52 protein-coding genes and 1 pseudogene (2 of these 53 cut by a window edge) are annotated in these 56,425 nt (G+C 73.7%); 14 read left to right on the top strand and 39 right to left on the bottom strand.

Annotated elements, in window-relative coordinates; all coding sequences use genetic code 11:
• On the bottom strand, positions 1-350 hold the beginning of the coding sequence (locus tag ABZ881_RS22165; protein WP_358487265.1) for a hypothetical protein. It extends 406 nt beyond the left edge of the window; the window shows 350 of its 756 coding nt (coding positions 1-350); it begins with the start codon at positions 348-350; its stop codon lies off the left edge, out of view.
• Between the two features lie 121 nt (positions 351-471).
• Here ABZ881_RS22165 and rarD point away from each other — a divergent pair, with 121 nt between their 5' ends.
• A complete protein-coding gene (rarD, locus tag ABZ881_RS22160; RefSeq protein WP_358487264.1) occupies positions 472-1,404 on the top strand; it encodes an EamA family transporter RarD in 933 nt (310 codons plus the stop codon).
• Here the strand turns inward: rarD and ABZ881_RS22155 are convergent.
• The 18 genes from ABZ881_RS22155 to ABZ881_RS22070 all read right to left on the bottom strand — a co-directional run bounded on the left by ABZ881_RS22155 (position 1,380) and on the right by ABZ881_RS22070 (position 21,762).
• Positions 1,380-2,357: a polyprenyl synthetase family protein gene (locus ABZ881_RS22155; protein ID WP_358487295.1), complete on the bottom strand. Its 978-nt coding sequence runs from the start codon at positions 2,355-2,357 to the stop codon at positions 1,380-1,382. The two genes, rarD and ABZ881_RS22155, sit on opposite strands and share 25 nt — an antisense overlap.
• A 48-nt stretch (positions 2,358-2,405) precedes the next feature.
• Positions 2,406-4,037, bottom strand: a complete 1,632-nt coding sequence (gene nuoN / locus ABZ881_RS22150; RefSeq protein ID WP_358487263.1) for an NADH-quinone oxidoreductase subunit NuoN — start codon at positions 4,035-4,037, stop codon at positions 2,406-2,408.
• On the bottom strand, positions 4,034-5,686 hold the full coding sequence (locus ABZ881_RS22145; protein ID WP_358487262.1) for an NADH-quinone oxidoreductase subunit M: 1,653 nt from the start codon (positions 5,684-5,686) through the stop codon (positions 4,034-4,036). Before ABZ881_RS22145 ends, nuoN begins: the two co-directional genes overlap by 4 nt.
• Positions 5,686-7,581: an NADH-quinone oxidoreductase subunit L gene (gene nuoL / locus ABZ881_RS22140; protein WP_358487292.1), complete on the bottom strand. Its 1,896-nt coding sequence runs from the start codon at positions 7,579-7,581 to the stop codon at positions 5,686-5,688. The genes ABZ881_RS22145 and nuoL overlap by 1 nt, the downstream gene beginning before the upstream one ends.
• A gap of 79 nt (positions 7,582-7,660) precedes the next feature.
• Complete coding sequence (gene nuoK / locus ABZ881_RS22135; protein ID WP_344027134.1) at positions 7,661-7,960, bottom strand: NADH-quinone oxidoreductase subunit NuoK; 300 nt, start codon at positions 7,958-7,960, stop codon at positions 7,661-7,663.
• A complete protein-coding gene (locus ABZ881_RS22130; RefSeq protein WP_358487259.1) occupies positions 7,957-8,901 on the bottom strand; it encodes an NADH-quinone oxidoreductase subunit J in 945 nt (314 codons plus the stop codon). The genes nuoK and ABZ881_RS22130 overlap by 4 nt, the downstream gene beginning before the upstream one ends.
• Complete coding sequence (nuoI, locus tag ABZ881_RS22125; RefSeq protein WP_085915823.1) at positions 8,898-9,437, bottom strand: NADH-quinone oxidoreductase subunit NuoI; 540 nt, start codon at positions 9,435-9,437, stop codon at positions 8,898-8,900. Before nuoI ends, ABZ881_RS22130 begins: the two co-directional genes overlap by 4 nt.
• Complete coding sequence (nuoH, locus tag ABZ881_RS22120; protein ID WP_344027156.1) at positions 9,438-10,682, bottom strand: NADH-quinone oxidoreductase subunit NuoH; 1,245 nt, start codon at positions 10,680-10,682, stop codon at positions 9,438-9,440. It abuts the gene before it with no gap.
• Between the two features lie 23 nt (positions 10,683-10,705).
• A complete protein-coding gene (locus tag ABZ881_RS22115; protein WP_358487257.1) occupies positions 10,706-13,162 on the bottom strand; it encodes an NADH-quinone oxidoreductase subunit G in 2,457 nt (818 codons plus the stop codon).
• Positions 13,159-14,523, bottom strand: coding sequence for an NADH-quinone oxidoreductase subunit NuoF (gene nuoF / locus ABZ881_RS22110; protein WP_358487256.1), 1,365 nt, complete (start codon positions 14,521-14,523; stop codon positions 13,159-13,161). Before nuoF ends, ABZ881_RS22115 begins: the two co-directional genes overlap by 4 nt.
• Positions 14,523-15,353 (bottom strand): NADH-quinone oxidoreductase subunit NuoE, encoded by an 831-nt coding sequence (gene nuoE, locus ABZ881_RS22105; protein ID WP_344027125.1) that lies wholly within the window; start codon positions 15,351-15,353, stop codon positions 14,523-14,525. Before nuoE ends, nuoF begins: the two co-directional genes overlap by 1 nt.
• On the bottom strand, positions 15,350-16,702 hold the full coding sequence (locus tag ABZ881_RS22100; protein WP_358487254.1) for an NADH-quinone oxidoreductase subunit D: 1,353 nt from the start codon (positions 16,700-16,702) through the stop codon (positions 15,350-15,352). Before ABZ881_RS22100 ends, nuoE begins: the two co-directional genes overlap by 4 nt.
• Positions 16,703-16,745: 43 nt before the next feature.
• A complete protein-coding gene (locus ABZ881_RS22095; RefSeq protein WP_344027154.1) occupies positions 16,746-17,477 on the bottom strand; it encodes an NADH-quinone oxidoreductase subunit C in 732 nt (243 codons plus the stop codon).
• A 110-nt stretch (positions 17,478-17,587) separates the two neighbouring features.
• A complete protein-coding gene (locus ABZ881_RS22090) occupies positions 17,588-18,286 on the bottom strand; it encodes an NADH-quinone oxidoreductase subunit B family protein (RefSeq protein ID WP_344027121.1) in 699 nt (232 codons plus the stop codon).
• A gap of 10 nt (positions 18,287-18,296) precedes the next feature.
• Positions 18,297-18,662 (bottom strand): NADH-quinone oxidoreductase subunit A, encoded by a 366-nt coding sequence (locus ABZ881_RS22085; protein ID WP_085910676.1) that lies wholly within the window; start codon positions 18,660-18,662, stop codon positions 18,297-18,299.
• A 318-nt stretch (positions 18,663-18,980) separates the two neighbouring features.
• Positions 18,981-19,673, bottom strand: a complete 693-nt coding sequence (locus tag ABZ881_RS22080) for a demethylmenaquinone methyltransferase (RefSeq protein WP_358487252.1) — start codon at positions 19,671-19,673, stop codon at positions 18,981-18,983.
• A 25-nt stretch (positions 19,674-19,698) separates the two neighbouring features.
• Positions 19,699-20,280, bottom strand: a complete 582-nt coding sequence (locus tag ABZ881_RS22075; RefSeq protein ID WP_358487249.1) for a hypothetical protein — start codon at positions 20,278-20,280, stop codon at positions 19,699-19,701.
• Positions 20,281-20,601: 321 nt separating this feature from the next.
• Positions 20,602-21,762 carry a glycosyltransferase family 1 protein gene (locus ABZ881_RS22070; protein WP_358487247.1) on the bottom strand — a complete coding sequence of 387 codons (1,161 nt, stop codon included), beginning with the start codon at positions 21,760-21,762 and terminating at the stop codon, positions 20,602-20,604.
• A 166-nt stretch (positions 21,763-21,928) separates the two neighbouring features.
• Between ABZ881_RS22070 and ABZ881_RS22065 the strand changes: the two genes are divergently transcribed.
• Complete coding sequence (locus ABZ881_RS22065; RefSeq protein WP_358487245.1) at positions 21,929-22,753, top strand: inositol monophosphatase; 825 nt, start codon at positions 21,929-21,931, stop codon at positions 22,751-22,753.
• 52 nt (positions 22,754-22,805) lie between these two features.
• Here the strand turns inward: ABZ881_RS22065 and ABZ881_RS22060 are convergent, their stop codons facing one another.
• Positions 22,806-23,291 carry a DUF3592 domain-containing protein gene (locus ABZ881_RS22060; protein WP_344027111.1) on the bottom strand — a complete coding sequence of 162 codons (486 nt, stop codon included), beginning with the start codon at positions 23,289-23,291 and terminating at the stop codon, positions 22,806-22,808.
• A 95-nt stretch (positions 23,292-23,386) separates the two neighbouring features.
• Between ABZ881_RS22060 and ABZ881_RS22055 the strand changes: the two genes are divergently transcribed.
• Positions 23,387-24,646 carry an isochorismate synthase gene (locus ABZ881_RS22055; protein WP_358487243.1) on the top strand — a complete coding sequence of 420 codons (1,260 nt, stop codon included), beginning with the start codon at positions 23,387-23,389 and terminating at the stop codon, positions 24,644-24,646.
• A 9-nt stretch (positions 24,647-24,655) separates the two neighbouring features.
• Here the strand turns inward: ABZ881_RS22055 and menD are convergent, their stop codons facing one another.
• Complete coding sequence (gene menD, locus ABZ881_RS22050; protein WP_358487241.1) at positions 24,656-26,353, bottom strand: 2-succinyl-5-enolpyruvyl-6-hydroxy-3-cyclohexene-1-carboxylic-acid synthase; 1,698 nt, start codon at positions 26,351-26,353, stop codon at positions 24,656-24,658.
• Between the two features lie 354 nt (positions 26,354-26,707).
• Here menD and ABZ881_RS22045 point away from each other — a divergent pair, with 354 nt between their 5' ends.
• The 3 genes from ABZ881_RS22045 (at position 26,708) to ABZ881_RS22035 (ending at position 30,495) form a co-directional block, all read left to right on the top strand.
• Entirely contained in the window at positions 26,708-27,982 is a 1,275-nt protein-coding gene (locus ABZ881_RS22045; RefSeq protein WP_358487291.1) for an MFS transporter, read from the top strand.
• 68 nt (positions 27,983-28,050) lie between these two features.
• Positions 28,051-28,785, top strand: coding sequence for a dienelactone hydrolase family protein (locus ABZ881_RS22040; RefSeq protein ID WP_358487238.1), 735 nt, complete (start codon positions 28,051-28,053; stop codon positions 28,783-28,785).
• A gap of 60 nt (positions 28,786-28,845) precedes the next feature.
• Entirely contained in the window at positions 28,846-30,495 is a 1,650-nt protein-coding gene (locus ABZ881_RS22035; protein ID WP_358487235.1) for an ABC-F family ATP-binding cassette domain-containing protein, read from the top strand.
• A 26-nt stretch (positions 30,496-30,521) separates the two neighbouring features.
• Here ABZ881_RS22035 and ABZ881_RS22030 read toward each other — a convergent pair whose 3' ends face one another.
• The 5 genes from ABZ881_RS22030 to ABZ881_RS22010 form a co-directional block, all read right to left on the bottom strand.
• Positions 30,522-30,839, bottom strand: a complete 318-nt coding sequence (locus ABZ881_RS22030; protein WP_358487232.1) for an adhesin — start codon at positions 30,837-30,839, stop codon at positions 30,522-30,524.
• Positions 30,840-31,135: 296 nt separating this feature from the next.
• Positions 31,136-31,960 carry an aldo/keto reductase gene (locus ABZ881_RS22025; protein WP_358487229.1) on the bottom strand — a complete coding sequence of 275 codons (825 nt, stop codon included), beginning with the start codon at positions 31,958-31,960 and terminating at the stop codon, positions 31,136-31,138.
• Positions 31,961-32,027: 67 nt separating this feature from the next.
• The gene (locus ABZ881_RS22020; RefSeq protein WP_358487228.1) at positions 32,028-32,873 is read right to left on the bottom strand and encodes a patatin-like phospholipase family protein; all 846 of its coding nucleotides are present in this window, start codon (positions 32,871-32,873) and stop codon (positions 32,028-32,030) included.
• Positions 32,870-33,508 (bottom strand): DUF998 domain-containing protein, encoded by a 639-nt coding sequence (locus ABZ881_RS22015; protein ID WP_358487226.1) that lies wholly within the window; start codon positions 33,506-33,508, stop codon positions 32,870-32,872. Before ABZ881_RS22015 ends, ABZ881_RS22020 begins: the two co-directional genes overlap by 4 nt.
• Positions 33,505-36,396, bottom strand: a complete 2,892-nt coding sequence (locus tag ABZ881_RS22010; RefSeq protein WP_358487225.1) for an FAD-binding and (Fe-S)-binding domain-containing protein — start codon at positions 36,394-36,396, stop codon at positions 33,505-33,507. Before ABZ881_RS22010 ends, ABZ881_RS22015 begins: the two co-directional genes overlap by 4 nt.
• A 121-nt stretch (positions 36,397-36,517) precedes the next feature.
• Here ABZ881_RS22010 and ABZ881_RS22005 point away from each other — a divergent pair, with 121 nt between their 5' ends.
• Together ABZ881_RS22005 and ABZ881_RS22000 are read left to right on the top strand one after the other, a co-directional pair.
• On the top strand, positions 36,518-36,745 hold the full coding sequence (locus tag ABZ881_RS22005) for an AbrB/MazE/SpoVT family DNA-binding domain-containing protein (RefSeq protein WP_344027088.1): 228 nt from the start codon (positions 36,518-36,520) through the stop codon (positions 36,743-36,745).
• Positions 36,742-37,152, top strand: coding sequence for a type II toxin-antitoxin system VapC family toxin (locus tag ABZ881_RS22000; RefSeq protein ID WP_358487222.1), 411 nt, complete (start codon positions 36,742-36,744; stop codon positions 37,150-37,152). The genes ABZ881_RS22005 and ABZ881_RS22000 overlap by 4 nt, the downstream gene beginning before the upstream one ends.
• A 12-nt stretch (positions 37,153-37,164) precedes the next feature.
• Here the strand turns inward: ABZ881_RS22000 and ABZ881_RS21995 are convergent, their stop codons facing one another.
• Positions 37,165-38,460, bottom strand: a complete 1,296-nt coding sequence (locus ABZ881_RS21995) for a hydroxyacid-oxoacid transhydrogenase (RefSeq protein ID WP_358487220.1) — start codon at positions 38,458-38,460, stop codon at positions 37,165-37,167.
• Between the two features lie 105 nt (positions 38,461-38,565).
• On the opposite strand from ABZ881_RS21995, the gene ABZ881_RS21990 reads away from it, so the two are divergent.
• The gene (locus ABZ881_RS21990; RefSeq protein WP_358487218.1) at positions 38,566-39,468 is read left to right on the top strand and encodes a 1,4-dihydroxy-2-naphthoyl-CoA synthase; all 903 of its coding nucleotides are present in this window, start codon (positions 38,566-38,568) and stop codon (positions 39,466-39,468) included.
• Positions 39,469-39,475: 7 nt separating this feature from the next.
• Here ABZ881_RS21990 and ABZ881_RS21985 read toward each other — a convergent pair whose 3' ends face one another.
• Complete coding sequence (locus ABZ881_RS21985) at positions 39,476-39,664, bottom strand: hypothetical protein (RefSeq protein ID WP_358487216.1); 189 nt, start codon at positions 39,662-39,664, stop codon at positions 39,476-39,478.
• 176 nt (positions 39,665-39,840) lie between these two features.
• Here ABZ881_RS21985 and menE point away from each other — a divergent pair, with 176 nt between their 5' ends.
• From menE to ABZ881_RS21970, 3 genes are all read left to right on the top strand, one after another.
• Entirely contained in the window at positions 39,841-41,028 is a 1,188-nt protein-coding gene (menE, locus tag ABZ881_RS21980) for an o-succinylbenzoate--CoA ligase (RefSeq protein WP_358487214.1), read from the top strand.
• A 246-nt stretch (positions 41,029-41,274) separates the two neighbouring features.
• Positions 41,275-42,756 (top strand): hypothetical protein, encoded by a 1,482-nt coding sequence (locus ABZ881_RS21975; protein ID WP_358487212.1) that lies wholly within the window; start codon positions 41,275-41,277, stop codon positions 42,754-42,756.
• A 125-nt stretch (positions 42,757-42,881) separates the two neighbouring features.
• Positions 42,882-43,778, top strand: coding sequence for a 1,4-dihydroxy-2-naphthoate polyprenyltransferase (locus ABZ881_RS21970; protein WP_358487210.1), 897 nt, complete (start codon positions 42,882-42,884; stop codon positions 43,776-43,778).
• Positions 43,779-44,007: 229 nt separating this feature from the next.
• Here the strand turns inward: ABZ881_RS21970 and ABZ881_RS21965 are convergent, their stop codons facing one another.
• Complete coding sequence (locus ABZ881_RS21965; RefSeq protein WP_358487208.1) at positions 44,008-44,325, bottom strand: DUF4229 domain-containing protein; 318 nt, start codon at positions 44,323-44,325, stop codon at positions 44,008-44,010.
• Between the two features lie 255 nt (positions 44,326-44,580).
• Between ABZ881_RS21965 and ABZ881_RS21960 the strand changes: the two genes are divergently transcribed.
• Together ABZ881_RS21960 and ABZ881_RS21955 are read left to right on the top strand one after the other, a co-directional pair.
• Positions 44,581-44,793: a BldC family transcriptional regulator gene (locus ABZ881_RS21960; protein ID WP_010224110.1), complete on the top strand. Its 213-nt coding sequence runs from the start codon at positions 44,581-44,583 to the stop codon at positions 44,791-44,793.
• Positions 44,794-44,854: 61 nt separating this feature from the next.
• Positions 44,855-45,085: a hypothetical protein gene (locus tag ABZ881_RS21955; RefSeq protein WP_358487205.1), complete on the top strand. Its 231-nt coding sequence runs from the start codon at positions 44,855-44,857 to the stop codon at positions 45,083-45,085.
• A gap of 129 nt (positions 45,086-45,214) precedes the next feature.
• Here the strand turns inward: ABZ881_RS21955 and ABZ881_RS21950 are convergent.
• The 10 genes and pseudogenes from ABZ881_RS21950 to ABZ881_RS21905 form a co-directional block, all read right to left on the bottom strand.
• Positions 45,215-46,090: pseudogene (locus tag ABZ881_RS21950) on the bottom strand (MinD/ParA family protein); the annotation flags it as partial.
• A 1,306-nt stretch (positions 46,091-47,396) separates the two neighbouring features.
• A complete protein-coding gene (gene ccsB, locus ABZ881_RS21945; protein ID WP_358487204.1) occupies positions 47,397-48,371 on the bottom strand; it encodes a c-type cytochrome biogenesis protein CcsB in 975 nt (324 codons plus the stop codon).
• 5 nt (positions 48,372-48,376) lie between these two features.
• Complete coding sequence (locus ABZ881_RS21940) at positions 48,377-50,038, bottom strand: cytochrome c biogenesis protein ResB (RefSeq protein WP_358487202.1); 1,662 nt, start codon at positions 50,036-50,038, stop codon at positions 48,377-48,379.
• A gap of 1 nt (position 50,039) precedes the next feature.
• Positions 50,040-50,864, bottom strand: coding sequence for a cytochrome c biogenesis CcdA family protein (locus ABZ881_RS21935; RefSeq protein WP_358487199.1), 825 nt, complete (start codon positions 50,862-50,864; stop codon positions 50,040-50,042).
• 82 nt (positions 50,865-50,946) lie between these two features.
• Positions 50,947-51,549, bottom strand: a complete 603-nt coding sequence (locus ABZ881_RS21930; protein ID WP_344027052.1) for a TlpA disulfide reductase family protein — start codon at positions 51,547-51,549, stop codon at positions 50,947-50,949.
• Positions 51,546-52,205 (bottom strand): histidine phosphatase family protein, encoded by a 660-nt coding sequence (locus ABZ881_RS21925; RefSeq protein WP_358487198.1) that lies wholly within the window; start codon positions 52,203-52,205, stop codon positions 51,546-51,548. The genes ABZ881_RS21930 and ABZ881_RS21925 overlap by 4 nt, the downstream gene beginning before the upstream one ends.
• A 3-nt stretch (positions 52,206-52,208) precedes the next feature.
• Positions 52,209-53,531 (bottom strand): glutamate-1-semialdehyde 2,1-aminomutase, encoded by a 1,323-nt coding sequence (gene hemL / locus ABZ881_RS21920; RefSeq protein WP_358487197.1) that lies wholly within the window; start codon positions 53,529-53,531, stop codon positions 52,209-52,211.
• Between the two features lie 19 nt (positions 53,532-53,550).
• Positions 53,551-54,279: a hypothetical protein gene (locus tag ABZ881_RS21915; RefSeq protein WP_358487195.1), complete on the bottom strand. Its 729-nt coding sequence runs from the start codon at positions 54,277-54,279 to the stop codon at positions 53,551-53,553.
• A gap of 74 nt (positions 54,280-54,353) precedes the next feature.
• Positions 54,354-55,331, bottom strand: a complete 978-nt coding sequence (hemB, locus tag ABZ881_RS21910; protein WP_358487193.1) for a porphobilinogen synthase — start codon at positions 55,329-55,331, stop codon at positions 54,354-54,356.
• 279 nt (positions 55,332-55,610) lie between these two features.
• Positions 55,611-56,425 carry the 3' portion of an ABC transporter ATP-binding protein gene (locus tag ABZ881_RS21905; protein ID WP_358487191.1) on the bottom strand. Its footprint extends 955 nt past the window's final position, so the window shows 815 of its 1,770 coding nt (coding positions 956-1,770); the start codon falls outside the window, past its right edge; the stop codon is at positions 55,611-55,613.

Raw genomic sequence — 56,425 nt, 5'->3', positions numbered from 1 at the left:
CCGGCCTGCTCGGGCAGCTCCGGCTCCGGGAGCGGCTCCGGCTCGACGTCGTCGGGCAGCGCGTGCCGTCCGGCCGGTTCGACCTCCTCCTCCCCGGAACGGGGCCGCGGCACGTCGAGCGTTGCAGGATGGTCGTCGGAACCGCCATCTCGCAACGCTCGATCGGCGTCGGGGCCGGTCGGGGTCGGGGCGTCCAACAGGCCGGGGGGTTGCTCCGGCGGGGACCCAGGTGCCTCCGGGACCAAGCCGCCGTTGCTGCGTGCCCGGACCACCAGCAGCCCGACCACCGCGAGCACGACGACGATCGCGAGCAGTGCCCACATCCAGCCCATGACCGGACCTCCGTCCACCCGGGAGCCTCCCGGGCGCAGTGCTTGGTATCACGGATCGTGCACGCCGTCACCGCGGTCGCGCAGCCGTGCACCCTTCCCGGATCATGGTGCCTGTGATGGGCGACCGAACGGTAACCGGATGACCGCGCATTCGCCCGAACGAACCACCCCCGGTCGGGACGAGCTGGACCGGACGGGCCTGGCGGCCGGCGTCGGGTCGTACGTGCTGTGGGGGCTGTTCCCGGCGTTCTGGCCACTGCTGGACCCGGCCGCACCGGTCGAGGTGCTCGCGCACCGGATCGTGTGGACGACCGTGCTGATGGCCGCCGTGCTCACCGCGCTGCGCGGATGGCGGCACCTGAAGGGGCTCGGCCACCGCGGCCGGCTCGCGATCTGCGCCGCCGCGGTGCTCATCTCGGTGAACTGGGGCCTGTTCATCTGGGGCGTGTCGGTCGGCCGGGTCGTCGAGATCGCGCTGGGCTACTACATGACGCCGCTGGTCGGGGTGCTGCTCGGCGTCGTCGCGCTGCGGGAGCGGTTGCGGGTCGCGCAGTGGGTGGCGCTGGCGCTGGCCGCCGTCGCCGTGCTGGTCATCGGGATCGGGGCAGGCAGCCCGCCCTGGCTGTCGATGGCCCTGGCCTGCTCGTTCGGGATCTACGGCCTGCTGAAGGCGACGGTGCCGGTACCGGCGGCGGCCGGCCTCACCGCCGAGGGCCTGGTCCTCGTGCTCCCGGCCGCGGTGTACCTGCTGGTGCTGGAGATCTCCGGCGCCGGGACGTTCCTCGATCTCGGCCCGTGGCACCTGCTGCTGATGCTGTCCGCGGGCCCGGCGACGGCGCTGCCGCTGCTGCTCTACGGCGTGTCCGCGCGCCGGATCCCGCTGAGCACGCTGGGCGTGCTGCTCTACATCAACCCGACCCTGCAGTTCCTGTGGGGCGTGCTCGCCGTCGGCGAGCACATGCCACCGGCCCGCTGGATCGGGTTCTCCCTGGTCTGGGTCGCGCTGGTGGTGTTCACCGTCGATCTGGTGCGGCGGGCCCGCCGCGCTCAGCCGGTGCGTTCGACGGTGTAGTCGGTCAGCGTCCGCAGCGCGTCGATCGCCGGGCAGGCGGGCAGCACCGCCAGCTCGGCGCGGGCCCGGTCGGCGTACCCGGCGACCGTGTCCCGCGCCTTCACCAGTGCCTCCCCGGAGCGCAGCAACTCCAGCGCCTCGGCGACCTCGCCGTCGTCGGTGATCGGGGCGGCCAGCAGCTCCCGGAGTCTGCGCGACGACGGCGAGTCGTCGCCGTCGCGCAGCGCGTACAGCATCGGCAGCGTGTGCACGCCCTCCCGCAGGTCGGTGCCCGGCGTCTTGCCGGAGTCGTCCGCCGGGCTGGCGATGTCGATGATGTCGTCGGAGATCTGGAAGGCGGTGCCGATCAGGTCGCCGAACCGGCGCAGCGCCGCCACGTGCTCGGCGGGGGCCAGCGAGAACATCCCGCCGTACCGGCCCGAGGTGGCGATCAGCGACCCGGTCTTCTCCCCCACCACCCGCAGGTAGTGCGCGACCGGGTCGTCGGACGCCTTGGGGCCGCGGGTCTCCCGCATCTGCCCGGTCACCAGCTGGGCGAACGTCTCGGCGATGATCCGGACCGCGTCCGGGCCGAGATCGGCGACCAGCCGCGACGCGTGCGCGAACAGGAAGTCCCCGGTGAGGATCGCGACCGAGTTGTCCCAGCGGGAGTTGGCCGACTCCGCGCCGCGGCGCATCGCGGCCTCGTCCATCACGTCATCGTGGTACAGCGTCGCCAGGTGGATGAGCTCCACCACCGCCGCCGCCGTGATCACCTCGTCGCGCTCCGGATGCGGCCCGACCTGGGCCGCGAGCAGGGTGAACAGCGGCCGGAACCGCTTGCCGCCCGCCTCGATCAGGTGCAACGAGGTCTCGGTGGCGAACTCGTAGTCGCTGTGCACCTCGCGGTGCAGCAGGTCCTCGACCCGCTTCAGCCCGTCGGCCGTGGCCTCGGCCAGAATCGGATCGGCCATCCGGACCCCGGCCACACTCTGTGTCTCCACCCCCACAGCGTACGAACGTCAGCCGATGAACGCGCCGCTGGCGGCCCATTCGAGGACGGGTGTGGGAAGAATCCCGAGAACGAGCGTCGCCAGGGTGCCCAGCGTGATGGCCACCGTGGTGAACGCGCCCGGGACGACGACCGTCGGGCCGTCGTCGGCGGGCTCGCTGAACCACATCAGCACGACCACCCGCAGGTAGAAGAACGCGGCCACCGCCGAGGCGACCAGCGCGATCACCACCAGCGGCACCATGCCGTCCGCGGCGGCCGCCGAGAACAGCGCGAACTTGGCGGTGAACCCGCTGGTCAGCGGGATCCCGGCGAGCGCGAGCAGGAGGAAGGTCATGACCCCCGCGGCGAGCGGGGACCGCTTCGCCAGCCCGGCCCACGCCGACAGGTGGCCCGCCTCGCCGTCCGGCCCGCGGACCAGGGAGACGACGCCGAACACCGCGATCGTGGTGAAGCCGTAGGCCACCAGGTAGAACAGCAGGCCGGCGGTGCCGTCCGGGGTGATCGCCATCGCGCCGAGCATCAGGAACCCGGCGTGCGCGATCGACGAGTAGGCGATCATGCGCTTCACGTCGGTCTGGGTGAGGCCGAGCACGGCGCCGACGACCATCGAGATGATCGCGACCGCCCACAGCACCGGGCGCCACTCCCACACCGTGGAACCGAACGCGACGTAGAGCACCCGGGCGATGGCGCCGAACGCGGCGACCTTGGTGCAGGCCGCCATGAAGGCGGTGACCGGCGTCGGGGCGCCCTGGTAGACGTCCGGCGTCCAGGTGTGGAACGGCGCCACCGAGCCCTTGAACAGCAGCCCGACCAGCAGCAGCGCGAGGCCGGCGAACAGCAGCGTGTCCGAGGTGAGCGAGCCCGCGGCGGACTCGGAGATCTCGGAGAGCCGCACCGAGCCCGCGTAGCCGTAGAGCAACGCGATCCCGTACAGGAAGAACGCCGAGCCGAACGCGCCCAGTAGGAAGTACTTGACAGCCGCCTCTTGGGAGAGCAGCCGGCGGCGGCGGGCGAGGCCGCAGAGCAGGTACAGCGGCAGCGACAGCACCTCGAGCGCGATGAACATCGTCAGCAGGTCGTTCGCCGCGACGAACGCCATCATCCCGCCGAGCGCGAACAGCACGAACGGGAACGGCTCGGTCTGCATCGTCGGCATCTGGTCCGGCGTGCCGTAGGAGCGGTCGACGTGCTCCCCGGCGGGGCCGCCACCCGCGGGCACCGATCCGGAGCCGCCGGTGCGGGCCGCGGCCCGCTCCGCGGCGGAGGCGACGAACACCCCGCCGGCTTCGACCGAGCGGTCGGCGAGCAGCAGCAGGCTGGGGATGGTCAGCACGATCAGCGTGCCCCAGAGGAACAGCGCGGGTGCGTCCACCGCCAGCGCGTGGCCGAACGTCAGCACCGGCTCCGGACCGGACAGCGCGTACCCGGCGAGCGCGACCAGCGCCGCGAACAGGGTCAGCCCGGTCGCGACGACCTGCACCGGCCAGCGCTGGTGGCGCGGCAGGAACGCCTCCAGCAGCACAGAGACGCAGGCCCCGGCGAACACGATCCACAGCGGCGCGGACGCCGCCCAGTCGATCGGCGGCATCTCGATCGTGGTCGGCACCTGGGAGACTGTCTGGGCGACGGAACTCATCGGACGATCCCTCCAGCGGGCACCGGGTCGGACAGGCCGAGTTCGGCCATGGTCGCCGTCACCGACGGGTTGATCACGTCGAGCACCGGGGCCGGGTAGAAGCCGAGCACCACGATCACCACGATCAGCGGCGCGAGCAGGCCGATCTCACGACGGCCCAGGTCGGGGAAGCCGGACGACTTCCGGTCCGCGGCGACGCCAGGGTCCAGCATGGTGCCGGGGCCGCCGGTGCCGGCCCGCTCCAGCGCGCCGATCACGGCGGTGCCGCGCACCGGGCCCTGCATCGTGCGCTGGTAGAACCAGAGCACGTACAGCGCGGCGAAGATGATGCCGACCGTCGCGATGATCGTGAACACCGGCCGGGTCGGGAACGAGCCGATCAGCACCAGGAACTCGGAGACGAACGAGTTCGTCCCGGGCAGCGCCAGCGAGCTCATCCCGGCCAGCAGCAGGCAGCCGGCCATCACCGGGGCGAGCTTCGCGACGCCGCCGTAGTCGGCGATCAGCCGGGACCCGCCGCGGGCGATCAGCATGCCGACCATCAGGAACAGCATCCCGGTGGAGAGGCCGTGGTTGACCATGTAGAGGGTGGCGCCGGCGAACGCCTGGCTGGAGAACGCGAACACCCCGAGCGCGATGAACCCGAAGTGCGCCACCGAGGTGTAGGCGACGAACCGGCCCATGTCGGTCTGCCCGACGGCGAGCAGCGCGGCGTAGATGACGCCGGCCACGGCGAGCACCAGCACCAGCGGCGCCAGCACCTGGCTGGCCTGCGGGAACAGCGGCAGCAGGTAGCGCAGGAAGCCGTAGGTGCCGACCTTGTCGAGCACGCCGACCAGCAGCACCGCGGCGACGATCGGGGCCTCGGCGCCGGCGTCGGGCAGCCAGGTGTGGAACGGCACCAGCGGGGCCTTGATCGCGAATGCGACGAAGAAGCCGAGGAACAGCCAGATCTGCACCGACGTCGGGGTGTCGGCGGCGATCGCCTGCAGGTCGGCCCAGGTGAACGTGCCCCGGCCGAGCTGCTCGGCGCTCGTCACGTACAGCCCGATCAGCGACGCCAGCATGATCAGCCCGCCGAGCAGCGAGTACAGGAAGAACTTGACCGCCGCGTACTGCCGGCGCGGGCCGCCGAAGCGCCCGATCAGGAAGTACATCGGGACCAGCATGGCCTCGAAGAACACGTAGAACAGGAACACGTCGGTCGCCGCGAACACCCCGACCAGCGTCGCCTGGGTGGCGAGCAGCAGACCGAAGTAGCCGGCCACCGAGCGGCCCTGGGGCAGCTTCTCCGACCAGGCGAACAGCAGCAGGATCGGCACCAGGAAGGCGGTGAGCGCGATCAGCGCCAGCGAGATGCCGTCCACCCCGAACGCGATGTGCGTGCCGAAGGCCGGGATCCAGGGCATCGAGAACTCGAACTGGAACCGGGTGCCGGCCTGCGCCGACGGGACGGAGTACAGCGACCACGCCACGACGACGAGCGCCAGCTCGACCAGCGCGGTCGCCATCGCGATCGCCTTGGCCGCCGGTGCGTTGCGGCGCGCCGGGTACAGCAGCAGGGCGCCGACCAGCGGCACCAGGAGCAGGACGATCAGGAGCGGGTTCCCGCCACTGCCCGGGACGATGGGGTCTACGGGGACGATCATCAGGCGAACCTCACCGCCAGCATCGCGGCGACGATGAGGACCCCGCCGCCGAGCATCGAGAGTGCATAGGACCGGACGAAGCCGGTCTGGGTCCGGCGAAGCCTGCCGGAGCCGCCGCCGAACGCGGCGGCCGTGCCGTTGACCAGGCCATCGATCCCCCGGTTGTCGAAGAAGACCAGCACCCGGGTGAGCCAGATGCCGGGCCGCTCCAGGAACGCCTCGTTGAAGGCGTTCGCGCCGAGATCCGCGCGGGCCGCGGCGACCACCGGCGAGACCCGCTGCGGGCGCTCGACCGGGACCGGGCGGCGGCCCACGAACAGGTAGGCCAGCAGCACGCCGAGCAACGAGACGCCGACCACCAGGAACGGGATCACCGCGTGCGGCAGCGGACCGCCCTCGGCGGCCACCCGCTCGCCGACCGACGGGGCCAGCCAGCCCGGCAGCACCGGGTAGAGCAGGAACCCGGCGAACACCGAGCCGAACGCCAGCACGATCATCGGCGCCGTCATCGAGGCGGGCGATTCGTGCGGGTGGTACTCCCGGCCGTCGGTGGAGCGGATCTCCTTCCAGCGGCTCTCGCCGAAGAAGGTCATCAGCATCAGCCGGGTCATGTAGAAGCCGGTCAGGCCGGCGGCCAGGGTCGCCAGGCCGCCGAACGCCCAGCCCTGCCAGCCCTCCTGGGCGAACGCGGCCTCGATGATCGCGTCCTTGGAGAAGTAGCCGGACAGGAACGGGAAGCCGATCAGCGCCAGGTAGCCGAGGCCGAACGTCACGAAGGTGACCGGCATCTTCCGCCACAGTCCACCGAAGCGGCGCATGTCGACGTCGTCGTTCATGGCGTGCATGACCGATCCGGCGCCGAGGAACAGCCCGGCCTTGAAGAAGCCGTGCGTGAGCAGGTGCAGGATGCCCAGCGCGTAGCCGGCCGGGCCGAGCCCGACGGCCAGCACCATGTAGCCGATCTGGCTGACCGTGGAGTAGGCCAGCACTTTCTTGATGTCGTCGTAGGCGCAGCCGATGATCGCGCCGATCATCAGCGTCACCACGCCGATCAGGCAGACCACCAGCCGTCCGGTCTCGGACAGGTTGTAGATCGGCGCGGACCGGGCGATCAGGTAGACGCCCGCGGTGACCATCGTCGCCGCGTGGATCAGCGCCGACACCGGCGTCGGGCCCTCCATCGCGTCCGGCAGCCACGCCTGCAGCGGGAACTGGCCGGACTTGCCGCAGGCGCCGAGCAGGAGCAGCAGCGTGATCGCCAGGACGGTGCCGCCGGGGACCTCGCCGATCCGGGCGAAGACGTCGGTGTACTGCAGCGTGCCGAGCTCGAGCCAGATCAGGAAGATCGCGATGGCCAGGCCGACGTCGCCGACCCGGTTCATGATGAAGGCCTTCTTCGCCGCGGTCGCCGCGGCCGGCCGGTCCTGGAAGAACCCGATCAGCAGGTAGGACGCCAGGCCGACGCCCTCCCAGCCGAGGTAGAGCATCACGAAGTTGTTGCCCAGGACCAGCACCAGCATTGCCGCGACGAACAGGTTCAGCTGGGCGAAGAACCGGCGCCGGTTCGGGTCGTGGCTCATGTAGCCCACCGAGTAGAGGTGGATGAGCGCACCGACACCGGTGATCAGCAGGACGAACGTGATCGACAGCGGATCGAGCCGGAGTCCGAAGTCGACGCTGAGCGCGCTGGACTCCATCCAGGACCAGAGCGACTGTTCGCGCAGCCGCTCGTCCGGGGCGAGGCCGAGCGTCTGCACGAAGATCGCGAGACCGACGGCGAACGAGCCGACCACGGTGGCGACGCCGAGCCAGTGGCCCCAGGCGTCGGCCCGGCGGCCCGCCAGGAACAGGACGAGCGCACCGGCGGCGGGGAGCGCGATCAGCAACCAGGCCAGCGACGCGGCGCCGGTCGCCGGCGCCGCACCCTGCGCTACCGCAGTGGCCTGTGCGAGTTGGAGGGTCACCCGGGGGCTCCTAGTACTTGAGCAGGTTCGCGTCGTCCACCGAGGACGACTGACGGGTGCGGAAGATCGCGGTGATGATCGCGAGTCCGACGACCACCTCGCAGGCGGCGACGACCATCACGAACAGCGCCATCACCTGCCCGTCGAGGTTGCCGTGGATCCGGGAGAACGTGACCAGGGACAGGTTCACCGCGTTCAGCATCAGCTCGACGCACATGAAGACGACGACCGCGTTCCGGCGGACCAGCACGCCGACCGCACCGATCGTGAACAGCAGGGCGGAGAGCAGCAGGTAGTACTCGGGGGTCATCGGCCCGCCCCGGTGCCGTCTGCGGGGCCCGCCCCGGTGCTGCCTGCGGGGCCCGCCCCGGTGCTGCCTGCGGGGCCCGCCCCGGTCTCACTCGCCTCGCCCGACTCGATCGTCCGGTCGGGGGCCGGGCGGCCGGTCAGCGCGTGCGCGTCCGGCGTCGTCGTGTCCGGGACGTCCACCGACACCGACTCGATGATCTCGGCCAGCGACTCCGGCGCGATCGAGCCGTCCGGCAGCAGCGCGGGCACCGCCACCGAGTTCGCGGTGGCGTAGACGCCCGGGCCGGGCAGCGGGGAGATCCGGGCGTGCTCGCCGCGCAGCCGGCGCAGCACCGTCTCGCGCTGGCTGAGCTTCGCGTGCTGCGAGCTCTGCGAGCCGGTCAGCACCATCGCGCCGAGCGCGGCGACCATCAGCAGCGCCGCGGTCAGCTCGAACGCCAGCAGGTAATCGGTGAAGATCAGCCGGCCGAGCTCGGGGACGTTGCCGTTCCAGCCCAGCCCGCCCTGCGCCAGACCGGCCGGGGTGACGTCGGTCAGCCCTCGGGACAGGCCGCCGACCAGCAGCGCGGCCAGCCCGACGCCGAACACCAGCGCCGCGGCGCGCTGCCCGCGCAGCACCTCGATCACCGAGTCCTTGGAGTCCCGGCCGACCAGCATCAGCACGAACAGGAACAACATCATCACCGCGCCGGTGTAGACGATGATCTGCACGAAGCCGAGGAACGGCGCGGACTGCACCAGGTACAGCACGGCGATCGAGAACATCGTCAGCACCAGCAGCAGCGCCGCGTGCACCGCGTGCCGGGCGAACACCAGGCCGAGCGCGCCGGCCAGGGCGACCGGGCCGAGCACCCAGAACGCGACCGCCTCGCCGGTGGTGACCTCGCCGCCGGCCTGGGCGAGCACGACCGGCAACCCGGACAGGGGGGCCAGCGCCGTCATCGGATCTGCTCCCCGGTCTGGTCGAGCACCGACGTCTTCGCCAGCGTCGGGCCCTGCACGTAGTAGTCCTGCTCGTCCTCGCCGAGACGCATCGGGTGCGGCGGCTGCTCCATGCCGGGCAGCAGCGGAGCCATCAGCTGCTCCTTGGTGTAGATGAGGTCCTGCCGGTTGTCGTCGGCCAGCTCGTAGAAGTTGGTCATCGTCAGCGACCGGGTCGGGCAGGCCTCGATGCACAGGCCGCAGCCGATGCACCGCAGGTAGTTGATCTGGTAGATCGCGCCGTAGCGCTCACCCGGGGAGTACCGGGCCTCCTCGGTGTTGTCCCCGCCCTCGACATAGATCGCGTCCGCCGGGCAGGCCCAGGCGCACAGCTCGCAGCCGACGCACTTCTCCAGCCCGTCCGGGTGCCGGTTGAGCTGGTGGCGACCGTGGTAGCGGGGCGCGGCGGGCGGGAAGTCCTCCGGGTACTCCTCGGTGACGACCTTCTTGAACATCGTCGAGAAGGTGACGCCGAAACCCTTGAAGAAGTCGAACATCTACTCGGCCTCCTGTCCTGCCCGCACGGCCTTGCGGCGCTTCGGTGGTGACTCGGGGACCTTCAGGTCCAGTGGTGGCACCGGGTAGTCCGACGCCGGTTCCACCGGCGGGGCCTCGACCTGCCGGTCCGGCAGCAGGAAGGCCACCGCCAGCACGACGGCCAGCGCGAATCCGATCAGCGAGAGCAGCAGCACGATGTTGTCGCCGCCGGTCGACTGGAAGGCGCGGATGCCGAAGATCGCGACGATCCAGACCAGCATCACCGGGACCAGGACCTTCCAGCCCAGCTTCATGAACTGGTCGTAGCGGAACCGGGGCAGCGTGCCGCGCAGCCAGATGAACATGAACAGGAACAGCAGGGTCTTCAGGATGAAGGCCAGGAACTGCATCCAGCCGTACTCGTTGAGGAAGCTCAGCGGCCACGGCCACATGCCGCCGCCGAGGAACAGCGTCACCGCCATCGCCGAGACGGTCACCATGTTCACGTACTCGGCGAGGAAGAACAGCGCGAACTTCAGCGACGAGTACTCGGTGTGGAAGCCGCCGACCAGCTCGGACTCGGCCTCCGGCAGGTCGAACGGCGCCCGGTTGGTCTCGCCGACCATCGCGATCACGAAGACCACGAAGCTCGGGAAGAGCAGCCAGACGTACCAGCCCTGGGCCTGCGCCCCGACGATCGACGCGGTCGACAGCGATCCGGCGTAGAGCACCACGCCGACCACGGCCAGGCCGAGCGCGATCTCGTAGGAGATGACCTGGGCGGCCGAGCGCAGCGAGCCGAGCAGCGAGTACGGCGAGCCGGACGCCCAGCCGCCGAGCACGATCCCGTAGACGCCGATCGAGGAGCAGGCCAGCACCACGAGCACGCCGACCGGGACGTCGACCAGCTGCAGCACCGTCTGCTGGCCGAAGATCGTGACCTCACCGCCGAACGGGATCACCGAGAGCGCGACGAACGCCGGGATCGTCGAGATGACCGGGGCGATGAAGTAGACCTTCTTGTCGGCCAGCGCCGGCATGATGTCTTCCTTGAACGCCAGCTTCAGCCCGTCGGCGAGGCTCTGCAGCCAGCCGCCGGGGCCGGTCCGGTTCGGCCCGGGCCGGTGCTGCATCCGGCCGACGACCTTGCGCTCCCAGTTGATCATGAACAGGGTCAGCACGACCCCGATCACGAACAGGCCGACCACCTTCAGCAGGGTCAGCCACAGCGGGTCGCTCGCCAGCAGCTCCTGGGTGCGGGTCAGACCGTCCGGGGTCTGGAGGAGGTTCACGACGCACTTCCGTTTCCGGTGGCCGGGACCACCCCGACCAGGTCACCGTGCCCGGCACCGAGCGTGGGCCGCACGTGCGATCCGGGCGAGCAGGTCGGCAGCCAGACCACGCCGTCCGGGGCGTCGGCGAGCGCGACCGGCAGCGTGATCGTGCCCCGGTCGGTCCGGACGGCGGCGTCCTCGCCCTCGATCAGTCCGAGCCGCTCGGCGGTGGCCGCGTTCAGCTTCACGTAGGGCCGTCGTGCGGTCCCGGCCAGCGCCGGCTCGTCGATCGACAGCGACGCGTCGTCGACCAGCTGACGGGAGGTGGCGAGGACGGCCTGGCCGTAGCCGGGCCGCTTCGCCTCGCCCGCCGCGACCGCGGGGGCGAGCGTCCCGGCCCGGCGGGTGCCCAGCCGGGCCAGCTCGCCGGCCGCGGCGGCCGGGGTCTGGGTGAACAGGTCGGTGTCCATCTCGACGCCGAGGGTGTCCAGCACCCGGCAGTCGGGGAGCACGCCGGTCGCGTCCAGGGCGACGCCGAACGGGCGGTGCCTGCCCTCCCAGTTGACGTAGGTCCCGGAGCGCTGGGCGTCCGGCGCGACCGGGAGCACCACGTCGGCCAGCTCGGTGACCGCCGAGGTGTGCATCTCCAGGCTGACCAGGAAGCCGACCTCGCGCAGCGCGGTGATCGCGGTCTGCGGGTCGGCCATGTCCTGCGGGTCGACCCCGCCGACAACCAGGGCGGCGAGCTCGCCGGCCGCGGCGGCGGCCAGGATCGCGTCGCCGTCACGGCCCGGCTCGGCGGGCAGCGGGCCGGAGCCCCACAGCCGCTCCAGCTCGGCGCGGGCGGCCGCGTCGGTCACCGGACGGCCGCCGGGCAGCAGGGTCGGCACCGCGCCGGCCTCCAGCGCCCCGCGGTCACCGGCCCGGCGCGGCAGCCAGCCGATCGAGGCGCCGGTGCGGGCGGCGAGCGCGGACACCGCGGAGTACAGCCCGGGCGACTCGGCGGCCCGGTCGCCGACCAGGATCACCGCGCCCGGCTGCTCCAGGGCGGCGGTGACGTCGGCACCCGGCTCGGCGACGACGGCGGCCTCGGCGCCCGGCACCGCGTGCAGCACGGTGGCGCCGGTCTTCTCGGCGCCGGTGCTGGTGAACGGCGCGACCTGGAAGTGCCGCAGCCCCTTCTTCCGCCACGCCTTGCGCAGCCGGAGGAAGACGATGCCCGACTCTTCCTCGGGATCGGTGCCGACGGTGAGCACCGCGGGCGCGTTCTCGATCTTCTCGAAGGTCACCGCGGCCTCGCCCGGGACGCCGTCGGGTGCGGTCCCGACGACGTGCGCGGCGAGGAACTCCAGCTCCTCGTCCGAGTGCGGCCGGGAGCGGAAGTCGATGTCGTTGGTGCGGGCGGCGAGGCGGGCGAACTTCGCGTAGGCGTAGGCGTCCTCGACGGTCAGCCGGCCGCCGGTCAGCACGCCGATCCCGGCGCCGTCGCGGGCGGCGGTCAGGCCCTCCGCGGCGATCTGCAGCGCCTCGGTCCAGGAGGTCTCCGCCAGCTCACCGTCGGCGCGGCGGACCAGCGGCCGGGTGATCCGGCCCGCGCTGCCCAGGTAGCGGAAGGCGAACCGGCCCTTGTCGCAGAGCCACTCCTCGTTCACCTCGGGATCGTTGCCGGCCAGGCGGCGCAGCACGGTGCCGCGGCGGGAGTCGGTCCGCATGTCGCAGCCCGAGCTGCAGTGCTCGCAGGTGCCCGGGGTGGAGCGCAGGTCGAACGGCCGCGACCGGAACCGGTACGCGGCGCTGGTCAGGGCGCCGACCGGGCAGATCTGGATGGTGTTGCCGGAGAAGTAGGACTGGAACGGTTGGTCCTCGGCGATCCCGATCTGCTGGTTCGCGCCGCGCTCCAGCAGGTCGATGAACGGGTCGCCGGCGATCTCCTCGGAGAACCGGGTGCAGCGCTGGCAGAGCACGCAGCGCTCGCGGTCGAGCAGCACCTGCGAGCTGATCGGCAGCGGCTTCGGGAAGGTCCGCTTCCGCTCGACGAACCGGGAGTCGGCCCGGCCGTGCGCCATCGCCTGGTTCTGCAGCGGGCACTCGCCGCCCTTGTCGCAGATCGGGCAGTCCAGCGGGTGGTTGATGAGCAGCAGCTCCATCACACCCTGCTGCGCCTTGTCGGCCCGCTCGGAGGTGTTCTGGGTCTTGACCACCATCCCGTCCGCGACGGTCATGGTGCAGCTGGCCTGCGGCTTCGGCATCGGCCGGCCGCCCATCTCGACCTCGACCAGGCACTGGCGGCAGGCGCCTGCCGGGTCGAGCAGCGGATGGTCGCAGAACCGCGGGATCACGATGCCGATCCGCTCGCAGGTCCGGATCAGCAGCTCGCCCTTGGGGGCGTCGACGACCTGGCCGTCGATGGTGAGCCGGACGTGCCCGTCGGGAACCGGGGTGTCGGTCGACTTCTCGGGGGAGAGGGTCATGCGTGGGCTCCGGTGAGTTCTGTTCCGTCGGTCCGTTCCGCGAGCTCCACGTCCGCGAGCTGCTCGGGCCTCTCGACGTCGGGCTGCGACGCGATCAGGTCCAGGAACTCCTGCCGGAAGTACTGGATCGCGCTGGTGATCGGGCTCGTCGCCCCGTCACCCAGCGCGCAGAACGAGCGGCCGAGGATGTTGTCGCAGACGTCGACCATCATGTCGATGTCGGCCGTCGTCCCCTCGCCGCGCACCATCCGCTGCAACACCTGCACCAGCCAGTAGGTGCCCTCCCGGCAGGGGGTGCACTTGCCGCAGCTCTCGTGGGAGTAGAACTCGGTCCACTTCATGACCGCCCACGGCACCGAGACGGTCTCGTTGAAGACCTGCACCGCGGTCGTGCCGAGCATCGACCCGGCCTCGGCCGCACCCTCGAAGTCCAGCGGGACGTCCAGGTGCTCGGCCGTCAGCAGCGGGGTCGACGAGCCGCCCGGCGTCCAGAACTTCAGCGGGACGCCGTCCTTCATGCCGCCCGCCAGCTCCAGCAGCCCGCGCAGCGTGATGCCGAGCGGCGCCTCGTACTGGCCGGGGCGCTCGACGTGCCCGGAGATCGAGTAGATCTTCGGGCCGGGCGACTTCTCCCGGCCCATCGAGCGGAACCAGTCGGCGCCGCCGGCCACGATCGCCGGGACCGAGGCGATGGTCTCGACGTTGTTGACGACCGTCGGGCTGGCGTAGAGCCCGGACGTCGCCGGGAACGGCGGCTTGAGCCGCGGCTGGCCGCGCCGGCCCTCCAGCGAGTCCAGCAGTGCCGTCTCCTCGCCGCAGATGTAGGCGCCCGCCCCGGCGTGCACCACGATCTCCAGGTCGAAGCCGGAGCCGAGGATGTCGCGCCCGAGGTAGCCGGCATCCTTCGCCTCCCGGACGGCGGCGCGCAGCCGGCGGATGCAGTGCAGCGCCTCGCCGCGCACGTAGATCGCGCAGAAGTTCGCCCGGATCGCGTAGGAGGTGACGATGCAGCCCTCGATCAGCGCGTGCGGATCGGCCATCATCGTCGGGATGTCCTTGCAGGTGCCCGGCTCGCCCTCGTCGGCGTTGATCACCAGGTACTTGGGCTTCGCGCCGGGACCCTTGCCGCTGCCGTCGTCCTGCGGGATGAAGCCCCACTTCATCCCGGTCGGGAACCCGGCACCGCCGCGGCCGCGCAGGCCGGAGTCCTTCACCAGCTGGATCAGCTGGTCCGGGTGCGCGGCGAACGCGGTGCGCAGCGAGGAGTAGCCCTCCAGCCGGGTGTAGGTGTCGATCGACCAGGAGCGCGGGGACAGCCAGCGCCGGGTCAGGACGGGGGTGATCGGATCGGGAGTGCTCATCACTTCTTCTCCGGTAGCGCGGGCATCGCGGGCGGCTCGTCCGGCATCGCCGGGGCGGTCCAGCCGTTCTCCTCGGCGAGCCGCACCCCGCGGACCGACTCGACCGCCGACGACGGGCCCTCGACCCGCGCGGTCGTGTCCACGGTGGACGCCTCGTCGGTGAAGCCGGCCAGCTCCAGCTCGACCGTGCGCAGGTCGGTCAGCGGGGCGCCGCGGGTCGGCTGCGGCCGCTCGCCGCGGCGCAGCGCGTCGACCAGCTCGACGGCGGAGTCGACCGTCTGGTTGTCGAAGTACTCGTAGTTGACCTGCAGCACCGGCGCGAGATCGCAGGCCGCCAGGCACTCGGCGTGCTCCAGGGTGATCGACCCCGGGCTGCCCGGCTCGCCGGCCGTCTCCTCGTGCCGCAGCGGCCGGTCCGCGGACCCGAGGTGGGTGCGCAGCCGGTCGTAGATGTCGTCGCCACCGAGCGCCGCGCACAGCGTGTTGGTGCACACGCTGACCAGGTGCTCGCCGCACGGGCTGCGCTTGTACATCGTGTAGAAGGTCGCCACCGCGGAGACCTCGGCGGTGGTCAGGTCCAGCGCCTCGGCGCAGTACCGGATGCCGTCGGTGCTGACGTAGCCCTCCACCGACTGCACCAGGTGCAGCAGCGGGAGCAGCGCGGAGCGGGACTGCGGGTACAGGGAGATGATCTCCTTGGTCCGCTGCCGGGTGAGTTCGTCGAAGACCGGCGAGACCGGCGACGGCTCGGCCGGGGCCGGGAAGTGCCGCTCGGTCGGGGTGACCGGCGCGGGCGAGTTCGTCTCCGGGTTGCCCTCCGGGAGCGTCATCGGTCGCAACCTCCCATCACGGGATCGATCGAGGCGACGGCCGCGATCACGTCGGCGACCTGGCCGCCCTCGCTCATCGCGGGCATCATCTGCAGGTTCACGAAGCTGGGATCCCGCAGGTGCACGCGGACCGGGCGGGTGCCGCCGTCGGACACCAGGTGCGCGGCGAGCTCGCCGCGCGGCGACTCGACCGCCGCGTACGCCTGGCCGGGCGGCACGTGGAAGCCCTCGGTGACCAGCTTGAAGTGGTGGATCAGCGACTCCATCGACTGACCCATGATCTTGCGGACGTGCTCGAGGGTGTTCCCCATGCCGTCGCTGCCGATCGAGAGCTGGGCCGGCCAGGCGACCTTCGGGTCGTCCACCATGACCCGCCCCGGCCCGATCTCCGCGAGATGCACCAGCGCCTGCCCCATGATCTTGAGCGACTCGTGGATCTCGGCGATCCGCAGCCGGTACCGGGCGTAGCAGTCGGCCTCGGTCGCCGTCGGCACCTCGAAGTCGTACTGGTCGTACACCGAGTACGGCATGTGCTTGCGCAGGTCCCAGGCCAGGCCGGCGGACCGCAGGATCGGGCCGGACGCGCCGAGCGCCAGGCAGCCGTCGACCGGCAGGTAGCCGACGCCCTCCAGGCGCTGGCGCCAGATCGGCTGGCCGGTGAGCAGCTTGTCGTAGTCGGGCAGCCGGGAGTTCATCACCTTCAGGAAGTCGGTGATCTTCTCCTGGTAGTCCGCCGGCAGGTCCTGGGCGAGCCCGCCCGGGCGGATGAACGCGTGGTTCATCCGCAGCCCGGTCAGGTGCTCCAGCAGGTGCAGCACCTCCTCGCGCTCACGGAAGCCCGAGGTCATGCCGGTCAGCGCACCCAGCTCCATGCCGCCGGTGGCGAGCGCGACCAGGTGCGAGCCGATCCGGTTCAGCTCCATGAGCAGCACCCGGATGTGCTCGGCCCGGTCCGGGACGGTGACGCCGAGCAGCTTCTCCACGGCCATGCAGTACGCGGCCTCGTTGAACAGCGGCGACAGGTAGTCCGCGCGGGTCACGAACGTGACCCCCTGGGTCCACGTCCGGTACTCGCAGTTCTTCTCGATGCCGGTGTGCAGGTAGCCGATGACGGCGCGGCCCTGGGTGACGGTCTCGCCCTCGAGCTCCAGGACCAGGCGCAGCACACCGTGCGTGGACGGGTGCTGCGGACCCATGTTGATGACGATGCGGTCGTCGTGCTCCGCATCCATCAGGGTGTCCCAGTCGCCGCCGGTGACCGTGTAGACGGTGCCCTCGGTGGTCGGGCGGCCCGGCGCGGCGTACGGGTCCTGCTTCGGTGTGGTGGAGCGGTCGTCAGTGCTGGTCACGGATTCGTCCTCCGCTCGTCCGGTCGCTGCCGGGATCGGCCGGTCACGAGTAGGCCCGCCGCTCGTCCGGGGGCGGGATCTCCGCGCCCTTGTACTCGACCGGGATGCCGCCGAGCGGGTAGCTCTTGCGCTGCGGATGGCCGTCCCAGTCGTCGGGCATGAGGATCCGGGTGAGCGCGGGATGGCCGTCGAAGACGACGCCGAACATGTCCCAGGTCTCGCGCTCGTGCCAGTCCGCGGTCGGGTAGACGTCCACCACGCTGTCCACGTGCGGCTGCTCCAGGTCGAGCGCGACCTCCAGCCGGACCCGGCGCCGGTAGGTCATCGAGAGCAGGTGGTAGACGACGTGCAGCGGCCGGTCGACCGGGCTGCCGTCCGGCGCGGAGTAGTCCACACCGGACACCCCGGAGCAGAACTCGAAGCGCAGCCCGGGGTCGTCGCGCAGGGTGCGGGCGACCGCGTTCAGCCGGGCCGGGACGATGTAGAGGGTCAGCTCGTCGCGGTCGACGGTGACCTGCTCGATCGAGTCCCGCGGGATGCCCCGCTCGTCGAGGGCGGCCCCCAGCTCGTCGGCGAACTCGTCGAACCAGCCGCCGAACGGGCGCTCCGCCGGAGCCGGCGCGTGGCCGGGCAGCCGCAGGCCGCCGTAGCCGGAGGTGTCGCCGGTGCCGCGGACGCCGAACATGCCCGACCGGGTGCGGGTCTCGGAGATGGCGGCGGCCGGGCGGGTGCCGGCGAGCGCGTCGCCGCCGCCGGCGGCCTGCTGCTGCTCCAGCTCGGCGCCGCTCTCCTGGGCCGACGAGTGCGGTCCGCCGGTGGGCTCGGCGCCGACGCCCGCAGCCTCCGGCTCGGGGGCCTCGTCCTTGGACGTGCCGGTCGGCTCGGTCACCTGTCCTCACCCCCGGTGAGCTGCTGCTGCCGCGCGGCCTCGGCGAGCGAGGGCAGACCGCCGTCGCTCACCTTGGGCTGCGCACCCGGCTCCAGGTAGTTCGGGACGTCCGGGGTGTGGGTGTTCTTCAGCGCGTCGAGGCCCTTGTGCTTCGGCGCGAACTTGATCGACGACGGGACCATCGGCGTGCGGTAGCCGGACTCGGCCAGCTCCGCGGCCCGCTTCGGGCCGAGCGGCTCGTCGGAGATCTTGGCGTGGATCTTCAGGATCGCGTCCATCAGCATCTCCGGCCGCGGCGGGCAGCCGGGCAGGTACATGTCGACCGGCACCACGTGGTCGACGCCCTGGACGATCGCGTAGTTGTTGAACATGCCGCCGGAGCTGGCGCACACGCCCATCGCCAGCACCCAGCGCGGCTCGGGCATCTGGTCGTAGATCTGGCGCAGGACCGGGGCCATCTTGTTGCTCACCCGGCCCGCGACGATCATCAGGTCGGCCTGCCGCGGCGAGGCCCGGAAGACCTCCATGCCGAAGCGGGCGAGGTCGTAGCGCGGGGCACCGGTCGTCATCATCTCGATCGCGCAGCAGGCCAGGCCGAACGTGGCGGGCCAGAGCGACGACTTCCGGGTCCAGTTGACCAGCTTCTCGACGCTGGTCAGCAGGACACCGCTGGGCAGGTTCTCCTCGAGTCCCATTTCGGCTCCGTCAGCTCCACTCGAGTCCGCCGCGCCGCCATTCGTAGGCGTACGCGAAGGCGATGGTGGCGATGTAGAGCGTGATGGCCACGAACCCGAAGACACCGACCGCATCCGCGATGACGGCGTAGGGGTACATGAACACCAGCTCGATGTCGAACAGGATGAACAGCATCGCGGTGAGGTAGTAGGCGACCGGGATCCGTCCACCACCGACGATCGGCTGCGGCGAGGGCTCGATGCCGCACTCGTAGGAGTCGAGCTTGGCCCGGTTGTACCGGCGCGGTCCGATGAGCGGTGCGGAGGCGACCGAGAACAGCGCGAAACCGGCTGCCAACGCGAACAGCAGGACGAGCGGGAGATAGGGATCGAGCATCCGTACACCTTCGTAGTCGCGCGGCCACCGCCGTTGGTAGTGGTGATCCACAAGCCGGTCGCCGGAGACCCTATGTCCGTCGCCGTGTGACGAACGACCCAGGCGAGCCTTACCTGGGGCGGCCGACGCGCCGGTCACGGCGCACGTCCACCCAGGTCGGGCCCCTCCGATCGGCCTGTCGGCCACCACGCTTGTGAAAAACTTCACGAACGTGCGGACGAGTGTAGGGCGTGCTCCCGGAATCCGTCTCGGTGGATTGCGCGACGAATGAGGAAATGTTGCAGCGCAACGAGGAAGGACCGGCCGGGCCGGAAACGATCAGACCGGTCTGACGGCCCGGTGCAGCGCGACGGCGCCGACCGTGAGGTTCCGCCAGGCGACCCGCTCCCAGCCGGCGTCGGCGATCCGCCGGGCCAGCGCGGGCTGGTCCGGCCAGTCCCGGATCGACTCGGCGAGATAGAGGTAGGCGTCCGGGTTCGACGACAGCGTCCGGGCCACCGCGGGCAGCACGTGCCCGAGCACGGCGCCCTGGTACAGCGCGCGGAACGGGGCCCAGGTCAGGGTGGAGAACTCGCAGACGACCAGCCGACCGCCGGGCCGGGTGACCCGGGCCAGCTCGCGCAGGCCGGCCACCGGGTCTGCGACGTTGCGCAGGCCGAACGAGATGGTGACCGCATCGAACGCGCCGTCGGCGAACGGCAGGTGCATGGCGTCGGCGGCGGCCTTCGGCACGTCCCGGTGGGCGCCGGCGCGCAGCATGCCCAGCGAGAAGTCGGCGGCCACGCACCAGGCGCCGTCCTTCGCGAGCTCCACCGTGGACACCGCGGTGCCCGCGGCGAGATCGAGGACCCGCTCCCCCGGCTGCGGGGCCAGCGCGCGCCGGGTCTGGATCCGCCAGTAGCGGTCCATCCCACCGGACAGCGCGGTGTTGGTCAGGTCGTAGCGCCGGGCGACGCCGTCGAACATGCGGGCGACGTCGTGCGGGTTCCGGTCGAGCTCGGCGCGGGACACACCACGAGGTTACGCAGTGCCCGGCTCAGCGGCCGAACTGCTCGGCCAGCACCGCGCGCAGCCCGGCCAGGTACTCGGCGCGGACCCTGGCCGCGGCCGGCGCCCACTCCTCGCGCGGGATGCTCACCCCGGTGGCGGGCCCGGTGAACGCGCCCATGCCGTGCAGCGCGATCCAGCGGTGGTCGTAATCGTGCGGCGCGGTGCGGTCCCAGGCGACGCCCCGGACCGCGGCCCGCCGGACCCGCGCCGGATCGGCGAACGCCCAGCGGTTCACCGGCTCGCCGTAGCGGTCCCGCAGCACCGCCAGCGCGGACGCGGCCGTGGGGTCGGTGCAGCGGACCGCGTCGAACCGGGCCCTGACCTGCGCGGCGTAGAACCAGGCCGCGGCGTCGGCCATCGCGTCCTCGGCGACCAGGCTCGCCGAGAGGGCGAACAGCACCGGCGGCATCATCCGCTGCGGAGCGGCCAGCACCTCGGTGCGGGCGGCCGCGCGGACGGCGGGTCCGGCGTGCAGCAGGCGGCCGGTCAGGGCCACCGCGGCCGAGGTGTCCACCGTGCGGAGCTCGCCCTGCGGTTCGACGACGATCGTGCGGCCCAGACGTGTCATGTCCATCAGGTTGACGCGGGAGGCGGGGGGTGCGGGTCCGCACGACTACGGAGTCCGTGTGGGGTGGGGCCGGTGCTGGTGGGGTCCGATGCGCGGTTCGGGGTGAGGGCGCGCGGCTCGCGGCTCGCGGGGCGAGGGGTGGTGCGAGACCCACCGCCCAGGGAACGGGGCCGGCGCGCGGGCACCCGGGCTCCTCGCACCCCCAGCACCACCGCGCACCCACTCGATCCGGTGCGGCGGCCGAACCAGGGTGCGCCCACCGAACCGGGGTGCGGCGACCGAATCGGGATGCGGCGGCGCACGCGGTGCGGGAAGGATCGTTCAGGCCACCAGCCGGTCGGGGGCCTCGCGCAGCACCTGGGCGTAGTGCGCGAGCAGCTCGTCCCCCACCGCCGACCAGGTGCGGCGCAGCACCGACTGCCGGGCGGCCACCCCGAACGCCCGGTTGCGGTCCGGGTCGCAGAGCGCCCGCACGGCGGCCACGAGCTCGCGGTCGGCGGCGTCGGTGGCCGGATCGCCGGGCTCGCCGACCGGCTCCGGCCGGGGCGCCACCAGGTACCCGGTGCGTCCGGGGAGCACCAGGTCGCGCGGCCCGCCGGCGTCCGGCGCGACCACCGGGACCCCGGATGCGAGCGCCTCCTGGACGGCCTGGCAGAACGTCTCGGACTGGCCGGTGTGCACGAAGACGTCGAGGCTGGCGTAGATCTCGGCGAGCTCGTCGCCGCCGCGGTGCCCGAGGAACGCCGCCGCGGGCAGCCGCTCGCGCAGGCCGTCGGCGCTCGGCCCGTCGCCGACGACGACCAGCCGCGTGCCGGGCAGGTCGCCGAGCACGGCGAGCCGGTCGACCTGCTTCTCCGGGGCGAGCCTGCCGACGAAGCCGACCAGCCGCTCGCCGCCCGGTGCCAGCTCGGCCCGCCGGGCGGCGCTGCGCCGGGACGGGGTGAACCGGCGGGTGTCGACGCCGCGCGCCCACTGGTGCACCCGCGGCACCCCGCGCTGGCGCAGCGCTCCGGTCGCCCAGCTGGACGGCGCGAGCGTCCGGTCGGCCTGCGAGTGCAGCCGGCAGGTCCAGCGCCAGGCCGCGCGGGCGGTCAGGCCGAGTCCGTAGGACGACGCGAAACCGGCCACGTCGGTCTGGTAGACGGCGACGGTCGGGATGCCGAGCCGTCGGGCGGCGGCCAGCCCGCGGGCACCGACGACGAACGGCGCGGCCAGGTGCACGACGTCCGGCCGGAACGCCCGCAGCGCGGTCAGCACCCGGCGGCTCGGCACGCCGACCGGCATCGAGTTGACCACCGGCAGCCCGACCGCCGGGACCCGGACGACCGGCACCCCGTCGTGCTCGGCGGGCTCTCCGGTCCCCGGGGCGATCACCAGCACGTCGTGCCCGTGGGAGCGCAGGTGCTCGCACACCCGCAGCACCGAGTTGGTGACACCGTTGACCACCGGCAGGAAGCATTCGGAGACGATCGCGATGCGCACGACCCGACAGTGGTCGCGGTGCAACGCCGGGCCGGGTCCGTGGCGTGATCGTCCGCCGAACGCCGCGCGAACATCGGGTACGGCGCACGCGAGTTGGCGTTCCCGGCGTGCACGCGTCATCTCGCGGTCGCGACCGGGTCATCCCCCGCCCGGACACTCGGGTGGCATGACGGCCGTCCCGCACACCTCCCGACCCGCCCGACCGGTCGATCCGGCACTGCTGTCCCGCGCGCTGGAGACCGCGGGCCGGCTGGCGAACGACGCCGCCGAGGTGATCACCGCGACGCTCGGCCAGGAGCACGGCCGCAGCGTCAAGGCCAACCCGTTCGACTGGGTCACCGACACCGACCGGACCCTGGAGCGGCACACCCGCCGGGTGCTGGCCGCGGACTTCCCGGGCTGCCCGGTCGTCGGCGAGGAGTACGGCACCGGCGACGACAGCCGCGCCGACGCCGACGCCGACGCCGCGCCGCTGCGCTGGGTGGTGGACCCGATCGACGGCACCGCGAACTACGTCGCCGGGCTCCCCTGGTGCGCCTACAGCCTGGCGCTGGTCGACGACGACGGGCCGGTCGTCGGGGTCGTCGCCGATCCGGGCCGCGGCCAGATCTACGCCGCCGCCCGCGGCCGCGGGTTCCGGGCGAACGGGGCGCCGGTGCCCGCGCCGCGGACCACCGGGCCCGCCGGGGCGCTGGTCTGCGCCGAGGACCCGGAGCCCGGGTTCCTCCGGCGCTGCCGGTCGGCGCACGCCGGGGTGCGGGTGCTCGGGTCGGCCGCACTCGCGATCACCCAGGTCGCGCTGGGGCACGCGGTCGCGGCGACCCTGGAGCGCTACCACGAGTGGGACGTGGCCGGGGCGCTCTGCCTGGCCACCGAGGCCGGGGCGCTGGTGCTCGGCCGGGACGGCCGGGCCGCGGCGATGCCCGAGGGCGGGATGCTCGTCGTCGCACCGCACGCGGCCGCCGAGGTCGCCGCGCTGTGGCGGGGCTGACCGGGGCCCGGCCCCGCCGGTCGGGTCGGTCCCGCCGGTCGCGCCGGTCGGGTCAGTCCTGCCGGTCGCGCCGGTCGCGGCGCCGCCGCAGCACCACGTACGCCGGGCCGACGACCACCCAGACCGCCGCGATCCCACCGGCGATCGGCAGGATCCCGTCCACCGCGGACCGGCCGGCGACCCGCACCCGGGTCGGCTCCGTCGTGTCGTACTCGACGTAGATGTTCTCGCCGGGGGTCAGCCCGGCCGGGTACGAGATCCCCGATCCGGGGGTCTGCAGGCGCCCCTGGTCGTCGACGAACCGGACGACGGTGCGCCAGTAGTCCGATCCCTCCAGGACGGTCGCCGCCGTCGTGCCGCGGTTCGCGTCGATCTGCGCATCGTTCAGGAACGCCCCGCCCAGCGCGATCACGGCCAGCAGCGTCAGCGTGGCGCCGACCCCGGCGACGATCTCCGGAACGCGGTAGCGCACCCGGCTCAGGAGGCGGCCCGCCGCGGCCCGGGTCTCGGTCAGCACGTCGCCCGTCGGACTGGTCACGATCGGCGAGTCTAGGAAGCGCCGGCCACCCGGGTGTGGCCGGGACCTCGCCCCGGGACGCCACGCCGGTACGGCGCGTTGCCTACTCTCGGATTGTGACTGTCGCACCGGCCACCACCGCGTTGCGCGTCCGCACCCGCCCGCTCCGGCTGGACGGACCGCTCCTGGACACCCTCCCCGGCGACGCCGACCCGCTGAGCTGGGTCCGTGGCGACACCGGGGGTGACGAGGGCATCGTCGGCTGGGGCGAGGTCGCCCGGTTCACCGGTTCCGGCCCCGACCGGTTCGCCGAGGCCGACCGGTGGTGGCGCTCGGTGCTGGACGGTCTGGACGGCCACAGCGACGACGTCCGGCTGCCCGGAACCGGTGCGGTCGCGTTCGCGTCCTTCACCTTCGACGACGACGCCCCCGGCTCGGTCCTGGTGGTGCCGCGGGTGGTCGTCGGGCGGCGCGGGTCCCGGGCGTGGATCACCGAGATCACCCCGGCGGACGCGCCGTTCGCGCAGGCGACGATCCGGCCGCCTGCCCCGGTGCGCCCCGGCGGGCGGCTGCGCTACGCCGACGGCGACGTGCCCGCGCACCGCTACCGGGTCGCCGTCGCCGAGGCGGTGCAGCGGATGCGCGCCGGGGAGCTGGCGAAGGCGGTGCTCGCGCACGACCTGCTGGCGCACGCCGACGCGCCGCTCGATCCGCGGTTCCTGCTGCACGGGCTCGCCCGGCGCTACCCGACCTGCTGGAGCTTCGCCGTCGACGGCCTGGTGGGTGCCACCCCGGAGCTGCTGCTGCGGCTCGACGGGCAGACCGTCGAGTCCCGGGTGCTGGCCGGGACGATGTGGCCCTCCGGTTCCGGCGCCGACGTCGGCACCGCGCTGTACGGCTCGGCGAAGGACCGCCGCGAGCACGCCTACGCCGTCGACTCGCTGGCCGCGTCGCTGCGCCCGCTGGTCGCCGAGCTGGCCGTGCCGGACACCCCGGCCGTGCTGACCCTGCCGAACGTGTCGCACCTGGCCAGCGACGTGCGCGCCCGGCTCGACCCGGACCGGCCCGCGTCGCTGCTCACGCTGACCGGCGCGGTGCACCCGACCGCCGCCGTGGGCGGCACCCCGACCCCGGACGCGACCGCGCTGATCAGCGAGATCGAGGGGCTCGACCGCGGCCGCTACGCGGGCCCGGTCGGCTACGTCGACGCCGACGGCGGCGGCGAGATGGGCATCGCGCTGCGCTGCGCGGAGCTGCAGGGCCGCACCGCGCGGCTGTTCGCCGGGTGCGGGATCGTCGCCGACTCCGACCCGGACGCCGAGGTGCGCGAGGCCGCCGCGAAGATGCGGGCGGTGCGCGACGCGCTGGAGGGCTGAGCGCCGCCCTCAGGCGACCGCCGCGCCGACCGACTCGTGCAGCGCGGCGTGCGCGTCCCGCAGCCCGCTGCGGGAGGCCGCGACCCGCACCAGCCGCCGCCCGGACCCGGTCCGGGCCGCCAGCTCCGCCGGGTCGCCGGACCAGTCCACGGCCGTCCAGCCCAGCGCGCGGGCCAGGCCGAGCAGATCGGCGCCGGTGGGGGTGCCGAACACCCTCTCGAACGCGCTCGCGTGCTCCGGCCCGCCCTGCTCCAGCAGGTGGAAGATGCCGCCGCCGTCGTCGTCGAGCACCACCACGGTCAGGTCCGGGACCGGCTCGGAGCGGCCCACCACCAGACCGGTGGTGTCGTGCAGCAGCGTCAGGTCACCGAGCAGCAGCGCCGTCGGGCCGTCGTGCGCCAGAGCGGCACCGACGGCCGTCGAGACGGTGCCGTCGATCCCGGCCACCCCACGGTTGGACCGGACGACCAGGCCGTCCCGGGGCGCCGCGGCGAGCGCGACGTCGCGTACCGGGTTCGACGAGCCGAGCACCAGCTGCGCGCCGTCCGGCTGGGCGGCGACCAGGTCCCTGGCCAGCCGCAGGCCGGGCGCGCCAGCGGCGAGCTCGCCGTCCAGGGCGGCGTCGAGGGCCTTCGACGCGGCCCGGTCGGCGGCGCCCCAGGCGTAGGCGAAGTCGTCCGGCGGGGCGAGCGCGGGCAGCGCGCCGACGGCCCGGACGGTGCCCGGCACGTCGGTCCAGGTGTCGCCGTCCGGACCGGGATCGGCGTACACCGCGACGTCCGGGTCCGCGAGCAGCTGGGCGACCGCCCGGTGCAGGGTCGGCCTGCCGAGCACCACCACCTGGGACGGGCGCAGCTCCGGCCGGTCGAGCAGCCACGGCGCCGCGCGCAGCGCGTGCCGCCACCACGGCGACGACGGCTCCGCGGCGAGCGGGGCCCCGCCGAGCAGCCCGGGATCGGCGGCCGGACCGCCGGATCCGGCGATCACCAGGGTGCGGGCGGCCGGGTTCAGCGGCAGCGGCGGCAGCGTGCGGACCGGCCGGGGTGCCGCCGTCCAGGCGGTGCCGCCCGAGCGCCCGGCCGGGATCCACGGCCCGAGCAGGCCCGCCCCGTCCGGCTCCGGGTCATCGTCGGGATCGGGGACGAGCGGCTCGGCGTAGGGCAGGTCCAGCTGGACCGGGCCGGGCGTACCGGAACCGCCGCCGGTAGCCGCGGCCAGTGCCCGGGCCACCCCGGACCGCCAGCGGCGCACCTCGGCCTCGGACACCCCGGCCACCCCGGTCCCGCCGGCGGGCACCGCGAGCGAGCCGGACCAGCGGACCGCGGTCCCGAAGATCCCGGCCTGGGCGATCGTCTGGCTGGCCCCGGTGCCGACCAGCTCGGGCGGGCGGTCAGCGGTCAGCGCGAGCAGCGGCACCCCGGCGTGCGCGGCCTCCAGCACCGCGGGGTGCAGGTTCGCGACCGCCGTCCCCGACGTCACGACGACCGGGACCGGGCGGCCGGACGCCACGGCCAGGCCGAGCGCGAGGAATCCTGCGGTGCGCTCGTCGATCCGCACGTGCAGCCGGAGCAGCCCGAGCTCGTCCGCGCGGGCCAGCGCGAACGCCGGCGGCGCGTTGCGGGACCCGGGGCAGAGCACCGCGTCGGTGACGCCGGAGCGCACCAGCTCGTCGACGATCACCCTGGCCTGGGCGGTGGAGCCGTTCACCGTCCCGACCCTAGGCCGGTCGCCGCGGTTCCCGCCGCGACGCCGGTCACGGCCCGGGCCGCCCGGGCTGCGCGGCCGCCGGCGCGCGGTCGGCGCCCGGCAGCGGGAGGTACTCGTGGTCGGCCATGTGCCCCAGTCTGACGGTCGCCGGGCACCCGGTGTGGCCCGGCCACGTCGGGCACCGACCACGGATGTGGTCACAACCGGTGAAAACGTCACCCTCTCGCCCTATCGTGACGCAACCGACCGAGGTAACCAGTCTCACGATGGGGAGAGACCGTGTCCGACACACAACCCGGCCAGACCGCGGCCGACCGGCCGCATACGCCGATCGTGCGGGTCGTCGCCGCGAGCATGCTGGGCACGACGGTCGAGTGGTACGACTACTTCCTCTACGGCGTCGCGGCGGCGCTGGTGTTCCCGATGGTGTTCTTCCCGGACAGCGAGGGCGCCGTCGGGATCCTGCTGTCGATGGGCACCTTCGCGGTCGGGTTCATCGCCCGCCCGCTCGGCGGGCTGGTGTTCGGCCACTACGGCGACAAGATCGGCCGCAAGAAGCTGCTGGTGCTGTCGCTGCTGATGATGGGCTTCGCGACGTTCGCGATCGGCCTGCTGCCCGGCTACGCCACGATCGGCATCCTGGCGCCGATCCTGCTGGTGCTGCTGCGGATCATCCAGGGCTTCGCGCTCGGCGGCGAGTGGGGCGGGGCGGTGCTCATCGTCTCCGAGCACGGCAGGCCCGAGCACCGCGGGTTCTGGGCGAGCTGGCCGCAGGCCGGCGCCCCGGCCGGGCAGCTGCTCGCCCAGGCGATGCTCGGCGTGATGGCGCTGGTGCAGTCAGAGGAGGCGTTCCTGTCCTGGGGCTGGCGGATCCCGTTCCTGCTGTCGGCGGTGCTGGTGCTGATCGGGCTCTACGTCCGGCTCGCCGTCGAGGAGTCCCCGGTGTTCCGGGAGGCGCAGGCGAAGGCCGCCGAGCGCAGCACCGCCGGGGAGAAGGAGACGATGCCGATCCTGGACGTGCTGCGCGAGTACCCGCGCGAGGTGCTCACCGCGATGGGCGCCCGCTTCGCGGAGAACGTCTCGTACTACATCTTCACCATCGTCATCGCGACCTACCTGCAGGAACGGTTCGACCTGCCGTCGTCGTTCGTGCTGGGCGCGGTGCTGATCGGCGCCGCCGTGCACCTGGTGACCATCCCGGTCTGGGGGGCGATCTCGGACCGGGTCGGCCGCAAGCCGGTGTACCTGTTCGGCGCGGTCGGCGTCGGCCTGTGGGCGTTCGTGTTCTTCTACCTGATCGACACCCAGAGCTTCGCGCTCACCGCGCTGGCGGTGACCGTCGGCCTGGTGCTGCACGGCGCCATGTACGGCCCGCAGGCGGCGTTCCTGTCCGAGCTGTTCGGCACCAAGGTGCGCTACTCCGGCATCTCGATCGGCTACCAGCTGGCCTCGGTGTTCGCCGGCGGGCTGGCCCCGCTGATCGCGGCGTCGCTGCTGGTCTCGACCGGCAGCGGATACGCGATCGCGGCCTACATCGCGGCCAGCTCGGTGGTGACGATCATCGCGGTCGCCGCCTACTCCGAGACCCGCACCCGGCGGCTCGACGGCGCCGAGCTGCAGCGCAGCTGAGCGGCCCGGCTCCCGGGGGCGTAGAACGGGTACCACCCGATCTCCGTCCGTCCCCCGGGAGCCGACCGATGCCACGCACCGACCTGACGATCGCTACGCCGGACGGCGACGCCCCGGCGTCGCTGCACACCCCCGACGGCGACGGGCCCTGGCCCGGCGTGATCCTCTACGTCGACGCGGGCGGGGTGCGCAGGGCCATGCACGACATGGCCGCGCACCTCGCGGCACTCGGTTTCGCGGTGCTGCTGCCCGACGTCTATCACCGGCACGGCGACTGGGCCCCCTTCGACATGTCGACGGTCTTCGCCGACGACGCCGAGCGGGAACGCCTGATGGGCATGGTCGGCTCGCTGGAGCCGCGGCTGGTCGCCGTCGACGCCGAGGCGTGGGTGACCGCGCTGCTCGACCAGCCCGAGGTGGCCGGCCCCCGGATCGGGGTCACCGGCTACTGCATGGGCGGGGTGATGAGCCTGCGCACCGCGGGCACCCAGCCGGAGCGGGTGGCCGCGGCGGCGTCGTTCCACGCCGGGAACGTCGCGACCGACGACCCGGCGAGCGTGCACCGGCTGGCCGACCGGATCCGGGCGACCGTGTACGTCGCGGGCGCCGAGAACGACCGCGGCTTCCCCGACGAGCAGCGCGCCCGGCTCGAGGCCGCACTGGGCGACGCCGGCGTCGAGCACACCGTCGAGATCTACCCGGCCGCGCACGGCTTCGCCGTCGCCGACACCCCCGCCCACGACGCGGCCGCCGAGCAGCGCCACTGGGAGGCCCTGCACCGCCTCCTCGCCGCGCACCTCTGACCGGCCGCGACCGGTGATCACGGATCACGCGCGGCGCCTGCGGGTAACGTTCCTCGGGAGATGACCGCCACCCTGCACGCCTCCGGCCTCGCCGCCGGGCACGGCGACCGTTCCCTGTTCTCCGGCCTCGACCTGGTCGTCGCCCCGGGCGACGTGATCGGCCTGGTCGGCGCGAACGGCGCCGGAAAGTCCACCCTGCTGTCGATCCTGGCCGGTTCCCGGGCGCCGGACGCCGGGACGCTGACGCTCGCCCCGCCGGACGCGACCGTCGGCCTGCTCGCCCAGGAGCCGGACCGGCGCCCCGGCGAGACGGTGGCCGGGTTCCTCGCCCGCCGCACCGGCGTCGCCGACGCCCGGTCCACGATGGACGCAGCGGCGGAGGCGCTCGGCGACGGCGCCCCCGGCGCCGACGACCGGTACGCGACCGCGCTGGACCGCTGGCTCGCGCTCGGCGGCGCCGACATGGAGGAGCGCTCCGGCGACGTGCTGCGCGAGGTCGGTCTGGCGATCGATCCGCAGGTACCGATGACCGGGCTGTCCGGCGGGCAGGCGGCCCGGGCGAACCTGGCCGCGCTGCTGCTGTCCCGCTACGACCTACTGCTGCTCGACGAGCCGACCAACGATCTCGACCTGGACGGCCTGGCCCGGCTGGAGGCGTTCGTCGGCGCGCTCGGCCGGCGCGGCGGGACCCCGACCGTGCTCGTCAGCCACGACCGGGAGTTCCTGTCCCGCACGGTGAACCGGATCGTCGAGCTGGACCGGGCGCAGCACCGGATCGGGATCTACGACGGCGGCTACGAGTCCTACCTGGCGGAACGGGAGACCGCCCGCCGGCACGCCCGCGAGTCCTACGAGCAGTACTCCGACAAGCTGTCGTCGCTGAAGGACCGCGCCGTGATGCAGCGGAACTGGATGGCCCAGGGCGTGCGCAACGCCCGGCGCAAAACGAAGGACCCGGACAAGAACGTGCGTGCGCTGCGCGCCGAGTCCAGCGAGAAGCAGGCCGCGAAGGCCCGGCAGACCGAGCGCGCGATCGAGCGCCTGGACGTGGTCGAGGAGCCGCGCAAGGAGTGGGAGCTGCGGATGACGATCGCGTCGGCGCCGCGCTCCGGCTCGGTCGTCGCCCGGCTGGACGGCGCCGTGCTGCGCCGCGGCGGGTTCGTGCTCGGCCCGGTGACCGCGCAGGTCGAGTGGGCCGACCGGGTGGTCGTCACCGGCGCGAACGGGGCCGGGAAGTCGACCCTGCTGGCCGCGCTGCTCGGGCGGCTGGAGCCGGGGTCCGGCTCGGCCGGGCTCGGCTCCGGGGTGCTGGTCGGGGAGATCGACCAGGCCCGCGGGGCGTTCCTCGGCGACGACGCCCTGCTGCGCGCGTTCGGCGAGCAGGTGCCGGACTGGGCGGAGTCGGAGGTGCGGACGCTGCTCGCGAAGTTCGCGCTGGGCGCCGAGGCGGTACTGCGGCCCGCGGCGTCGCTGTCACCCGGCGAGCGGACCCGCGCCGCACTCGCCCTGCTGCAGGCCCGCGGGGTGAACCTGCTGGTGCTCGACGAGCCGACCAACCATCTCGACCTGCCCGCGATCGAGCAGCTGGAGGAGGCGGTCGACGGGTTCGCCGGGACCCTCCTACTGGTCACCCACGACCGGCGGATGCTCGACACGGTGCGTGCCACCCGCCGCTGGGAGGTCCGCGACGGGGCCCTGCTGGAGTCCTGATCCGGGCAGGGCCCCGCCCGGCGGTGTCAGCTCTGGGCCGGGTCGTCGGCGTCGCCCTGGGCGACGATCGCGAAGCGCAGCTCCTGCTCGCCCGCGTCGGTCTGGACCGGCTGCACGTCGAGCACCTTGTCGTCGAGCATCTGGGCCGCGGCCGGCTCCAGGAAGACGGTGATGCCCTCGCCGCGGAGCACGGTGTCCTGCGCGTCGCCGTTCGGGGCCAGCGCCAGCTCCAGGCCCTGCTCCGGGTCCGGAGCGGTGATCCGGAGACCGCCCTCCTCGGGCAGCTCCGCGTCGGTGCTCAGGGTCTTGATGGCCTCGGCAGCGTTCTCGGTGATCGCCAACATCGTCCCCACCGTACGGATGCGGCCGGTCGCGTCCACCGCGGCACCCGGGCAGCGGCCCCGTTCGGGTCGCCGATGGGCCCGTGCGCTCGGGGAACATCGGATGTGCTCTACGTCACAAAGCACAGGCCGCGCCCCCGGACGACGGCGCACAGCACCTCGTCGGACCGGTCGTCGGCGGCGACCGGACGACCCGGCCGCCGGGACGCAGGCCAAGCTGGTGCTCGACGTCCTCGCCTGGTGGGCGGCCGCGCCGGCGCAGGCCCGCGCGGCCGCCCCCTACCCCGGGGCGTGAGAACTCAGCCGAAGGTGTCCGGGTCCGGCCCGATCCGGGTGCCGGTGTGCAGCTTCTCGATCGCCGCGATGTCGTCGTCGGACAGGGCGAAGTCGAAGATCTCGACGTTCTCCCGGATCCGGTCCGGGTTGTTCGACTTCGGGAACACGATGTTGCCGAGCTGGATGTGCCAGCGCAGCACGACCTGGGCGGCCGAGCGACCGTGCCGCTCGGCGAGCTCGGCCAGCTCCGGGGCCTCCAGCAGGCCCTTGCCCTGGCCGATCGGGCTCCACGCCTCGGTCGCGATGCGGTGCTGCTGGTGGTACTCGCGCAGCTCCCGCTGCACCAGCTGCGGATGGAACTCGATCTGGTTGACGGCCGGCACCGTCGAGGTCTCCGCGGCGAGCCGCTCCAGGTGCGGGATCTGGAAGTTCGAGACGCCGATCGAGCGGACCTTGCCGGCGTCCCGGGCGTCCTCGAGGCCCTGCCAGGTCTCGACGTAGCGGTTCTCGCCGGGCCGCGGCCAGTGGATCAGATACAGGTCGACGTGGTCCAGCCCGAGCCGGGCCAGGCTCTCGTCGAGCCGGCGGACGGCCTCGGCGCGGCCGTGCCCGTCGTTGTTCAGCTTGGTGGTGACGAACAGCTCGTCGCGCGGGATCCCGGAGTCGGCGATCGCCTGCCCGACCCCCTCCTCGTTGCCGTACATCTGGGCGGTGTCGATGTGCCGGTAGCCCACGTCCAGGGCCGCCTTCACCTTCTCCGCGGTGTGCCCGGCCTCGATCTGGAAGACACCGAAGCCCAGCTGCGGGATCTCGCGGCCGTCGTTCAGCTTGATGGTCGGAACAGACATGTGTCCGGGCTACCCGCACCACCGGCCGGCCATGCCCGCGAGTCGGACTGCTCTCAGCCGGGAATACTCAGGCCCAGACCCGGGCGACCTCCGCGGCGACGGACGCGGCCTGGGCCAGCCCGGCCCGCGCCGATCCGGCCCGGCGGGCCGGATCGAGGACGTTGCGGCCGAACGCCCGGCGGGACCTGCGGTCCGGCTCGACGAACGCCACCCGGGCCAGCGCCGCCAGCGCCTCGGCCTGCGCCCGGGGCCGGGCCGCACCGCCGATGGATCCGCCCAGCGGCGCGAGGACGACGACCCGGCCGTACCCGGCGGCCAGGTCGGCGTTCGCGGTGGACCGGACACCGCCGTCGATCCAGCGGGTGCCCGCGGCGCTGACCGGCGGCCACACGCCGGGGACGGCGCAGCTCGCGGCGACCGCGGTGGCGAGCGGGACGCCGTCGTCGCGGCCGAAGACCCGGAACGCGCCGGTGTGCGCGTCCACCGCGGTGACCCGCAGGTCGCCCCCGGAGGGCCAGTCGACTCCCGCCAGCCGGGACTCGATCACCGCGAGCCGCTCGGACTCCGGGCCGGTGTCGGCGGCCAGCGCCATCCGGCCGAGCCGGGCGCGGACCCGCTCGGCGTCGCGCGGGCCGGCCAGCGCCGCGAGCCCGATCCGGGCCGCGGCCCGGATCCCGAGCTGCGCGGCGACCTCCCCGGTCGGCGGTGCGAGCTGGGACTCCAGCAACGCCTGCGGGTCCCGGCCGGCGGCCAGGTTGGCGCCCACCACCGATCCGGCCGAGGTCCCCACGACGAGATCGGCCCGGCCCAGGTCGACGCCGTTCGCGGCCAGTCCGGCGACCAGCCCGTACATCCAGGCGACACCGGTCACCCCGCCGCCACCCAGGACCAGCGCGCGCCGGTCGTCGCTCATCGCGCTCCCTCCAGCTCGGCCGTCTCCCGGGTCCGCACCCACAGTGCCACGATCACGACGGCGACGACCTCGGTCAGCGCGAGACCGCGCTGGACCAACCCGATCGGCACGAACCGCCACCACGGGACACCGGTCCACGGCGCCGACACCACGCCGATCACGAAGGGGGACAGCCACAGCAGCGCGGCGACCGCGGCGACCGCGGCGAGCACCGGCCAGCCGGGCCCCCACCGGAGCCGGGCGAGGGCACCCACCGCGACCGGCAGTGCGACGAACGCGACCAGCCCGGCGTAGAGGTGCACCAGCCCGGACGGGGTCGCCCCGACCGACCAGTCGACCTTCTCGAAGGCGACCACCAGCAGCAGCGCGGCCACCCACGTCGCGAACCCGACGGCGGCCGCCGAGCGGACCGGCACCAGCCCGGACCGGACGCCGCCGGCCAGCACGCAGGCCGAGCCGATCGCGAGGGCGAGCACGCCGGCGTCGAACAGCGGGGTGAAGCCGCCGAGGCCGTAGGCGCTGATCGTGCTCCGGGCCGGGTCGATCGACGGATCGGCCAGGTGCTGGGCGCCGATCAGGAGCACCGACAGCACGGCGCCGGCGACGCCGAGCGTGCCGAGCAGCCGGGCGCTCACCCGCGCAGCGCGCGGTGCGCGATCTGGGCCAGGTGCACCGGTTCCCGCTCCCCGGCCTGGCGTACCTGGGTGCGGCAGGAGTACCCGTCGGCGAGCACGTCCACCGCGTCGCCTGCTGCCCGGAGGGCGGGCAGCAGGGCGCGCTCGGCGCAGGCCATCGACACGTCGTAGTGGCCGTCCTCGAAGCCGAAGTTCCCGGCGAGCCCGCAGCAGCCCGAGTCGAGCACGGTGGCGTCCACGCCGAGCGCGCCCAGCACCGCGCGGTCCGGCTCGCTGCCCAGCTCGGCGTGCTGGTGGCAGTGGATCTGCACCAGGGCGGCGCCGTTGCCGGTGCCGGCCGCCGCGGACAGCTCATCGGCGTGCCGGGCGAGCAGCTCGGCGAACGTCGACATCTGCTGCTCGACCAGCTTCACCCGCGGCTCGTCGGGGAGCAGCTCGGCGGCGTCGCTGCGCAGCGCGGCGGTGCAGGACGGCTCCAGCCCGACCACCGGGACGCCGGCGTCCAGCGCCGGGCCGATCGCCCGCAGGCTGCGCGCCAGCACCCGGCGGGCCGCGGTGACCTGCCCGGTGGAGGTCCAGGTCAGGCCGCAGCAGACGTTGCGCGGCGGCAGCTCCACCCGGTAGCCGAGCGCGGTGAGCACGGCGACGGCGTCGGCGGCGACGTCCGGGTCGAAGTGGTCGGTGAAGGTGTCGGTCCACAGCAGCAGCGGGCCGCGCGAGCCCGGCTCGACGCCGAGATCGGGCACCGCGGACATCGGCGCGCCGCGGGCGGCCCGGGAGGTGTAGGTCTCGCGGGCGATCGGCGGGATGTCCCGGCGGGCGTCGATCCCGCCGATCCGCTTCGCGACCCGCGCCAGCGCCGGCACCCGGGCGAGCCGGTTGATCCCGTCGACCAGCGCGGCGGGGAGCACCCCGGCGGCGCGCAGCCAGCGTGGCAGCGCGCCCATCGAGTAGTGCGCGCGCGGCCGGATCCGGCGGTGGTAGCGGTTCGCCAGGAACTCGGTCTTGTAGGCCGCCATGTCGACGCCGACCGGGCAGTCGGACTTGCAGCCCTTGCAGGACAGGCACAGGTCCAGCGACTCGGCGACCTCGTCGGAACGCCAGCCGTCGGTGATCACCTCGCCGTTCGCCATCTCGAACAGCAGCCGGGCCCGGCCGCGGGTGGAGTGCTTCTCCTCGCGGGTGACGTTCCAGCTGGGGCACATCACGCCGGAGCCGGTGTCGATCGCGCACTTGCCGACGCCGAGGCAGCGCCGGGTGGCCCGGTGGAAGCTGCCGCGGTCGTGGCCGAACGCGAGCTTCGGCTCGTCCGGCATGGTGGGCATGCCGACCCAGGTGCGCAGGTTCTCGTCCATCGTGGCCGGCCGGACGACCCGGCCCGGGTTCATCCGGTCGTCCGGGTCCCAGATCTCCTTGAACCGCTCGAACCCGGCGATGATCTGCGGCGGGTACATCCGGGGCAGCAGCTCGGCGCGGGCCTGGCCGTCGCCGTGCTCCCCGGACAGCGACCCGCCGTGCGCGACGACGACGTCGGCGGCGTCGGTCATGAACTCCCGGAAGTTCGCGATCCCCGGCTTCGTGAGCAGGTCGAAGTCGATCCGGACGTGCAGGCAGCCGTCGCCGAAGTGGCCGTAGTAGATGCCCCTGCGGCCGTGCCGCTCCAGCACCTTGTCGAACTCGCGCAGGTAGGCGCCGAACTTCTCGGGCGGGACGGCGGCGTCCTCCCAGCCCGGCCAGGCCTCGCCGCCCTCCGGCGAACGGGTGACCAGCCCGGCGCCCTCCTCGCGGACCCGCCACAGCGCGGCCATCTCCTTCGGCTCGGCGACGACGACGGCGCCGGTGGTGTAGGGCTTCATCGCGGCGACGACGGCCTGCGCCGCCGCCGTGGCCGCCGCGCGGTCCTCGCCGCCGGTCTCCACGTAGAGCCAGCCCTTGCCCTCGGGCAGCATCCGGCTGGTCGTCTCGTTCGGCCGCAGCGCGCGCAGCGAGGCGATCAGCCCGGCGTCCATCCCCTCGATGGTGAGCGGCCGCTGCTCGCGGACGATCATCACGTTGTCCGCGGCGTGGTAGGCGTCCGGGAAGCCGAGCACGGCCAGCGCGCGGGCCGGCGGCGACTCGACGAGATCGACGGTCGCGGCCAGGATCGTGGCGCAGGTGCCCTCGGTGCCGACCAGTGCCTTCGCCAGGTTGACGTTCCCGGGGACCAGCTGGTCGAGGTTGTAGCCGGAGACCCGGCGGGTCAGCTCGGGGACGTGCGCGTCGATCTCCGGGGCGAGTTCGGCGCCCAGGCGGCGCAGCGCGTCCGGGAGCGCGCCGGACTCGGCGCCGGAGCCGCCGAGGGTGATCCGCTCGCCGCGGTAGGTGAGCACGTCGAGCGCGTGCACGTTGTCGACGGTCTTGCCCCAGGCCACCGAGTGCGAGCCGCAGGCGTTGTTGCCGATCATCCCGCCGATCGAGCAGCGGTTGTGCGTGGACGGGTCCGGGCCGAACGTCAGGCCGTGCGGCCTGCCGGCGTCCCGGACGGCGTCGCACACCGCGCCGGGCTGCACGGTCGCGGTCCGGGCGTCCGGGTCGACGGACAGGATCGCGTCCATGTGCGTGCGGAAGTCCAGCGCGACCGCGGTGTTCACCGCCTGCCCGGCGATCGAGGTGCGCGACCCGACCGGCAGCACCGGCACGCCGTGCTCCCGGCAGACCGCCATCGCCGCCTCGACGTCGTCCGCGTCGCGGGGCGCGACCACTCCGATCGGGACGCCGCGGTAGTTCGACGCGTCGGCCGACCACATGGCGCGGCTGGCGGCGTCGAACCGGATGTCGCCGCCGACGGCGGCACGCAGGTCGTTCTCGAGGGTGCGGTACGCGGTGGTGGGACGCGCAGCGGTGCTCACGGAGCTCCTCCCAGCAGTTCGGGACGCCCGCGACGCTACCGCCTGCGGCGTAGTATGACGTCGGAGCAGTCATACGTCGGCGTCCTCGATCCGGCAGGTCTCGACCATTCCGGAGGTTTCGGTGCGCCTCACCAGCAAGGGCCAGGTGACCATCCCGGCGCAGCTGCGCCACCGGCACGGCCTGCACGAAGGCGACGAGATCGACGTCGTCGAGCGCGACGGGGTGCTGTGCATCGTCCGGACCGAGGACGCACCGACCAGGGGGCGGCGGCTCGTCCGGGGGATGCGGGGCCGCGCGGACACCGGCCTGAGCACCGACGAGCTGCTCGGCCTGCTGCGCGAGCCGTGACCGGGCCCGCCACACTCGTCGACTCGAGCGTGCTGCTCGACATCCTGACCGACGATCCGCGATGGGCGGACTGGCCCTCGACGGCGCTCGCCGACGCCGCCGACGACGGACCGGTCCTGATCAATCCGCTGATCTACGCCGAGATCTCCACCGGGTTCGGACGGGTGGAGGATCTCGACGAGGCGGTTCCGCACTCCGCGGTCGGCAGAGAGGACCTGCCGTGGCAGGCCGGATTCGTGGCCGGGAAGGCATTCCTCAACTACCGTCGCCGGGGCGGCGAGCGGCGTTCCCCGCTTCCCGCCTTCTACATCGGGGCGCACGCCGCCGTCCGCGGACACCGGCTGCTCACCCGGGACGCCGCGCGCTACCGGACGTACTTCCCCCGCGTCGAGCTCATCGCGCCGTGACGCGCCCCGCCCTCACCAGTTCTCGACCGAGCGGGTGAGGATGCCGGCGATGTCGTCCTCGGTGGGGGTGCGCGGGCAGGTGGCGAGCAGCCGCTGCTGCTTCATCGTGCCCGGCACCAGGTCGGGCACGTCCGCCTCGGTGTAGCCGACCCCGCCGATCCCGTTCGGGATGCCGATGTCGCGCATCAGGTCGATCAGCACCCCAGGCAGCTGCTCGCGCTCGTCGTTGCGCCGGTCGGCGCCCGGGTCCATCAGCTCGGCGGCCTTCAGGTGCCGCTGCGGGGCCGAGGAGAAGGAGAACCGGAACGCCTCCGGCGCGGTCAGCGAGACCGACATGCCGTGCGGCACCATCGGCTCGTCCTGCGGGAAGCCGGAGGGCCGGAAGTCGCGGACCATCCCGGCGATCGGGTAGGCGTTGGCGTGCGGGATGTGCACCCCGGAGTTGCCGAAGCCCATCCCGGCGAAGGTCGCCGCCATCATCATGTCCGAGCGCGCCTCGACGTCCTGCGCGCCGTGGTGCACGGCCGTCCGGAACGAGCGGGCCAGCAGCGTCATCGCCTTCTCGCACCACAGGTCCGACACCGGGTTCGAGCCGCAGTAGGTGACCCGCTCCTCGGGCTTCTTCCGGTCGAACGTGGTGTACCAGCGGGCGGTGTAGGACTCCACCGCGTGGCACACGATGTCCATCCCGGACGCCGCGGTCACCTCCGGCGGCAACGACATCGTGAGCAGCGGATCGATCACCGCCAGCGTCGGGCGCAGCCGCCAGTGGCTGATCCCGGTCTTGACCTTCATCGACAGCACGTCCAGCACGCACATCGCGGTGGACTCCGAGCCGGTGCCGGCCGTGGTCGGGACGGCGATCAGTGGTTTGAGCGGCCCCTCCGGCGCCTTCGCGTTGCCGATCGGCTTGTTGATGTAGTCCATCAGCTCGCCGGGACCGCTGGTCAGCAGATTGATCGCCTTCGCGGTGTCGATCGCGGAGCCGCCGCCGACGGCGACGAAGCCGTCCCACGGGCCCTGCGCCCTGGCGTACTCGGTGGCCTTGGTCATCGAGTCGTCGGTCGGCTCGACGTGCACGCCGTCGAAGATCTCGCTGGAGATCCGGTAGCGCTGCAGCGACTCGGCGATCCGGTCCGGGATCCCCAGCGCGCGCACGCCGGGGTCGGTCACGATCAGCACCCGGGCCGCGTCGTACCCGGTCATCTCGAAGCCGATCTCGTCGATCGCTCCGGCGCCGAACTTCAGGGGCGGCGCACCCCAGGTGAAGATCGTCTCCTCGGTCAGGTCGACGGACGGGCTCGTCATGGACTCCTCCTGGGTCGCGCGGCATCGGGCACCGGAGCCGAGTCTGCCCCGCCACTCGGGATGTGGCATCCGGCGACGGTCCGGGCGACACCTAGGCTCGGACCCATGCCCGTCTCCGAGACCTTCGATCCCGACGCCTGGAAGCCGGTGGAGGGGTTCGCCTTCCGCGACATCACCTACCACCGCGCGGTGTCCACCGGTGCGGTGCGGATCGCGTTCGACCGCCCGGAGGTGCTCAACGCCTTCCGGCCCGGCACCGTCGACGAGCTGTTCACCGCACTCGAGCACGCCCGCACCAGTGCCGACGTCGGCTGCGTCCTGCTGACCGGCAACGGGCCGTCGCCCAAGGACGGCAAGCGGGCCTTCTGCTCCGGCGGTGACCAGCGGATCCGGGGCCGCACGGGCTACCAGTACGCCTCCGGGGACACCGCGGACACCGTCGAGCAGGGCCGCGCCGGGCGGCTGCACATCCTGGAGTGCCAGCGGCTGATCCGGTTCATGCCGAAGGTCGTCATCGCGGTCGTCAACGGCTGGGCCGCCGGCGGCGGGCACTCGCTGCACGCCGTCGCCGACCTGACCCTGGCCAGCGCCGAGCACGCCCGGTTCAAGCAGACCGACGCCGACGTCGGCTCGTTCGACGGCGGCTACGGCTCGGCATACCTGGCCAAGCAGGTGGGGCAGAAGTTCGCGCGGGAGATCTTCTTCCTCGGCCGGACCTACTCCGCCGAGCAGATGCACCACATGGGCGCGGTCAACGAGGTGGTGCCGCACGCCGAGCTGGAAGTCACGGCGCTGCAGTGGGCGACCGAGATCAACGGCAAGTCGCCGACCGCGCAGCGGATGCTGAAGTACGCGTTCAACCTGGCCGACGACGGGCTGGTCGGCCAGCAGCTGTTCGCCGGGGAGGCGACCCGGCTGGCCTACATGACCGACGAGGCGGTCGAGGGGCGGGACTCGTTCCTGCAGAAGCGGGAGCCGGACTGGTCGCCGTTCCCCTGGTACTACTAGCGGTCGTTCACTCCGCGGCCGGGCGCGGCCGGGGCAGCGCCGGTGCCGGCTGCGCCGCGCCGGCAGGCATCAGGAACGCCAGCTCCGCCAGCTCGCCTGCGGCGGCCCGGTGCCCGCGCTCCGCGGCGGGGCGGCGGCAGCGCAGCGAGCGCGGGGCGCCGGTCGGGGACGCGTCGGTGGGTGCGGGGTGCGGCATGGGGAGCTCCTTCGACGCCGGGGAGCGGGGCCGGGTGCCCTTGCGCTCTCACCCGGCCTGTCGCGTGCCGGGCGCCGGTCGTTGCGGGTCCGCGGGCACGTTCCCCGAATCTGATGACACCCGCGTCCGACGGCCACCGTCGGTCACCGCGGCCGCGGAGTGGCAGGCTGATCGACATGGGAGTGCGGGCGATCGGGGTGGACGGCTCGCCGGGATCGGTGGCCCGGCTGGCCGCCGCGCTGCGGTCCGCGCTCGACGGCGACGGCCCGGCCGTCGTGCCGGTCCGGGTCGCGCCGGGTGCGGACCCGGCGGACCCGGTGTTGCCTGCCCCGGTGGCCCGGGCGGCGGCCGAGGGCGCACTGCCGGACGGGCTGGCCGTCGTCGTCGCCACCTCGGGTTCGACCGGTGAACCCCGGCAGGTCGCGCTGACCGCGGTCGCGCTGCGCGCCTCCGCGGCCGCGACCGCCGCCCGGCTCGGCGGCCCCGGACGCTGGCTGCTCACCCTGCCCGCCGAGCACGTCGCCGGGGTCCAGGTGGTGCTGCGGGCGCTGCTGTCCGGCTCGCAGCCCGTGGTGCAGGACGTCCGGGACGGCTTCCGCCCCGACGGGTTCGCCCGGGCCACCGCCCGGATCGGGCACGGTGCGCGCCGCTACACCAGCCTCGTCCCGACCCAGCTCGCCCGGATCCTCGATCACGGCTCGGCGCCGCTGTTCGCGCTCGCCGGGTACGACGCGGTGCTGGTCGGCGGGGCGGCGCTGGACGCCGGTCTGCGGGCCAGGGCCACCGACGCCGGGATCCGAGTCGTCACCACCTACGGGATGAGCGAGACCTGCGGCGGGTGCGTCTACGACGGCGTCCCGCTGGACGGCGTGCGCGTCACGATCGAGCCCGGTTCCGGCCGGGTGCAGCTCGACGGCCCGGTCCTCGCCGCCGGTTACCTGGGCGACCCGGACGGCACCGCGGCGGCGTTCGGCCCGGCCGGTTTCCGCACCACAGATCTCGGCTCGATCGCCCCGGACGGGACCCTGACGGTGCTGGGCCGGGCCGACGACGTCGTCAACACCGGCGGCGAGAAGGTGGCGCCGGCCGCCGTCGAGCAGGCCCTGCTCGGGGTCGCCGGGGTCCGCGGGGCCTGCGTGGTCGGGCTGCCGGACGACGAGTGGGGGCAGGTCGTCGGAGCACTGGTCGTGCCGGACGACGGGGCGGGCGGCGGCCCCGGCGACGCGGTGCTGCGCGACGCTGTCCGTGCGGCCTGCGGCCGGGCCGCCGTGCCGCGGGTGCTGCGCCGCGCGGCCGCGGTGCCCGAGCGGGGTATCGGCAAGCCGGACCGGGCCGCGGTCGCCGCGCTGCTGCGTTCCGGCTGACCGCACCGGCGGTGCCGCCGCCGGTCGCCGACCGTGAGATCCGGCCGCCGGGGCGCCACCCGGAACGGTGATACGGACGTACACACCATGGGGTCGCTTCACGCAGCGTGCGTTGCGCCCCGCCCGCACATCGAGTGTGCTTCAGCCACTGACGACACAGGGTCCACACAGAGCACCTGAGCCACCGTCGTCACACGAAGCACAAAAGTCACAGCAGAAACTGCGATGCAGCGGGGGTTTGTCCAGATGCGCAGGATCACGCGGGCCGGGCTGCGAAGCGTCGGTCTGCTGGCCGCGGCGGGGGCGTTCTGCGCCGTCGCCGTGGTGCCGGCCGCGGCGGCCGAGCCGGGAACCAGCTGGCAGCCGGAGCTGGCCGAGGGCAGCGGGCCGGGGATCGTCGTCGACGGCGGCGGGGCCCGGTTCGACCCGGCGACCGCCGTCGGGGCGCCGGTCGAGGACGGGGCCACCGAGGCCTCGGCCGATCCGGTCGACATCGTCCCGACCGGGCTGCTCACCCTTGAACCGCACACCCTGGAGGCGCCGACCCGCGAGGTGCACTCGGCGCTGGTCGCCGAGACCCCGCCCGGGTCGAGCGCGACGATCGACGTCCGCGGACGCACCGCCGGCGGCGGCTGGACCGAGTGGATCCCCGCCGAGAACGACCGGACCGAGCTGCCCGAGGCGGCCCGCGAGGTGCAGGGCAGGCTGGTGCTCACCGGCACCGGTGACGCGCGGCCCGCCGTGCGCGAGGTGACACTGACCGCCACCCCGACCACCGAGACCGAGGCCGGGCCGCTGACCGAGGCCGCCCCGCGCAGCTACTCGGTGTTCGCCACCCGCGAGGGCCTGGTCGGCGGCACCACCGCGAACGGGCACAAGATCGTCCCGCGGGACCGGTTCGTCGCGCTGCCGTCCCGGCGCGCACTGTCCGGGAAGGGCAAGACCGACTACTCGGTGAAGGTCTGCGCACCCAACGGCCGCTGCGCGATCGCGCCGGTCTGGGACATCGGCCCGTGGAACACCAAGGACGACTACTGGAACCCGTCGTCGCAGCGGGAGATGTGGAAGGACCTGCCGCAGGGCGTCCCGCAGGCCGCGGCCGCACGCAACGGTCACAACGGCGGCAAGGACCAGTTCGGCCGGCGGGTCGCGAACCCGGCCGGGATCGACCTCGGCGACGGCATCTTCTGGGACGTCCTGGGGCTCAAGGACAACTCCCAGGTGCAGGTCGACTACCTGTGGACGGGCTCGCAGAAGCTGTCCGCCGTCCGGGCCGGCGACGAGCCGGACACCGACATCCTCGCCCGTCCCGAGGCCGGGGCGGAGTCGGTCGGGATCGCGGTGAACACCACCGAGGTCCCGGTGCAGTGCGCGCACGGCGAGGGTGACGGCGGGTTCGTCCGGATCGGCGACGGCCAGTACCTGCCGGCGTCGGTGCTCGGTGAGCTGCCGGCCGATCTCCCGGGGTGCGACGCCGCTGACACCCCGGCCTCGCCTGCCGACCCGGCCGACCCGGCCTCCCCCGCCGATCCTGCCGACCCGGCCGACGGCGCCGCGGGGCCCGGGGACCCGGCGGCCGGCCCGGCCGGTGGATCCGGGGCTCCCCCGGCGAACCCGGCAGGCCCGGCCGGCACGGGAGGCGACCCCGCGTCCGTCCCGGACGGTTCGCCGCAGGCCGGCGCCCCCGTCCCCGGCTCCGCCCAGCGCGCGCCCTCCGGCGGACGCTGACCGACCCGCCGCACGACGGCCCCGCCCGGACGACGATCCGGGCGGGGCCGTCGTCGTTCCGCCGTCGTTGCCCGGGCGGCACGTCCGGCGGGCCCGGGCCTCCCGCGCGGGATAGGTTCGTCGTCGTGGCCAGCACGGCAGAGTGGATCGAGGGAGCGCGCCCGCGCACCCTGCCCACCGCGATCTCCCCCGTCCTCGTCGGAACCGGTTCGGCGCTGGGCGCCGGCGTCGTGGCCCCCGGCTCCGCGCTGCTCGCGCTGCTGGTCGCGGTCGCGCTGGTGATCGGGGTGAACTTCGCCAACGACTACTCCGACGGCATCCGCGGCACCGACGACGAGCGCGTCGGACCGCAGCGGCTGGTCGGCTCCCGGGCCGCCCGGCCCGCGACGGTGAAGGCGGCCGCATTCGGCTGCTTCGGCGTCGCCGCACTCGCCGGGATCGCGCTGACCGCCGTGTCCGGCCAGTGGTGGCTGATCGCCGTCGGGGCGCTGTGCATCGTCGGGGCGTGGTTCTACACCGGCGGGAGCCGCCCGTACGGCTACGCGGGCCTCGGCGAGGTCGCCGTGTTCGTGTTCTTCGGCCCGGTCGCGGTGCTCGGCACAGCGCTCACCCAGGCCGGGGCGGTGGACCCGGCGACCGTCGGTGTGTCGATCGGCGCCGGCCTGCTGACCTGCGCCGTGCTGGTCGCGAACAACCTGCGCGACATTCCCGGTGACCGGATCGCCGGCAAGACGACGCTCGCGGTGCGGCTGGGCGGACCCGCCACCCGCACGCTGTACGTGACGCTCGTCCTGGTGCCGTTCGTGATCGCCGTCGCCGCCGCGTTCGACCGGCCGGGCCTGCTGGTCGTGCTGGTGGCGCTGCCCGCGGCGGTGCGTCCGGTGCGCGCAGTGCTCGGCGGCGCCGACGGCCCGGAGCTGATCCCGGTGCTCCGCGACACCGGTCTGCTGCTGCTCGCCTGGGCGCTGGCCGTCGGGGTCGGTCTCGCGGTCGGTTTCGGCGGCGGCATCGCGAGCGGCTGAGCGCCGGGCAGCCGCCGGGAGTCGGGTCCGGGGCCGAGAGCCGCTCCGGACCCCGGCGCGGTGCCGGCCGCGTTCCGCCGAACGCCCGACGGGCCGGTGGGTCCGTCGCGCCCAGCATCCGCTGCACAGGATCTGTCACGGGCTGTGCGAGGTACCGGAACGGGAACCGGCAGCCGCGTTCCGCGGAACGCGCCGCGGCGAGAACAGCGCGTGGACAGGGGCCGGCAGGTCAGTCGCGGTCGTCGCCGCGCAGCTTGGCCCGGAGCGCCTCCCGCTCGGCCGACCGGCGGGCGTTCGCGACGGCCAGCGCCCGGTCCAGCCGGGACCTCGGACCGCGGAACAGCAGCATCGACAGCGGGAGCGCCACGATCAGCGCCACCAGCAACGCGACCAGCAGCGGGACGCCGGCAAGGCCGAGCAGCAGGGCGATGACGGCCAGCAGACCGAGCCGGGCGAGAGCGTAGAGCGCCACCGTGGCGGCCAGCCCGGGCTCGCCGGCGCGAGCCCGCGCCGCGGCCTGCGGCGGCGGTGTCGTCGGGGACGTCATACCGTCCAGGGTACGGTCCTGCTGCTGGAGCCCGGAGCCGCGCATCGGAGACGGGAACACCCGTGATGTCCGCTTCAGGAACTTCATCGGCTTTGCCCTTTAAGAACCCTTTACCTCCGGACAACCGTTCGAGTACCTGGGGTCCGAGGTGTCACGATGGCCCGGAAACAACGAGCGGTGACCGCTCCGAGGAGCTTCGGGAGATCCCTCCCAGCACCGCGACTCGGCACCACGCTGCATTTCCGGGAGGATTCCATGGCAGCTCCGACGCAGGCCCCCGAGCGACTGCTGACCCCGGGCGAGGTCGCCACCCTCTTCCGCGTCGACCCCAAGACCGTGACGCGCTGGGCGTCCGCCGGGCGGATCGGTTCGATCCGCACCCCCGGTGGACACCGCCGCTTCCGCGAGTCCGAGGTCCGCGGACTGCTGGCGGACCTCACCAGCGAGGCGAGCCCCGGGCTCCGCTGAACCCGCGACTTCACTCGCACGTCAGGCCACCTTCGCTACGCTGGACAGCGGAGGTGGCCTGATGTTGTTCCTGATCCTTCTGCTCGGCGCGGCCGTCGTCGCGGTGCTGCTCGTCCGGACCCTCCGGTCCGAGCAGGTGGTCGCCGACAGGCTCCCGCAGCCCGAGCTCCCCTGGATGACCCGTCAGAAGGCGCAGAAGCCGCGCGCGACCGGTCCCGACGACGACCCGGACTTCTTACGTGAACTCGACGAGAAGGTCCGCAACCAGGAGGACCCGCCGGAGCGGACCTGACCGGACCGAGCCCGTCCCAGCCCCTCCGATCTGCCCGACCCAGAGTCCCAAGAAATCTTGACCGAAGGGCGGTCAACCGGCTCCGGTGGACCGCCCTTCAGTGTTTCCGGTCACATCTGGCGGTGACGCTCAGACCGGGAACCCGTCCGCGACGGCGGCGGCGAGCTCCAGCAGCGCGGTCCGGGTCGATTCCTCCAGGCGATCGAGGTCGATCTCCGCGCCCTCCTCCAGGTGCGGATCGAACGGCACCCGCACGACCGCCCGGCACCGGCCGGCGAAGTGCTCCGCGACCCGGTCGAGGTCGACACCGCCGCCCGCCCGCCGGTACACCGAGTTGATCACGACGACGGCGTTCCGGACGAGATTGCCGTAGCCGTGCGCGTCCAGCCAGTCCAGCGTCGCCGACGCGCTGCGGGCACCGTCGATCGACCCGGACGACACGATCACGAGCTGATCGGCCATCCCCAGCACCCCGTACATCGCGGAGTGCATCAGGCCGGTCCCGCAGTCGGTCAGCACCAGGTTGTAGAAGTGCTCCAGCAGGTCGACCGCGCGCCGGTAGTCGTCCTCGCTGAACGCCTCCGACACGGCCGGGTCCTGCTCGCTGGCCAGCACCTCCAGCCGCGACTGCCCCTGCGAGGTGTACGAGCGGACGTCGGTGTAGCGCCGCACCCGGTCGGAGTCGCGGAGCAGGTGCCGGACGGTCGCGGTCGTCTCCAGCGGGATCTTCTGGCTGAGCGTCCCCCGGTCCGGGTTCGCGTCCACCGCGACGACCCGGTCACCGCGGTGCGAGGCGAACGTCGCACCCAGCGTCGCGGTGACCGTCGTCTTCCCGACACCACCCTTGAGGCTCAGCATCGCGATCTTGTGGGCGTTGAGCAGCGGCCGGTTCAGCCGGGACACCAGATCCCGGCGGTGCAACTCGGCGGGGCTCTCCCCCGGGTTCACCAGTCCACCGGTGAGCAGGTAGACGAACCGGCGCCAGCCGCTCTCCGGCGGTCGCCGCGGGCTGCCGGACCGGTGTGGTGTCAGGTCGAGCCCGCCGGGCGCGCCGTCGCTCCGGCGGTGCTGCCCGTGGCGGGCCTCGACCGCCTCGGGCGCGGTCCAGCTCGGCCGGCGTGCCCCGGACTCCGGCACCGGCCGGGCCCCGCCGGTGCGGGAGCCGTTGTCCCGGCGCGCCCGGTCGGACGCCTCGCGCTCGGCCGCATCGCGGTCCCACGAGCTCCGCCACGGCCGGTCCGCCGCCGGACGGCCGGTGGCCTGGCCCGGTCCGCGTGCGGCCGCGGCCCCGGCGGTCGCGTCACCGGCGGCGGTCGCGCCACCGGACGCCGCGCCGCCACCCGGGCCGCCGGCTCCCGGCGGACCTCCGTCCCCGGCGCCGTCGTCCCGGACGCCACCGCCCGGGGCGCCCCCGACCGGGACGGCACCGTGCGCCGGACCGGCGGCGTCGCCGGAACCGTCCGGCCGGTCGTCCACCGCGCCGCCCGACCGGGCCGGCCGGTCCCGGTCCGTCGCCGCACCGTCCGGCGACGGATCGGGAACGTCCCGGTCCTCCGCCTCCGAGGTCCCGGCGCCGGGCCCGCCCCACGACGGCGACACGACCGCGTGCGCGTCGGTGGCGGTCACGTCGGCGTCGTCGGCGTGGGTCTGCTCCTCATCGGACGGCGGGTCCGGGCGGCGCCAGATCAGCTCACCGCCCGGCTCGTCGTCGTGCCCGCCGCGGCCCGGCACCGTCCACCACGGCTCCGGATCGGCCGCGCCACCGGAGCGGTACAGACCGGTGTCGTCGGGGCCGACGTCCTGACCGGTCGGGTACAGGTCGTCGGGTGCCCGGTGCCTGCCGTCGTCGGCGGGGGCCTCGGCGGCCGGGCCGGGCCCGGCGGGCCGCTCCCGCTCCGCGTCGGACCGCTCGTGCAGCGCCGACAGGTCCAGCCCGTGCGGCGGCGTGGAGGGGTCGATCTCGTCGACCAGGTCGTCGTCGATCTCCGGTAGCTCGCTGCCCCACGCCGAACCGGCCGGCGGGGTCTGGGTGCCGACCGCGGCACGGCCCGGGGCGGGTGCGGACGCCGCCCGCTCGGCCGCCGACGGCGGGCGCGGCTGCGACGCGGCCGGTTGCGCAGCACCACCCTCCGGCTGCGCTGCGTCATCCCCGGACGTGCGACGACGCCGTCCGAAGGACCGTCCGGACGACTCCGCCGCGCCCCATCGCTCCCGCACGTAGCGGCCCACCGACCCGTCGGGCTGCTCGCCGGAACCGTTCTCACTCACGGGAACCGACGGTAGCCGTGCGGAACCCGGTGGTCGAGGCGCCTCACACCCCCGCGTACGAGTGCAGTCCGGCGACCACCATGTTGATGAAGAACAGGTTGAACACGATCGTGGCGAAGCCGGCCGAGTTGATCCAGGCCGCCCGCGACGTCCGCCAGCCGGCCGTGGCGCGGGCGTGCAGGTAGGCGGCGTAGAGCACCCACGCGACGAACGCGACCGTCTCCTTCGGGTCCCAGCCCCAGAACCGGCCCCAGGCCGCCTCGGCCCAGACCGCGCCGGTGATGATCCCGAACGTGTACAGCGGGAAGGCGAGCACCGTCACCCGGTAGGCCAGCCGATCGAGCGCCTCGGCGCCAGGGAGCTTCGCGGCCAGCGCGGCCGGGCGCTCGTTGCGCTTCATCAGGAACAGCAGGCTCGCGACGCCCGGGACCAGCAGCATCCCCGAGGCCAGCGTGATCGTCGTGACGTGGATGATGATCCAGTACGACTGCAGGGCCGGGACGACGGGCGCGGCCTCGGCGTAGAGCACGGTGCCGGTGATGAACATCAGGAGCAGGATCGGCGTCAGCACGAACACCCCGGCCGGACGCAGCGGCGGGTGCTTGCGGACCAGCACCAGCCAGGCGCCGACCGCCATCAGGCACAGCGCCGAGGTGAACTCGTACATGTTGCCCAGCGGCCACCGGTAGGTCGCCAGCCCGCGCAGCACGATCGACCCGGCGTGCAGGACGACGGCGAGGATCATCAGCGAGATCCCGATCCGGCCGTACCGGTCGGCCCTGGTCCGGCCGGTCCGGGAGCCGTCTCCCGGCGCCCCCTCGGCCCCGTCCGGGGTGTCGGAGATCTCAGCGTCGGCACCACCGTCGCCAGCCCCGACGGCCGCCCGCCTGCGCGGCGCCCTGGCCACCCGGGTCGCCGCGTACTCCAGCGACGTGAAGATCATCGCGAGCAGCAGTACGACGAGCGTGGCCTGGAACAGCCGGTCGCTCCACATCGAGGTGATCGGATCGACGAGCATCGGTGTCAACCGTCCTTCTTGTCCATCGGGTCGAGCAGTTCCGAGCCGAGCCGGTCGAACTCCTCGCCGTAGCCCGCCCGGTCGGTCCGGGCCAGGCCGCCGAGCTGGATCCGGCTGCCGCCGTCGACCGGGCGGATCCGCACCCACAGGCGCCGCCGCTTGACCGACAGCGACAGGGCCAGCCCCGCCACCATCACGATCGAGAACACCAGCACCCAGATCTGCCCCGGGTCGTGGCCCACCTGCAGGTTCACCCACGGGGTGACGCCGTCGAACCGGACGACGGTGCCGTCGTCCAGGGTCACGCTGTCACCGACGCCGAGCCGCTCCTCGGCGACCGTCACCAGCTCGCCGTCGTCGATCTTCTGCTGGTCCACCGTGAAGATCGACTGGCCGCGGCCGTCGTCGATGCCGAGATCGCCGCGCATGATGTTCACGTCGGCGGTCGGCGCGCGCAGGTCCGGGTGCACGGACGCGAGGTTGCCCTCGGCGTCGACCGCGCCGGTCGGCGCGAACGTGCCGGTCACCGCGAGCTGGGTGGTGCGACGCAGCTCGGCGTCGGTGATGCCGGGCTGCTCGAACTTCGTCGCGCCCTCGGAGAGCTGGCTGCCGCTCTGGTCGACCGGCCGCCACTGGATCCCGCCGGTGCGGCTCTGCCCGTCAGGCCAGGTCACGGTGAACTCGGGCGCATAGCCGTAGCCGGTCAGGTAGGCCCGGTCGCCGTCGGTGCGCAGCGGGTAGTTGACGGTGATCTCGCCGGGCCGCCAGTCGGTGACGCCGTCGGCCAGGTCCTCGCCGGTCTGGTAGCCGATCTGCGCGCCGAAGGTCGAGGGCTGGCCGTTCGGCAGCCAGGTCCCGTCGAACCTGTCGACGCGCACGCAGAACTCGTTGAGGTCGGTGCCGTCGACCCGCAGGCCGGCCCGGAACGTGTCGTAGCCGAGGATCGAGCTGTTGCAGAACTCGGCGCCGTCGGCGCGGACGATCACGTCGCCCTCGTAGCCGTAGAGCTTGCCGCCTGCGAAGCCGAGCAGCAGCCCGATCAGGCTGAGGTGGAAGACCAGGTTGCCGGTCTCGCGCAGGTAGCCGCGCTCGGCGGACACCGCCGTCACCCCGCCGGGCTCGGAGCGCTCGACCCTGCGCCAGCCGCGCAACAGCCGCCGGGTGCGCTCCAGCACCGCGTCCGGCGACTCGGCGGAGTCGGCCTCGGCGTGGTGCGGGAGCCGGGTCAGGTTGCGCGGGGTCGCGACCGGCGCGGCCCGCATGCTGTGCCAGTACTCCACCGAGCGGGGCAGCACGCAGCCGACGAGCGAGATCATCAGCAGCAGGTAGATCGCCGCGAACCACGGGCTGGCGAACACCTCGAAGCCGCCGAGCGACTCGATGATCGGCGCGGCGGTCGGGTAGTCGGCGTAGAAGTCGTCGACCAGGAACTCGTTCAGCGAGCGCTGCGGGATCAGCGCGCCCGGCATCGCGGCCAGCGCCAGCAGGAACAGCAGCACCAGCGCGGTGCGCATGCTGGTCAGCCCGCGCCAGGTGTTGCGCAGGAACGCGGCCACGCCGCCGAACCGGTCGCGGCGTGCCGGGGGCTCGCTGCCCGTTGGGCTGCCCGGCGGCTGCGGCGGGGCGGTGGGCGGCCGTGCCACCCCGGAGGTCATGTCGGAGGTCATGTCAGAGGGGCGGGGTGAACCCGGCGATCGACACCTGGAGCTGGATCAGCCAGCGCGCCCACAGCCCGGAGACCAGGAGGACACCGACCAGCACGAGCATCGCCCCGCCGGCGATCTGGATCGCGCGGGTGTGCCGGCGCAGGCGGCCGAGCATCCCGACCGCGCGGGACGCGCCCAGCGCGATCAGCACGAACGGGATCCCGAGCCCGGCGCAGTAGGCCAGGATCAGCACGACGCCGCGGAACGAGCCGCCGCCGGTGCCGGCCGCGACGGCGACCACGCCGGCCAGCGTCGGGCCGATGCAGGGGACCCAGCCGAGCCCGAACACCGCGCCCAGCAGCGGGGCGCCGGCCAGGCCGGCGCGCGGCGTCCAGTGCGAGCGGTACTCGCGCTGCAGGGCCGGGATCAGGCCGGCGAACGCCAGCCCCATCACGATCATCACGACGCCGCCGATCCGCTGCAGCAACGCCTCGTTCTCGATCAGCACATCGGACAGCCACACGACGCCGACCATGATCGCGCCGAAGACGACGGTGAACCCGGACACGAACAGCAGCGCCGCACCGGCGACCCGCCAGCGGCCGTCCGGGCGGGTCCGCTGCTCGACGACGGCGGTCCCGCTGCGGCGGGCGGTCTCGCGCTGCCGGGCCTCGGCCTCGGTCACCGGCGGCGGCTGCGCGCCGACCAGGCCGGCCAGGTACGCGAGGTAGCCGGGGACCAGCGGGACGACGCACGGCGAGGCGAAGCTGACCAGCCCGGCGAGCACTGATACCAGGGCCGCCAGCAGCAGCGGCCCCGATATCGCGAGGGCGGTCGTCGGGTCCATCGCATCCCAGGGTAGAAGGGCCCCCGAACAGGCCCGGCAGCGGGTTCTACAACGTGTAGTGCAACGGTCCGGTCGCGCTCCGTCAGCCCGCGCCCGGCGGCTCCGCCGCCGGGTCCTCCTCGGCGAGCCGGGCGATCAGCGGCATCAGGTCGGAGCTGCCGACCGGGGTCAGGAAGACCGCGGCGACCCGCTGCTCGCGGTCCAGCACGATCGTCGACGGGACGACGTTGCGCGGGTAGCCGTCGAGCCGGGCCAGGGTCCGCCCGGCCGGGTCGTAGATCGAGTCGTAGCTCAGCCCGCGGTCGGTCTTGAAGTCCAGCGCGGCCTGCCGGTCGTCCCGGACGTCGATGCCGAGCACCACGGCGTCGCCCTGCGCCGCGTCCGCGACCGCCTGCAGCTCCGGTGCCTCGGTCCGGCACGGCCCGCACCACGAGCCCCAGATGTTGATCACCCGGACGGTGTCCGGGAAGTCGGAGATGCCGACCTCGGCACCCGGGTTCATCAGGCTCTCGCCGCGCAGGTCGGTGATCGGCCCGCGGCTCTCCGGCGGGTCGTAGACGATCCGGGTCTCGCCGCCGGGGGCGACGAACTGGAACTCGCCGGACCCGGCGACGGCGTCGGTCCCGACGCCGCAGCCCGCGAGCAGCGCCAGCGCGGCGAGCAGCGGGAGCGCCAGCCTCCTCATGCGCCGGTCACCATCGCCCCGCTGGAGCCGGCCGGCTCGGCGTAGCGCAGTCCGGTCATCCGGGCGCCGGTGAACTCGACGCTGGTCAGCGACGCCAGCGCGCACTGGCGGCGGCGCGGGTCGTGCCAGAGCCGCTGCCCGAGCAGGTACCGGCGCAGCGTCCAGATCGGCAGCTGATGGGACACGCAGACGACCTCCCGGCCGGGCGCGAGCAGCCGCGCCGCGTGCAGCGCGCCGAGCATCCGGTGCGCGATGTCGAGATAGGGCTCGCCCCAGGACGGGGTGAACGGGTCGCGCAGCAGCCGCCACGCCTGCGGCCGGCGCAGCGCGCCGTCGCCGACGGCGAACCGCTTGCCCTCGAACAGGTTCCCGGCCTCGATCAGGTTCTCGTCGGTGCCGATCGGCAGGTCGTGCGCCTCGGCGATCGGCCCGGCGGTCTGCTGGGCGCGCTGCAGCGGGGACGCGACGACGGCGGCGACGTCGTTGCTCCCGAGGTACTGCGCGACCGTCTTGGCCTGGGCCTCGCCGTGGCCGGAGAGCCGGTAGCCGGGCCGGCGGCCGTAGAGCACCCGCTCCGGGTTGTGCACCTCGCCGTGCCGGAGCAGGTGCACGACGGTCGCCGGGCCGGTCGGCGCGGGGGTGGTCCGGTCGCCCACGGCTCAGACCCCGTCCGGACGGGTGGCCGCGGCCGCCGCCCGCGCCCCGGCGGCGAGCCCGATCTCGATCCGGGCGAACGCGTCGTCGTCCAGCGCGGTACTGACGAACCACGCCTCGAACGCCGACGGCGGCGGGTAGATCCCGTGGTCGAGCAGCGCGTGGAAGAACGCCGGGTAGCGCCAGGTCTCGGCCGACCTCGCGTCGGCGTAGCCGGTGACCGGGGCGTCGGTGAAGAACGGCGAGAGCATGGTGCCCGCGTACTGCACGGTGTGCCCGACGCCCTCCCGGTCCAGTGCGGCGGTGATCAGCGAGCCGAGCCGGTCGGCGTTCGCCTGGAGGGTGGCGTAGGCGGCCTCGTCGGCGTGGCGCAGCGTGGTGAGACCGGCGGCGACGGCGACCGGGTTCCCGGCCAGGGTGCCCGCCTGGTAGACCGGCCCGGCCGGCGCCAGGAACGACATGTGCTCGACCGAGCCGCCGAACGCGGCGGCCGGGAGCCCGCCGGACATCACCTTGCCGAAGGTGTACAGGTCGCCGGCGACGCCGTCGCAGCCGTACCAGCCCTGGCGCGACGCCCGGAAGCCGGTCATCACCTCGTCGATCACCAGCAGTGCGCCGTGCGCGTGGCAGAGGTCGCGCAGCGCGGCGTTGAAGCCCTCGATCGGCGGGACGACGCCCATGTTCCCGGGCGCCCCCTCGGTGATCACGCAGGCGATGTCGGCGCCGCGCTCGGCGAACACCGCGCGCACCGCGTCCAGGTCGTTGTAGGGCACGACCACGGTGTCCGCGGCCTGCGCGCCGGTGACGCCCGGGCTGGTCGGCAGGCCGAGCGTCGCGACGCCGGAGCCGGCCTCGGCGAGCAGCGCGTCGACGTGGCCGTGGTAGCAGCCGGCGAACTTCACGATCACCGGGCGCCCGGTGATGCCGCGGGCCAGCCGGATCGCGCTCATCGTCGCCTCGGTGCCGGAGTTGACCAGCCGGACCTGCTCGACCGGGGTGCGGTCGACGATCTCGGCGGCCAGGTCGATCTCACCGGGGGTCGGGGTGCCGAACGACAATCCGTTCGACGCTGCCGCCCGCACCGCCTCGACGACGGCCGGATGCGCGTGCCCGAGGATCATCGGGCCCCACGAGGAGACGAGATCGACGTAGCTCGCGCCGTCGGCGTCGGTCAGCTCGTAGCCCTGCGCCGAGACCATGAACCGCGGCGTGCCGCCGACCGAGTTGAACGCCCTGACCGGGGAGTTCACCCCGCCCGGGATCAGTTCGGCCGCCCGCTCGAAGAGGCGGGCGGACTCCTTCGGGTCGGGGTTCTGCGCGCTGCTCACCCGGCCAGTCTCCCAGCCGTCACCCGGCGCGCCGTGCGGCCCCGACCTTGCGCGACGCATACCACTCGCGGGCGGCCTGCCCGTAGAGCAGCACCACACCGGTCGAGGAGATCGCCAGGATCACCACCGCGAACACCGGGATCGTCGGTGCCATCAGCAGCAACAGCGGCAGCCCGTAGACCGCGGTCAGCACCGCCAGCGCCAGCCGCGCACCCGCCCGGCCGAGGAACGCGACCACCGCGAGCGCCGCGTAGACCAGCGCCAGCACCAGGAAGACCCCGCCCATCACCCGGACCAGCTGGGTCAGCTGGTCCAGCGTCACCCCGGTCTGCGTCATCACGCTGTCGAGCTCGGCGCGCGGGATCCCGGCCTGGTCGAGCGTGGCCTGGTCGATCTGGGCGAACATCGCGGCGCCGCCCATCAGCACGAACGGCAGCGCCGCGGCGATCAGCAGGATCAGCGCGGTGACCACCTGCCGGGGCCGGGCGAGCGGCGTCGTCCCGCCCGGGGCCAGGCCGGCCGGTGGCTGGCCCCAGCCCTGCGGTGCGCTGCCGGTGTTCCACTGCGGGCCGGGCTGCTGCTGGTACTGCCCTTGTGGCGGCTGCTGTTGCTGTTGCTGCGGCGGCGCCGGGGCGGCCGGCGTCCAGCCGTTCGGGTACGGGTTCTGCGGATACTGCGGGTAGTACCCGGTCGACGGTCCGGGCCGGTAGTACTGAGGTGCGCCCTGCTCGCCGGGGTTGTTGCTCACACCCGCCACGGTAGCCGGACGGGTGTCCGGTTTGCCACGTTCGGCGGTACCGCGGGCAGGTGGTGTCGCTCCGGCTACCGGTCCAGCCAGCCCGCGACCTCGGTCGCCCAGTAGGTGAGGATCACGTCGGCGCCGGCCCGGCGGATCGACGTGACCGTCTCCAGGATGGTGCGCTCCCGCTCCAGCCAGCCCTGCTGCACGGCGGCCTCGATCATCGCGTACTCGCCGGAGATCTGGTACGCGGCGACCGGCACGTCCGCGACGTCGGCCACCCGGGCCAGCACGTCCAGGTAGGCCAGCGCGGGCTTGACCATCACCATGTCGGCGCCCTCGTCGAGGTCCAGCGCCAGCTCGCGCAGCGCCTCCCGGGCGTTGCCGCCGTCCTGCTGGTAGGTCTTGCGGTCACCGCGCAGCTGCGAGTTCACCGCCTCCCGGAACGGCCCGTAGAACGCCGAGGCGTACTTCGCGGTGTAGGCGAGGATCCCGGTGTCGGTGAACCCGGCCTCGTCCAGCGCCGCCCGGATGACACCGACCTGCCCGTCCATCATCCCGCTCGGGCCGACCAGGTGGGCGCCCGCGCGAGCCTGCTCGACGCCCATCCGCGCGTACACATCCAGGGTGGCGTCGTTGTCGACCCGGCCGTGCGCGTCCAGCACGCCGCAGTGCCCGTGGTCGGTGAACTCGTCCAGGCACAGGTCCGACATCACGACGAGATCGTCGCCGACCTCGTCGCGGACGTCGCGCAGCGCGACGTTCAGGACCCCCTCCGGATCGACGGCACCGGAGCCGGTCGCGTCGTGCACCTCCGGGACGCCGAACAGCATCACGCCGCCGACGCCGGCCGACGCCGCCTGCGCCACCGCCTTGCGGAGGCTCTCCCGGGTGTGCTGGACGACGCCCGGCATCGACGAGATCGGCACCGGGTCCGCGGCGCCCTCGCGCACGAACATCGGCAGCACCAGCTGGCGGGGCCGCACCTCGGTCTCGGAGACCAGCCGCCGCATCGCGGGGGTGGTCCGCAGGCGGCGGGGACGCTGCACTGGGAAAGCCATTGCCCCAGGGTAGAGCGCCGCCGGACCGTCGGGGCCGCGCCCCTTCCCGCGCCGCCCCCGCACCCTGTCGTGTCCCACCACACCCCGCTGCGCGCCGTCGCACCCCGTCGCGCCGTGCGGCGCCCGATCCGCGGCGCTCCCTGCGCCGCGCGACCCCGCCCCGCACCCCGTCACTCGCCGAGATGCAGATGAGCGGGAATCGTCGATCTTCCGAGCCCTCTCAGATGCATCTCGGCGAGTGACGGGGTGCGGCGCCGGGGTGGGGTGGGGCGGGGCCGCTCATCCCACCGGTACGACGTCGGTGCGGATCCGCAGCGCCTCGACCAGGTCCCGGTAGAGGGCACTGGACCCGAGCAGCTCGACGTGCGTTCCCCGGGCGACGACCCGGGACGAGTCCATCACGACGATCTCGTCGGCGTCGAGCACCGTGGACAGCCGGTGCGCCACGGTCACCACCGCACCGCGGCGGGCCTGCGCCCGCAGCACGGTCTGGATCGCCGCCTCGGTGATCCCGTCGACCTGCGCGGTCGCCTCGTCGAGCAGCAGCACCGGTGGTTCGGCGAGCAGAGCCCTGGCCAGTGCGATGCGCTGCCGCTGGCCGCCGGAGACCGAGCTGTCCGACAGCGGTGTGTCCAGACCGAGCTCCAGGTCCGCGACGACGCCGTCGAGGTGGATGCTGCGCAGCACCTCGGCGATGCGCTCGTCGGAGACGTCCGGTGCGGCCAGGGTCAGGTTGTCCCGGATGGTGCCGGGGACCACCGGGGTCTCCTGCTCGACGTAGGCGAAGCGGCTGCGCACCTGGTGCACGTCGAGCTCGATGTAGGGCACCCCGCCGAGCAGCAGCTCGCCGCGCTCGGGATCGACGAAGCGCAGCAGCAGCGACAGCAGGGTCGTCTTGCCCGCACCGGACGGGCCGACCACCGCCACGTGTCCGCGTTCCGGGACGACCAGGTCCAGCCCGCGCACCGCGGGCTCCGCCGCGCCGGGATAGCGGGCGTCGACACCGCGCAGCTCGACCGCACCGGCGGGAGCCGGACCGGGACGGCCGGGCTCCGGAGCAGGACGGGCGCCGGCCGCGACCGGCTCGGACTCGA

The organism is Pseudonocardia sp. NPDC046786, assembly GCF_040645415.1.
Classification (GTDB): domain Bacteria; phylum Actinomycetota; class Actinomycetes; order Mycobacteriales; family Pseudonocardiaceae; genus Pseudonocardia; species Pseudonocardia kongjuensis.
Note: the sequence above shows the minus strand (reverse complement) of the source record. Positions and strands in the feature narration are given on the sequence as shown.

Excerpts from the sequence above, each read along its gene's own strand:
- rarD (WP_358487264.1), top strand. The coding sequence starts at position 472 with ATGACCGCGCATTCGCCCGAACGAACCACCCCCGGTCGGGACGAGCTG.
- ABZ881_RS22155 (WP_358487295.1), bottom strand. The coding sequence starts at position 2,357 with ATGGCCGATCCGATTCTGGCCGAGGCCACGGCCGACGGGCTGAAGCGG.
- nuoN (WP_358487263.1), bottom strand. The coding sequence starts at position 4,037 with ATGAGTTCCGTCGCCCAGACAGTCTCCCAGGTGCCGACCACGATCGAG.
- ABZ881_RS22145 (WP_358487262.1), bottom strand. The coding sequence starts at position 5,686 with ATGATCGTCCCCGTAGACCCCATCGTCCCGGGCAGTGGCGGGAACCCG.
- nuoK (WP_344027134.1), bottom strand. The coding sequence starts at position 7,960 with ATGACCCCCGAGTACTACCTGCTGCTCTCCGCCCTGCTGTTCACGATC.
- ABZ881_RS22130 (WP_358487259.1), bottom strand. The coding sequence starts at position 8,901 with ATGACGGCGCTGGCCCCCCTGTCCGGGTTGCCGGTCGTGCTCGCCCAG.
- nuoI (WP_085915823.1), bottom strand. The coding sequence starts at position 9,437 with ATGTTCGACTTCTTCAAGGGTTTCGGCGTCACCTTCTCGACGATGTTC.
- ABZ881_RS22115 (WP_358487257.1), bottom strand. The coding sequence starts at position 13,162 with ATGACCCTCTCCCCCGAGAAGTCGACCGACACCCCGGTTCCCGACGGG.
- nuoF (WP_358487256.1), bottom strand. The coding sequence starts at position 14,523 with ATGAGCACTCCCGATCCGATCACCCCCGTCCTGACCCGGCGCTGGCTG.
- nuoE (WP_344027125.1), bottom strand. The coding sequence starts at position 15,353 with ATGACGCTCCCGGAGGGCAACCCGGAGACGAACTCGCCCGCGCCGGTC.
- ABZ881_RS22090 (WP_344027121.1), bottom strand. The coding sequence starts at position 18,286 with ATGGGACTCGAGGAGAACCTGCCCAGCGGTGTCCTGCTGACCAGCGTC.
- ABZ881_RS22085 (WP_085910676.1), bottom strand. The coding sequence starts at position 18,662 with ATGCTCGATCCCTATCTCCCGCTCGTCCTGCTGTTCGCGTTGGCAGCC.
- ABZ881_RS22075 (WP_358487249.1), bottom strand. The coding sequence starts at position 20,280 with ATGACACGTCTGGGCCGCACGATCGTCGTCGAACCGCAGGGCGAGCTC.
- ABZ881_RS22065 (WP_358487245.1), top strand. The coding sequence starts at position 21,929 with ATGACGGCCGTCCCGCACACCTCCCGACCCGCCCGACCGGTCGATCCG.
- ABZ881_RS22045 (WP_358487291.1), top strand. The coding sequence starts at position 26,708 with ATGCTGGGCACGACGGTCGAGTGGTACGACTACTTCCTCTACGGCGTC.
- ABZ881_RS22040 (WP_358487238.1), top strand. The coding sequence starts at position 28,051 with ATGCCACGCACCGACCTGACGATCGCTACGCCGGACGGCGACGCCCCG.
- ABZ881_RS22035 (WP_358487235.1), top strand. The coding sequence starts at position 28,846 with ATGACCGCCACCCTGCACGCCTCCGGCCTCGCCGCCGGGCACGGCGAC.
- ABZ881_RS22030 (WP_358487232.1), bottom strand. The coding sequence starts at position 30,839 with ATGTTGGCGATCACCGAGAACGCTGCCGAGGCCATCAAGACCCTGAGC.
- ABZ881_RS22025 (WP_358487229.1), bottom strand. The coding sequence starts at position 31,960 with ATGTCTGTTCCGACCATCAAGCTGAACGACGGCCGCGAGATCCCGCAG.
- ABZ881_RS22020 (WP_358487228.1), bottom strand. The coding sequence starts at position 32,873 with ATGAGCGACGACCGGCGCGCGCTGGTCCTGGGTGGCGGCGGGGTGACC.
- ABZ881_RS21995 (WP_358487220.1), bottom strand. The coding sequence starts at position 38,460 with ATGACGAGCCCGTCCGTCGACCTGACCGAGGAGACGATCTTCACCTGG.
- ABZ881_RS21990 (WP_358487218.1), top strand. The coding sequence starts at position 38,566 with ATGCCCGTCTCCGAGACCTTCGATCCCGACGCCTGGAAGCCGGTGGAG.
- ABZ881_RS21985 (WP_358487216.1), bottom strand. The coding sequence starts at position 39,664 with ATGCCGCACCCCGCACCCACCGACGCGTCCCCGACCGGCGCCCCGCGC.
- menE (WP_358487214.1), top strand. The coding sequence starts at position 39,841 with ATGGGAGTGCGGGCGATCGGGGTGGACGGCTCGCCGGGATCGGTGGCC.
- ABZ881_RS21975 (WP_358487212.1), top strand. The coding sequence starts at position 41,275 with ATGCGCAGGATCACGCGGGCCGGGCTGCGAAGCGTCGGTCTGCTGGCC.
- ABZ881_RS21965 (WP_358487208.1), bottom strand. The coding sequence starts at position 44,325 with ATGACGTCCCCGACGACACCGCCGCCGCAGGCCGCGGCGCGGGCTCGC.
- ABZ881_RS21960 (WP_010224110.1), top strand. The coding sequence starts at position 44,581 with ATGGCAGCTCCGACGCAGGCCCCCGAGCGACTGCTGACCCCGGGCGAG.
- ABZ881_RS21955 (WP_358487205.1), top strand. The coding sequence starts at position 44,855 with ATGTTGTTCCTGATCCTTCTGCTCGGCGCGGCCGTCGTCGCGGTGCTG.
- ccsB (WP_358487204.1), bottom strand. The coding sequence starts at position 48,371 with ATGCTCGTCGATCCGATCACCTCGATGTGGAGCGACCGGCTGTTCCAG.
- ABZ881_RS21940 (WP_358487202.1), bottom strand. The coding sequence starts at position 50,038 with ATGACCTCCGACATGACCTCCGGGGTGGCACGGCCGCCCACCGCCCCG.
- ABZ881_RS21935 (WP_358487199.1), bottom strand. The coding sequence starts at position 50,864 with ATGGACCCGACGACCGCCCTCGCGATATCGGGGCCGCTGCTGCTGGCG.
- ABZ881_RS21930 (WP_344027052.1), bottom strand. The coding sequence starts at position 51,549 with ATGAGGAGGCTGGCGCTCCCGCTGCTCGCCGCGCTGGCGCTGCTCGCG.
- hemB (WP_358487193.1), bottom strand. The coding sequence starts at position 55,331 with ATGGCTTTCCCAGTGCAGCGTCCCCGCCGCCTGCGGACCACCCCCGCG.